Origin of the sequence: Actinomadura rubrobrunea NBRC 15275, assembly GCF_001552235.1 — a bacterium.
GTDB classification, from domain to species: domain Bacteria; phylum Actinomycetota; class Actinomycetes; order Streptosporangiales; family Streptosporangiaceae; genus Spirillospora; species Spirillospora viridilutea.
In genome coordinates, this window is sequence record NZ_BCQU01000035.1 from 1 (window position 1) to 57,671 (window position 57,671).

Annotated in this window: 47 protein-coding genes, 1 tRNA gene, 1 other RNA gene and 1 CRISPR repeat array (1 of these 50 running past the window's edge); of the genes, 30 read left to right on the forward strand and 19 right to left on the reverse strand. The window is 72.8% G+C overall.

Going from position 1 to position 57,671, the window contains the following annotated elements:
- Positions 1-581: 581 nt before the first annotated feature.
- On the reverse strand, positions 582-911 hold the full coding sequence (locus AR3_RS13245) for a hypothetical protein (RefSeq protein WP_146150226.1): 330 nt from the start codon (positions 909-911) through the stop codon (positions 582-584).
- Positions 912-989: 78 nt separating this feature from the next.
- Positions 990-2,159: a type II toxin-antitoxin system RelB family anti-toxin gene (locus AR3_RS13250; RefSeq protein ID WP_067913812.1), complete on the reverse strand. Its 1,170-nt coding sequence runs from the start codon at positions 2,157-2,159 to the stop codon at positions 990-992.
- 652 nt (positions 2,160-2,811) lie between these two features.
- Here AR3_RS13250 and AR3_RS13255 point away from each other — a divergent pair.
- A complete protein-coding gene (locus tag AR3_RS13255; protein WP_083951458.1) occupies positions 2,812-3,984 on the forward strand; it encodes a phosphatidylinositol-specific phospholipase C1-like protein in 1,173 nt (390 codons plus the stop codon).
- Positions 3,985-4,021: 37 nt separating this feature from the next.
- On the opposite strand, the gene AR3_RS32910 is transcribed toward AR3_RS13255, so the two are convergent.
- Positions 4,022-4,261 carry a hypothetical protein gene (locus AR3_RS32910; protein WP_390098705.1) on the reverse strand — a complete coding sequence of 80 codons (240 nt, stop codon included), beginning with the start codon at positions 4,259-4,261 and terminating at the stop codon, positions 4,022-4,024.
- 186 nt (positions 4,262-4,447) lie between these two features.
- Between AR3_RS32910 and AR3_RS13260 the strand changes: the two genes are divergently transcribed.
- Positions 4,448-4,948 carry a mycothiol transferase gene (locus tag AR3_RS13260; RefSeq protein ID WP_067913814.1) on the forward strand — a complete coding sequence of 167 codons (501 nt, stop codon included), beginning with the start codon at positions 4,448-4,450 and terminating at the stop codon, positions 4,946-4,948.
- A gap of 223 nt (positions 4,949-5,171) precedes the next feature.
- On the opposite strand, the gene aceE is transcribed toward AR3_RS13260, so the two are convergent.
- Positions 5,172-7,958: a pyruvate dehydrogenase (acetyl-transferring), homodimeric type gene (gene aceE / locus AR3_RS13265; RefSeq protein ID WP_067913818.1), complete on the reverse strand. Its 2,787-nt coding sequence runs from the start codon at positions 7,956-7,958 to the stop codon at positions 5,172-5,174.
- Between the two features lie 287 nt (positions 7,959-8,245).
- On the opposite strand from aceE, the gene AR3_RS13270 reads away from it, so the two are divergent.
- The 5 genes from AR3_RS13270 (at position 8,246) to AR3_RS13290 (ending at position 11,217) form a co-directional block, all read left to right on the forward strand.
- Positions 8,246-8,452, forward strand: a complete 207-nt coding sequence (locus AR3_RS13270) for a DUF1918 domain-containing protein (protein WP_067913821.1) — start codon at positions 8,246-8,248, stop codon at positions 8,450-8,452.
- A gap of 498 nt (positions 8,453-8,950) precedes the next feature.
- The gene (locus AR3_RS13275) at positions 8,951-9,358 is read left to right on the forward strand and encodes a secondary thiamine-phosphate synthase enzyme YjbQ (RefSeq protein ID WP_067913824.1); all 408 of its coding nucleotides are present in this window, start codon (positions 8,951-8,953) and stop codon (positions 9,356-9,358) included.
- A gap of 253 nt (positions 9,359-9,611) precedes the next feature.
- A complete protein-coding gene (locus AR3_RS13280) occupies positions 9,612-10,040 on the forward strand; it encodes a DUF3052 domain-containing protein (RefSeq protein ID WP_067913827.1) in 429 nt (142 codons plus the stop codon).
- Positions 10,041-10,339: 299 nt separating this feature from the next.
- Positions 10,340-10,795, forward strand: coding sequence for a peroxiredoxin (locus tag AR3_RS13285; protein ID WP_067913830.1), 456 nt, complete (start codon positions 10,340-10,342; stop codon positions 10,793-10,795).
- 71 nt (positions 10,796-10,866) lie between these two features.
- Complete coding sequence (locus AR3_RS13290; RefSeq protein WP_067913833.1) at positions 10,867-11,217, forward strand: hypothetical protein; 351 nt, start codon at positions 10,867-10,869, stop codon at positions 11,215-11,217.
- A 521-nt stretch (positions 11,218-11,738) separates the two neighbouring features.
- On the opposite strand, the gene AR3_RS13295 is transcribed toward AR3_RS13290, so the two are convergent.
- Entirely contained in the window at positions 11,739-12,695 is a 957-nt protein-coding gene (locus AR3_RS13295; protein ID WP_067913836.1) for a phosphoribulokinase, read from the reverse strand.
- 143 nt (positions 12,696-12,838) lie between these two features.
- Here AR3_RS13295 and AR3_RS13300 point away from each other — a divergent pair, with 143 nt between their 5' ends.
- Together AR3_RS13300 and AR3_RS13305 are read left to right on the forward strand one after the other, a co-directional pair.
- Positions 12,839-13,492: a response regulator gene (locus tag AR3_RS13300; protein ID WP_174545448.1), complete on the forward strand. Its 654-nt coding sequence runs from the start codon at positions 12,839-12,841 to the stop codon at positions 13,490-13,492.
- Positions 13,489-14,634, forward strand: coding sequence for a sensor histidine kinase (locus tag AR3_RS13305; RefSeq protein WP_067913839.1), 1,146 nt, complete (start codon positions 13,489-13,491; stop codon positions 14,632-14,634). The genes AR3_RS13300 and AR3_RS13305 overlap by 4 nt, the downstream gene beginning before the upstream one ends.
- 11 nt (positions 14,635-14,645) lie before the next feature.
- Here AR3_RS13305 and AR3_RS13310 read toward each other — a convergent pair whose 3' ends face one another.
- Together AR3_RS13310 and AR3_RS13315 are read right to left on the reverse strand one after the other, a co-directional pair.
- A complete protein-coding gene (locus AR3_RS13310; protein WP_067913842.1) occupies positions 14,646-15,824 on the reverse strand; it encodes a saccharopine dehydrogenase family protein in 1,179 nt (392 codons plus the stop codon).
- An 88-nt stretch (positions 15,825-15,912) separates the two neighbouring features.
- Positions 15,913-16,779, reverse strand: coding sequence for a LysR substrate-binding domain-containing protein (locus AR3_RS13315; protein ID WP_067913845.1), 867 nt, complete (start codon positions 16,777-16,779; stop codon positions 15,913-15,915).
- Positions 16,780-16,905: 126 nt separating this feature from the next.
- Between AR3_RS13315 and AR3_RS13320 the strand changes: the two genes are divergently transcribed.
- From AR3_RS13320 to AR3_RS13345, 4 genes are all read left to right on the forward strand, one after another.
- Positions 16,906-18,342 carry a form I ribulose bisphosphate carboxylase large subunit gene (locus tag AR3_RS13320; protein WP_067913848.1) on the forward strand — a complete coding sequence of 479 codons (1,437 nt, stop codon included), beginning with the start codon at positions 16,906-16,908 and terminating at the stop codon, positions 18,340-18,342.
- Positions 18,342-18,755, forward strand: a complete 414-nt coding sequence (locus tag AR3_RS13325) for a ribulose bisphosphate carboxylase small subunit (RefSeq protein ID WP_067913851.1) — start codon at positions 18,342-18,344, stop codon at positions 18,753-18,755. The genes AR3_RS13320 and AR3_RS13325 overlap by 1 nt, the downstream gene beginning before the upstream one ends.
- 1,235 nt (positions 18,756-19,990) lie before the next feature.
- Positions 19,991-20,899 (forward strand): proteasome assembly chaperone family protein, encoded by a 909-nt coding sequence (locus AR3_RS13340; protein ID WP_067913938.1) that lies wholly within the window; start codon positions 19,991-19,993, stop codon positions 20,897-20,899.
- Positions 20,900-20,970: 71 nt separating this feature from the next.
- Positions 20,971-21,042, forward strand: a tRNA-Val gene (locus AR3_RS13345).
- A gap of 366 nt (positions 21,043-21,408) precedes the next feature.
- Positions 21,409-21,917: direct repeats of the CRISPR family, unit length 27 nt; unit sequence GTTGCGATCCCTCTAGGGGTGATGAGC.
- A gap of 475 nt (positions 21,918-22,392) precedes the next feature.
- Here AR3_RS13345 and AR3_RS30520 read toward each other — a convergent pair.
- Positions 22,393-22,776 (reverse strand): hypothetical protein, encoded by a 384-nt coding sequence (locus tag AR3_RS30520; protein WP_146150224.1) that lies wholly within the window; start codon positions 22,774-22,776, stop codon positions 22,393-22,395.
- 417 nt (positions 22,777-23,193) lie between these two features.
- Here AR3_RS30520 and AR3_RS30525 point away from each other — a divergent pair, with 417 nt between their 5' ends.
- The gene (locus tag AR3_RS30525; RefSeq protein WP_146150223.1) at positions 23,194-24,429 is read left to right on the forward strand and encodes an NsdA family TPR-like regulatory protein; all 1,236 of its coding nucleotides are present in this window, start codon (positions 23,194-23,196) and stop codon (positions 24,427-24,429) included.
- On the opposite strand, the gene AR3_RS29605 is transcribed toward AR3_RS30525, so the two are convergent.
- On the reverse strand, positions 24,410-24,973 hold the full coding sequence (locus tag AR3_RS29605) for an NUDIX hydrolase (protein WP_083951460.1): 564 nt from the start codon (positions 24,971-24,973) through the stop codon (positions 24,410-24,412). The two genes, AR3_RS30525 and AR3_RS29605, sit on opposite strands and share 20 nt — an antisense overlap.
- 286 nt (positions 24,974-25,259) lie before the next feature.
- Between AR3_RS29605 and AR3_RS13365 the strand changes: the two genes are divergently transcribed.
- Entirely contained in the window at positions 25,260-25,967 is a 708-nt protein-coding gene (locus AR3_RS13365) for an HAD family hydrolase (protein ID WP_169803827.1), read from the forward strand.
- Between the two features lie 263 nt (positions 25,968-26,230).
- Positions 26,231-27,268, forward strand: a complete 1,038-nt coding sequence (locus tag AR3_RS30530) for a hypothetical protein (protein WP_146150222.1) — start codon at positions 26,231-26,233, stop codon at positions 27,266-27,268.
- An 11-nt stretch (positions 27,269-27,279) separates the two neighbouring features.
- Here the strand turns inward: AR3_RS30530 and AR3_RS30535 are convergent, their stop codons facing one another.
- Complete coding sequence (locus AR3_RS30535) at positions 27,280-27,933, reverse strand: hypothetical protein (RefSeq protein ID WP_146150221.1); 654 nt, start codon at positions 27,931-27,933, stop codon at positions 27,280-27,282.
- 345 nt (positions 27,934-28,278) lie between these two features.
- Here AR3_RS30535 and AR3_RS13375 point away from each other — a divergent pair, with 345 nt between their 5' ends.
- Positions 28,279-28,542 carry a hypothetical protein gene (locus AR3_RS13375; protein WP_067913871.1) on the forward strand — a complete coding sequence of 88 codons (264 nt, stop codon included), beginning with the start codon at positions 28,279-28,281 and terminating at the stop codon, positions 28,540-28,542.
- 8 nt (positions 28,543-28,550) lie between these two features.
- Here AR3_RS13375 and AR3_RS13380 read toward each other — a convergent pair whose 3' ends face one another.
- From AR3_RS13380 to AR3_RS13390, 3 genes are all read right to left on the reverse strand, one after another.
- Positions 28,551-29,054 (reverse strand): MSMEG_6728 family protein, encoded by a 504-nt coding sequence (locus tag AR3_RS13380; protein ID WP_067913874.1) that lies wholly within the window; start codon positions 29,052-29,054, stop codon positions 28,551-28,553.
- A 1,017-nt stretch (positions 29,055-30,071) separates the two neighbouring features.
- The gene (locus AR3_RS13385) at positions 30,072-30,323 is read right to left on the reverse strand and encodes a cell division protein SepF (protein WP_067913877.1); all 252 of its coding nucleotides are present in this window, start codon (positions 30,321-30,323) and stop codon (positions 30,072-30,074) included.
- Positions 30,324-30,443: 120 nt separating this feature from the next.
- Entirely contained in the window at positions 30,444-30,881 is a 438-nt protein-coding gene (locus AR3_RS13390) for an SPW repeat protein (protein WP_067913880.1), read from the reverse strand.
- Between the two features lie 436 nt (positions 30,882-31,317).
- Here AR3_RS13390 and glnII point away from each other — a divergent pair, with 436 nt between their 5' ends.
- Entirely contained in the window at positions 31,318-32,331 is a 1,014-nt protein-coding gene (gene glnII, locus AR3_RS13395; RefSeq protein WP_067913882.1) for a glutamine synthetase, read from the forward strand.
- Positions 32,332-32,443: 112 nt separating this feature from the next.
- Here the strand turns inward: glnII and AR3_RS13400 are convergent, their stop codons facing one another.
- On the reverse strand, positions 32,444-32,815 hold the full coding sequence (locus AR3_RS13400; protein ID WP_067913885.1) for a DUF2203 domain-containing protein: 372 nt from the start codon (positions 32,813-32,815) through the stop codon (positions 32,444-32,446).
- A gap of 175 nt (positions 32,816-32,990) precedes the next feature.
- On the opposite strand from AR3_RS13400, the gene AR3_RS13405 reads away from it, so the two are divergent.
- Positions 32,991-33,671 (forward strand): DUF6069 family protein, encoded by a 681-nt coding sequence (locus AR3_RS13405; protein ID WP_067913888.1) that lies wholly within the window; start codon positions 32,991-32,993, stop codon positions 33,669-33,671.
- A gap of 37 nt (positions 33,672-33,708) precedes the next feature.
- Here the strand turns inward: AR3_RS13405 and AR3_RS13410 are convergent, their stop codons facing one another.
- Complete coding sequence (locus AR3_RS13410) at positions 33,709-34,164, reverse strand: universal stress protein (RefSeq protein ID WP_227023066.1); 456 nt, start codon at positions 34,162-34,164, stop codon at positions 33,709-33,711.
- 314 nt (positions 34,165-34,478) lie between these two features.
- Here AR3_RS13410 and AR3_RS13415 point away from each other — a divergent pair, with 314 nt between their 5' ends.
- The 6 genes from AR3_RS13415 (at position 34,479) to AR3_RS13440 (ending at position 50,004) form a co-directional block, all read left to right on the forward strand.
- A complete protein-coding gene (locus AR3_RS13415; RefSeq protein ID WP_067913893.1) occupies positions 34,479-35,534 on the forward strand; it encodes a polyhydroxyalkanoate synthase family protein in 1,056 nt (351 codons plus the stop codon).
- A 193-nt stretch (positions 35,535-35,727) separates the two neighbouring features.
- The gene (locus tag AR3_RS13420; protein WP_067913896.1) at positions 35,728-42,702 is read left to right on the forward strand and encodes a type I polyketide synthase; all 6,975 of its coding nucleotides are present in this window, start codon (positions 35,728-35,730) and stop codon (positions 42,700-42,702) included.
- Positions 42,699-45,806 (forward strand): polyketide synthase family protein, encoded by a 3,108-nt coding sequence (locus AR3_RS31705; protein ID WP_067913899.1) that lies wholly within the window; start codon positions 42,699-42,701, stop codon positions 45,804-45,806. The genes AR3_RS13420 and AR3_RS31705 overlap by 4 nt, the downstream gene beginning before the upstream one ends.
- Before the next feature lie 128 nt (positions 45,807-45,934).
- Positions 45,935-46,642 (forward strand): alpha/beta fold hydrolase, encoded by a 708-nt coding sequence (locus AR3_RS13430; RefSeq protein ID WP_067913901.1) that lies wholly within the window; start codon positions 45,935-45,937, stop codon positions 46,640-46,642.
- 219 nt (positions 46,643-46,861) lie between these two features.
- Positions 46,862-48,133 (forward strand): glycosyltransferase, encoded by a 1,272-nt coding sequence (locus AR3_RS13435; protein ID WP_083951464.1) that lies wholly within the window; start codon positions 46,862-46,864, stop codon positions 48,131-48,133.
- Complete coding sequence (locus AR3_RS13440; RefSeq protein ID WP_067913904.1) at positions 48,130-50,004, forward strand: class I SAM-dependent methyltransferase; 1,875 nt, start codon at positions 48,130-48,132, stop codon at positions 50,002-50,004. Before AR3_RS13435 ends, AR3_RS13440 begins: the two co-directional genes overlap by 4 nt.
- A gap of 33 nt (positions 50,005-50,037) precedes the next feature.
- Here the strand turns inward: AR3_RS13440 and AR3_RS13445 are convergent, their stop codons facing one another.
- Positions 50,038-50,436 (reverse strand): hypothetical protein, encoded by a 399-nt coding sequence (locus AR3_RS13445; protein WP_067913907.1) that lies wholly within the window; start codon positions 50,434-50,436, stop codon positions 50,038-50,040.
- A 43-nt stretch (positions 50,437-50,479) separates the two neighbouring features.
- On the reverse strand, positions 50,480-50,893 hold the full coding sequence (locus AR3_RS13450; RefSeq protein ID WP_067913910.1) for a DUF6191 domain-containing protein: 414 nt from the start codon (positions 50,891-50,893) through the stop codon (positions 50,480-50,482).
- A 255-nt stretch (positions 50,894-51,148) separates the two neighbouring features.
- On the opposite strand from AR3_RS13450, the gene AR3_RS13455 reads away from it, so the two are divergent.
- The 5 genes from AR3_RS13455 to AR3_RS13475 all read left to right on the forward strand — a co-directional run bounded on the left by AR3_RS13455 (position 51,149) and on the right by AR3_RS13475 (position 54,852).
- Complete coding sequence (locus tag AR3_RS13455) at positions 51,149-52,072, forward strand: Nif3-like dinuclear metal center hexameric protein (protein ID WP_067913913.1); 924 nt, start codon at positions 51,149-51,151, stop codon at positions 52,070-52,072.
- The gene (locus AR3_RS31710) at positions 52,069-52,812 is read left to right on the forward strand and encodes a zinc ribbon domain-containing protein (RefSeq protein WP_067913916.1); all 744 of its coding nucleotides are present in this window, start codon (positions 52,069-52,071) and stop codon (positions 52,810-52,812) included. Before AR3_RS13455 ends, AR3_RS31710 begins: the two co-directional genes overlap by 4 nt.
- A complete protein-coding gene (locus tag AR3_RS13465) occupies positions 52,809-53,948 on the forward strand; it encodes a bifunctional RNase H/acid phosphatase (RefSeq protein WP_067913919.1) in 1,140 nt (379 codons plus the stop codon). The genes AR3_RS31710 and AR3_RS13465 overlap by 4 nt, the downstream gene beginning before the upstream one ends.
- Before the next feature lie 75 nt (positions 53,949-54,023).
- Positions 54,024-54,412: RNase P RNA component class A (rnpB, locus tag AR3_RS13470), an RNA gene on the forward strand.
- A gap of 242 nt (positions 54,413-54,654) precedes the next feature.
- A complete protein-coding gene (locus AR3_RS13475; RefSeq protein ID WP_067913922.1) occupies positions 54,655-54,852 on the forward strand; it encodes a hypothetical protein in 198 nt (65 codons plus the stop codon).
- Positions 54,853-54,906: 54 nt separating this feature from the next.
- On the opposite strand, the gene AR3_RS32170 is transcribed toward AR3_RS13475, so the two are convergent.
- Positions 54,907-55,677 (reverse strand): carbonic anhydrase, encoded by a 771-nt coding sequence (locus tag AR3_RS32170; RefSeq protein ID WP_227023065.1) that lies wholly within the window; start codon positions 55,675-55,677, stop codon positions 54,907-54,909.
- Between the two features lie 173 nt (positions 55,678-55,850).
- On the reverse strand, positions 55,851-57,671 hold the 3' portion of the coding sequence (locus AR3_RS32175) for a hypothetical protein (RefSeq protein ID WP_169803828.1). It continues 39 nt past the right edge of the window; the window shows 1,821 of its 1,860 coding nt (coding positions 40-1,860); the start codon falls outside the window, past its right edge; its stop codon occupies positions 55,851-55,853.

Below are 57,671 nucleotides of genomic sequence, written 5' to 3' on the forward strand. Positions count from 1 at the left end.
GGATTCCACCGCCGCGCCCGGCACGCCGCCGGCTCCGGCCGCCGCTCGCAGGTTGAACCGGCTCGACGACCCGCACCGTCGTGCCTGCTCGGCGTGTGCCACGTCCAGCATGAGTCGTCACCATGTCGGGGCGCCTGGCCGCGTCGGTGACTCCTATGCCCGGACTCCTACCGCCGACCCTCGGCCCAACGGACGCGCCGGCGTCCACTCAGGTGACGAGCCGACGGCCGCCGGCACGTTTTACCGTCTCCCCGCGAAGTCACACGGCCACCGGGATGAACACAAGCCAGGAGACGGGAAAGGCGCCTCGCTTCAATCCGGTAGTCAGGTCGCCCGACCGGGTGAGATGCCGCACCTTGTTCGCCTGGTGCCGGGAACCATCGCCTTCCACTCGCCTTTATCTGGCTCCTGCTCGCCAGACGGCTTGTTCTCTTCCAGGAGCCCGCTCATTCATTGTCGTTCGCCGGGCTGTTTCTTTTCACGCGTGCCCCACGAATCGGCTGCTTTCCTTGGTGCCTCCGGGTGGGCGGGGACGGGTCGCTGTCGTGATTGCGTGGGGAACGCCGCCCACCCGGAGGGGCCTATCGCGAGCGACGTGCCCGGGACGGCAACGCGCCGTCGATGAGCCGGACGGCGCCCGGCACGTCGTCCACCGGGGCGATCTTCCTGCCGTCGTGCGCGCACACGAACCACCAGGTGCCCGCGTCGAAATCGCAGCCGATCTTGAGGGGCCGCCCCGCGCATCCGTAGCGGACGACGTGCAGCGTCGGAATTCCGTGGCGCACGACGATTCCGCACGCCAGATCCGGCCGCTCGGCGACGGCGGAGTCCAACGCCGAAAGATGCTGCCGCCGCCTGCTCGCGGGCGGGTCGGCCGTGCCCGCCCCTTCACGCGGCCTGGTGGAATCCATGACGTCGAATGTAATTCGGGGCGCGGACCGTGTCAGTGGCACCTGCAAAGATCGTCCCGCGCAAGTGCTACAGAAAGGTCAGTATTCCAGCCGCAGGAAGTCCGCCATTTCCCGCATGTCGGATGTGAGGGTGCGGCGCCCGCTGATGATGTCGCTCATGATGTCCTTGGCGAAGCGCTGGTTGACGATCCATTCGGGCGAGGCGTGCCTGATCTCCCGCAGGATCTCGAAGCCGTCGCCGTACCTCTTGAGCCGCACGTTCGCCATCGCGACGTCGAGCCGATGGCGGTTCCTGTTGTTGGACGTCGGACGCGGCCCGCCGGTGGGGATCTTCTCGGCGAGCGTCAGCACCACGTCGGCCCTGTCCTCGACCATGGCGTTCTCGGCGCGTTTCATCGCGACGGTCACGGGACCGAAGGTCCGCAGGAAGTCGGCCGACGCCGCGTACTCGGTGCCCATGCGGACGGCGGCGGCGCGGGCGAGCGACAGGGCGTCCTCGGCTTCGCCCGGCTCGCCGTTGCGGGCGGCGGCCGTGGAGACGCGGACGAGCAGCCAGCCCCAGGCGGACAGTTCCCCCATGGTGGCCCGGGAGAAACGGGGTTCGATGTCGTCGGCCCACCGGCTCGCCAGGGTCAGGGTCTCCTTGAGCTTCCCCTGGCGGATGAGCAGCCAGCACCACGTGTTGACCACGGCCGCCGCGTCGAGGCGGTCGCTCGAGTCGTCGAGGGCGCGCTGCAGGGCGATGTCCGCCGCCTCGTACTGCCTGGTCTGGGTGAGCAGCCAGCCCGTCAGGTGGAGAAGGCGCGAACGGACGTCCCTGCCCTCCGGGCCCAGGGCGTCGGCGTCCCGCAGCAGCGGCGGCAGCAGGAGTCCGAGATCGGTGAACCGGTCCCGCGCGAACAGGGGCATGGCGGCCCGGACGGCGTCGTCCACGCCCTGGACGGTCGGCTCCTCGTCGGGCGTCCCCTGGTGCCGACCGAGCAGCGCGGCGCGCACCGGCGCCCACTGATCGACGGTCTGGGACGGCGCCTCGTCCGCGTCGGGGCGGGCGATGAGCTTCGCCGTGGGCACCTTGAGGGCCATGGCGAGCTTGCGCAGCGTTTCCAGGCGGGTGTCCTCGCGCTCGCCCTGCTCCAGCTTCCTGATCAACGACAGGGAGACGCCGGACAGCTCGGCGAGTTCCCGCTGGGTGAGGCCGCGCCGCTTCCGGACGGACTGGACGAGATCGCCAATGGTCGTGCCGCTCATGAGGCCGGCTCCCTTTCAGCATGCATCAGAAAGTCAGCCTAAGTCGGAAACTGCTCTCTGGTCATGATTTTGCGTGATAAAGGGCCGTTGTTCGGCGGCAATGCTCTCTCTGAGCATTGGCGCTTCGGTGCTCGTCTCCGGCTGAAGTGCCACAGTCCGTAATTCGATCGCCCTTAGGAAGGACTGGAGGCCGCATGCGGCTGCCCATGGCGATAGGTGGTTCTACCAGGACGGTCAACGGGGCGCCGGACCATTGGCTCATCTGATCGCCGTGCGGCACGGCGCGATCCGTGATCGAAATGAACGCGGCCCGCGCGGCGAGCGCCGCCGCTGCAATTTTCGGTGGAATTGTCTGTCGCTCGTCCGGTCAGGCGCCGGTCACTGGTATGCCTGACATGTCAGTGCGCAAGGGTGCTCGGCCTCTGTCCTTTGATCAACCGGGAATGGCCGTGCCGTGGACGGCGCCGCGGCGGCGTCGGGTCGTCCATTCATCACCTCTGTGAGGACGAAACGCTCGGGGCGGGCGAGCGGGCGGTGCGGTCGGCGCGGTGCCGACGGCGCCGGGGCGGGGCGTCGTCCTGCTGGTGAACGGGAAGCGGCCGTCTCGAGCGGATCCTTGACGGTGACCGGAATGTGAGTTTCTCTCACTTCCATGAATGATCACCGCCCCGCACACCCTCGTCGCGCATCGGCCCGGGGCCTGGCCCATCGGGCCGCCGCGTTCGGCACGGCGGCGACGCTCGCAGCCCTGCTGCCCGCGGGTCCGGCGCCGGCCGCCGCCGCGGAGGAGCTCACCCTCAACCGGCTGCAGGTCATCGGGACGCACAACAGCTACCACGTCGAACCGAACGACAGGGAGTTCTCACTGATCTCCGTCTTCGCGGGCGCGCAGGCCGGCGGGCTGCAGTACACCCATGTGCCGCTCGGCCGCCAGTTCGCCCAGCAGAACGTGCGGCAGATCGAGCTGGACGTCTGGGCCGACCCGGACGGCGGACGGCTCGCCCGCCCGCTCATCCGGGCGCTCACCGGCCAGCCGCTGGAGTACGACCCGCGCATGTTCGAGAAGGGCACCAAGGTCCTGCACATCCGTGACATCGACTACCGCAGCACGTGCGTGTCCTTCGTGGAGTGCCTGACCGAGGTCCGCGACTGGTCGCGCGCCAACCCGTCGCACGTCCCCATCGCGATCCTCGTGGAGTTCAAGGACACCCTCGACCTGTCGGTGCCGGACTCGTTCCCGCTCCCGCCGTACCGGTGGACGCGGCAGCGCATGCTGGCCCTGGAGGACGAGATCCGGTCGGTGTTCCGGCGGGACGAGCTGATCACCCCGGACGACGTCCGCGACGACGGGCTCACGCTCGAAGAGTCCGTCCTGCGCAACGGCTGGCCGTCCCTGGACGAGGTGCGGGGCAAGGTGATGTTCCTGATGGACAACGCCGGCTCCTACCGCGACCGCTACCTGGAAGGCAACCCCAACCTGGAGGGGCGGCTCTTCTTCACCAGCTCCGAACCGGGGCAGCCGGACGCGGCGTTCGTCAAGCGCAACGACGCGGTCGGTGCGGAAGAGGAGATCAGGTCGCTGGTCCGCCGCGGCTACATCGTGCGGACCCGCGCCGACGCGGACACCGTCCAGGCCCGCAGCGGCGACGCCTCGGTGCGCGACGCGGCGCTCGCCAGCGGAGCCCAGTGGGTCAGCACCGACTACCCGGTCCCCGGCATCGCCGACCGTTTCGGCACCGATTACTACGCCGCACTGCCCGGCTTCGTCGCCGCCCGTTGCAACCCCGTCCTCACTCCCGCCGACTGCACCGTCCCGTCCCCCTGACACGTTCGGCGCCGCGTTTCCGGTCCCGACTGCTCGATCATTCGACCGTGCGAAAGTCGCCAGGGCGAGGCCGCACACCGCGCCCTGGCGACTCCGGACACCGGACGGCACAGGGCGCGCACCGGCCGTGCCGCGCCGTCCCGCCGCCGGTACGGCGTGGACCTCCTGGGAGTGCACTGACCGGTGCCGCGGTGACGCCGGCGGCCGACGCGCCCGCCTCCCGCAGCCGCGCGATCGACATGGAAAACCAGGCGGGCAGGGTGCCGCCGTCGGTCATCACGTACACCACACGGGTGCTGGGCTGGCCGGCAGGCCCGCGACGCCCTGGCGGAGGAGCTGTTCGTCGGCGCCCGGCACGGTGGCCTGCGGCGGCGTAGGGCGGGCTTTGACCAGGTGTGATCGTTGGCGCCGGTCGGCGGGGCGGTGCTTCCGGCCGGGAGACGGGCGGGCTAGCGTCGGTACGGTGACCAGTGCACAGTTGCTCACCGACGCGTTCGGCCGGATCCGCGAGGAGGTCCACGCGGCCGTCGACGGGCTCTCACCTGAGGAGCTGGCGTACCGGGTCCGCGAGGACGCCAACTCGATCGCCTGGCTGGTGTGGCATCTCACCAGAATTCAGGACGACCACGTCGCCGACGTCGCGGGCCTTCCGCAGGTGTGGACCTCCCAAGGCTGGGTCGAACGGTTCGACCTGCCCTTCGACCCCGCCGACACGGGATACGGTCACGACAGCGACCAGGTCGCCGCCGTCCAGGTCGAGTCGGGGGAACTGCTCACCGGCTACCACGACGCCGTCTACGAGCAGACGATCTCCTACGTCGAGACCCTCACCGACGACGATCTGCCGCGCATCGTCGACCATTCCTGGGACCCGCCCGTCACGCTGGGCGTCCGACTGATCAGCGTCATCTCCGACGATCTCCAGCACGCGGGACAGGCCGCCTTCATCCGCGGTCTGCTCTAGCGCCCCCACGATGTCGCAGCCGTAGAGCACGGTGTCGGCGCCTCGCGCGGGCTCGGCCGGCGCGGGGGCAGGATCACGGACCCATGGCTCTGGCCGGGCGCGGCGCTTCGGCGACGTCCGCAGCGGCGCAGCCGTCGTCGGCGCCGCGCACCGGCCCGGTCGGCGGGCGGGGCGGGATCACGGCCTACACCTCCGCGATCTCGGCTCCCGCCCGCCCGTCGGATCAGGCGTCGCCGCCGGTGTTGCTCTCGCGGGTCTGGACGCCGCCGCCGAACACCGAGGCCACGTCGTCGTTCAGACGGTAGCGGTCGATGGCCTGCTGCAGCGTCTCCGGCTTGACCTCGCCCTGCCGGGCCAGCCGGGTCAGCACGGCGAGGGTGATGGACGCCGCGTCCACGTGGAAGAAGCGGCGGGCGGCGGCGCGGGTGTCGGAGAAGCCGAACCCGTCGGTGCCGAGGGAGAGGAAGTCGCCGGGCACCCACGGCGCGATCTGGTCGGGGACGGCGCGCATGAAGTCCGACACCGCCACGATCGGGCCGGGGGCGTTCTCCAGCCGGCGCGTCACGTACGGCACGCGCTGCTCGGACTCGGGGTGCAGCAGGTTCCACTCGTCGCACGCGCGGGCCTCGCGGGCCAGCTCGTTCCACGAGGTCGCCGACCAGACGTCGGCGGCCACGCCCCAGTCCTCGGCGAGCAGCCGCTGCGCCTCCAGGGCCCAGCGCCCGGCCACGCCGGACGCCAGGATCTGCGCCCGCGGCGCCTCCGCCCCGAGGTTCGCCCGCGGCGCCTCCTGGTACAGGTACAGGCCCTTGAGCAGCCCTTGGACGTCGAGGTTCTCCGGCTCGGCGGGCTGCTGGTACGGCTCGTTGTAGACGGTGAGGTAGTAGAAGACGTTCTCGCCCTTGGGGTGCTCCTCGGACGAGCCGTACATGCGGCGCAGCCCGTCCTGGACGATGTACGCCAGCTCGAACGCCCACGCCGGGTCGTAGTGCACGCACGCCGGGTTGGTGGCGGCCAGCAGCGGGGAGTGCCCGTCGGCGTGCTGCAGGCCCTCGCCGGTGAGGGTGGTGCGGCCCGCCGTGGCGCCCAGCAGGAACCCGCGGCCCATCTGGTCGGCCATCGCCCACATCTGGTCGCCGGTCCGCTGGAACCCGAACATCGAGTAGAAGATGTAGACGGGGATCATGTGCTCGCCGTGCGTGGCGTACGAGGTGCCCGCGGCGATCGCCGAGGCCATCGACCCGGCCTCGCTGATGCCCTCGTGCAGCATCTGCCCCTGCTCGGACTCCTTGTAGGACAGCAGCAGGTTGCGGTCGACGGCCTCGTAGGTCTGCCCGTGCGGCGAGTAGATCTTGGACGTGGGGAACAGCGAGTCCATCCCGAACGTGCGGTACTCGTCCGGGGCGATCGGCACGAACCGGGCGCCGATGTTCTCGTCCTTGATCAGGTCTTTGAGCAGGCGGACGAACGCCATGGTCGTGGCGACGTTCTGCTTGCCCGACCCCTTCTTCAGCGACGCGTACACCGGGTCGCCGGGCAGCTTCAGCGGCTTGGCCCGCACCACCCGCTTGGGCAGGTACCCGCCGAGCGCGGCGCGCCGCTCCCGCATGTACTCGATCTCTTCGGAGTCCTCGCCCGGGTGGTAGTACGGCGGCATGTCCGCCTCGAGCGCCGAGTCCGGGATGTCCAGGTACAGCCGGTCGCGGAACTCCTTGAGCTCGGCCTTGGTGAGCTTCTTCATCTGGTGGGTGGCGTTGCGGGCCTCGAAGCCGGGGCCGAGCGTCCACCCCTTGATGGTGTGCGCCAGGATGACCGTCGGCTGGCCGACGTGCTCGCGGGCCGCCTTGAACGCCGCGTACACCTTCCGGTAGTCGTGCCCGCCGCGGGACAGGCGGCGCAGCTCGTCGTCGGACAGGTGCTCGACCATCTTGCGCAGCCGCGGGTCGTCGCCGAAGAAGTGCTCGCGGATGTAGGCGCCGGACTCCACCGAGTAGGTCTGGAACTGCCCGTCGGGCGTGGTGTTCATCTTGTTGACCAGCACGCCGTCGACGTCCTGGGCGAGCAGCGGGTCCCAGTCGCGGCCCCAGATCACCTTGATGACGTTCCAGCCGGCGCCGCGGAAGAACGACTCCAGCTCCTGGATGATCTTGCCGTTGCCGCGGACGGGGCCGTCCAGCTGCTGCAGGTTGCAGTTGACGACGAAGGTGAGGTTGTCCAGCTCCTCGCGGGCGGCCAGGCCGATGGCGCCCAGCGACTCCGGCTCGCCCATCTCGCCGTCGCCGAGGAACGCCCACACGTGCGAGCGGGACGTGTCCTTGATCCTCCGGTTGTACAGGTAGCGGTTGAAGCGGGCCTGGTACACCGCGTTGATCGCGGTGAGGCCCATCGACACCGTCGGAAACTCCCAGAAGTCGGGCATCAGCCGCGGGTGCGGGTAGGACGACAGGCCGCCCCCGGGGTGGGAGATCTCCTGCCGGAACCCGTCGAGCTGCTCCTGCGTCAGCCGTCCTTCCAGGTAGGCGCGGGCGTAGATGCCGGGCGCGGCGTGCCCCTGGATGAACACCTGGTCGCCGGACTCGCCGTGGTCCTTGCCGCGGAAGAAGTGGTTGAACCCCACTTCGTAGAGGGACGCGGCCGACGCGTAGGTGGCGATGTGGCCGCCGACGCTCAGCTCCGGCCGGTTGGCCCGGGACACCATGATCGCGGCGTTCCAGCGGATGTAGGCGCGGATGCGCCGCTCGATGTGCTCGTCACCGGGGAACCAGGGCTCGCGCTCCGGCGGGATCGTGTTGATGAAGTCGGTGCTGCGCAGGCCGGGGACGCCGACCTGCTGTTCGCGGGCGCGCTCCAGGAGGCGCAGCATCACGTAGCGCGCGCGGGCCCTGCCTTCGGTCTTGATGACCGTGTCCAGCGACTCCAGCCACTCCCGGGTCTCGTCCGGGTTGATGTCCGGCAGCTGGCTCGGCAGGCCGTCGCTGATGATGGAAAAGCGTTGACGTCCGGTAGCCACGGGGTCCCCTTTGTGCCGTACCGTTGCGCGACTGTTCGTCGCCGGTTCCGAGATCCATCGTCGCCCCTCGGAGCGGGCATCGCATCTCTACCAGTCAGTAACCATTTTCGCCGGTCACGGGGGGTGTCGGGGGCTCGGCGGGGGGGGATTCGCCCGGCTCGGACGGGCCGCCTTCCGGGCTCTTGGCGAGGGCGCCGGAGCGTACGAAGGTATGAATCGGGAACCAGGGTATGAACGCCCGGACAGGACTGGGACGACCAGCAAGATCGCATGTGCCTGGAGGTGTGATGCACGCATCGGTCGGAGATCGGCTCCACGTGCACGGCAAGGTGGTCGGCCAGCCGGACAGGGTGGGCGAGATCATCGAGGTGCGCGGGCCGGACGGGACGCCGCCGTACGTCGTGCGCTTCGAGGACGGGCACGAGGGCCTGTGCTTCCCGGGCCCGGACGCCGTCATCGAGCCGGCGGGCCGGAAGGCGACCGCCAAGCGTTGACCGCGCGGCCGCCGGCGGCGCGTCGCGGGCGCGCCGCCGGCGCCGTCGCACATGTCCACCGCTTCGCCTTCCCCCGTCCGGGCGGGGCCGCACGGACGGCGTTCACCGCGTGCCGCGCGTCCGCGACGCCGCATCCGAAGATCGCTTGCATTTCGACGCCCCCGCCCTCGAGCCGCGCGGGGCGTTTCGGGGCGGCGGCTCGACTGAACGCAAGGACGACGCGCCCCGGTTCCCACCGTGCAGTCATAACCGCACCGCGCCGTATCAATCGCGATTTGCGGCGGCGCGGGGGCACGGAGGCGTCAAAGGAGGCGCCGTGCGTGGAAGGCGGCGAGGCTTGTTCACCTAATGTCGTGATGAGGCCTATGAGGCGCGTGTGGAAATTGGCCATATTCGGCCGTAGGGGCGACCGTCGAGGCGAATGGCCGATTGCGGTCTCGCCGCGCCCCGTCGGCCGAGTGCGCATCCGGCCCGTGCGATCGGGTAAACAAGCGGATCATGAAGAGTGTCGTGGTTCGAGTGACCACCGGGAAGCGGGACGTCGTGCACGACATCACCGCCGAGTGCGAGCGGTTCGCCGCGGAGGCCGGCGGGGACGGGCTGCTGCACGTGTTCGTGCCGCACGCCACGGCCGGCGTGGCGCTGATCGAGCTCGGGGCGGGCAGCGACGACGACCTGCTGGCCGCGCTCCGCGAGCTGCTGCCCGCCGACGACCGGTGGCGGCACGCGCACGGTTCCCGCGGTCACGGACGGTCCCATGTGATGCCCGCGCTCATCCCGCCGTACGCGACGATCCCCGTCCTGGGCGGGCGGCTGGCGCTCGGCACGTGGCAGTCGGTGGCGCTGGTCGACCTCAACGTCGACAACCCCGAGCGGCAGGTCCGACTGTCCTTCCTTGCGGGCTGAGCATGGATTGTTACGCTCGGTGGGTGCCCTGTGACGATCCCGACGGCCGGCCCGCCAATGAGCCCACCAAAAGACGGGAAGACACTTGCGCTAGGGCCCCTCACTTGTGTGGACTGTCCCGCAAACACCGCAGCGGTGTCAGACTCGGACACGTGAAATGTGCCGCGCCCCCGCACCCCCACCGGTGCGGAGGGGCCTCCACACGGGGGCCGGGAACGGTGCCGCGCGGGCTATCAACCATGGGAGGACTTTCGTGAGCGCGACCGCGGGTCAGGCGCAGACTGAGCGCAGCCTGGCCGAACGGCTCGGCTTCAAGCCGGACCAGGTGGTGCAGGAGATCGGTTTCGACGACGACGTCGACGAGGAGCTCCGCTCCTCCGTCGAGGCGGTCACGGGGAACGAGCTGGTCGACGAGGACTACGGCGACGTGGTCGACGTCGTGTTGCTGTGGTGGCGAGAGGGCGACGGCGACCTGTTCGACGGACTCACCGACGCGCAGGTTCCGCTCACCGACGGGGGATACATCTGGCTGCTCACGCCGAAGGCGGGCCGCGAGGGGCATGTGGAGCCCAGCGACATCGGCGAGGCCGCCCGCAGCGCCGGCCTGACCCAGACCAAGAGCGTCAGCGCCGCCAAGGAGTGGTCGGGCACTCGCCTGGTGCCGCCGAAGGCGCGCAAGTAGCCGCGCGGCCGCGGCCGATCCGCCGCCGTCCGCCGCCTGCCCGCCGCGGGCCGCCGTGCCCGCGCCGCGGGCGCACATCGCTTCGGGGGTGACCGCGCCGTCTCGGACCTGCGACGACGGCGCGGTCCCTCACCCCGGCCTGCGTCACGCGCGGCCGGGGCGAGGAGGGGGAGTAGGGCCTCGCTTCGGGAGGCGGAGATGGCAGACTGGGCCGCGGCGCGCCGGGGGGCGCGCACGTCCCCGCGAAGGCGGGGACGGGGAGAATCCCCGCAGCGGCGGGGCGATCCGCGGGAGAGGGCATGGCGGTTGAGGTCGGCGGCGGCGCGCCGGATTTCGAGCTGAAGGACCAGCACGGCACCCCGGTGAAGCTGTCGGACTACCGGGGCCGGAAGAACGTCCTGCTGGTCTTCTACCCTCTGGCGTTCAGCGGTGTGTGCACCGGGGAGCTGAGCGCCATCCGCGACGAGCTGCCGACCCTGGGCGACGACGTCCAGGTGTTGGCGGTGTCGGTCGATTCGATGTTCTCACTGCGGGCCTGGTCCGAGCAGGAGAAGTACGAGTTCCCCCTGCTGTCGGACTTCTGGCCGCACGGCGCGGTGGCGCAGCGCTACGGGGTGTTCGATGACGAGCGCGGCGTGGCCCTGCGCGGCACGTTCATCATCGACACCGAGGGCGTGGTGCGGTGGAAGGTGGTCAACGCCATCCCGGACGCCCGCGACATCGGCGAGTACCGCAAGGCGCTCGCCGCGCTCTGAGCCTTCTCGGGCCGGGTCCGGCCGCGCACCGGCCGGACCGGCGCCCGTCCCTTCGCACCTTTGGAGGTGTGATGCCCTGCTTCAAATGCGGGGCGCGGCAGACCGACCCCGTCCGCGGCGCGAGCCCGTGGAAGCGCGGGGTCCGGGCGGACCGCCAGGTGCTGATCTGCCCCCGCTGCCAGGCCGAACACGACTGGACGGCCGAACTCGACGGCTGCGACGCCTGCGGCTCCACCGCGCTGGTGTGCCGCCTGGGCGAGGTGGAGTGCCGCGAGTGCGGGTACACCCGCGAGGCGGTCCGCGACGACGAGCACCCCGGCGACCTGGTGCGCTCCGGCGGTTCCGGGCCGGTGGACGCCGACCTGTCGCAGGAGGTCGCCGCGGCCCTGTCCCGCGTCCTCAAGCGCGGCCTCGTCCGCTGACGGGACCGCTGATTTCGAGCCGCGCACCCCACCCGTCGTCATGGAGCGACGCCGCGCCTGCCGGCGATGGCCGACTCCCACAGCCAGGACCGGACCCCGGCGGGCACGTTGGCGGACGGCTCCTGCCCGGCAGGGGCGCCAGGGCCGTCGCCGGGAGTTGAGGGGGTGTTCGTCGGCGGGGCGTTCAGCCCACTCCGCCCGCGTCCGGACGAGCGCGCCGTCGAGCCGGGCGAGCAGCGGCGCGTGCCCTCCGGCCGGCGCTGACTGCTCGGTGCCGCTGATGGACCCGCCGGCGAGCTTGCCGCAGGGGGCGATGTCGGCGCCCGGCATCCGCTGATACGCCGCGTACGGCCGGACGACGCCAAGCGGTCGGACGTCCACCGCAAGCCGGCGCGCGCCGACCCGGCGTCGACGAGGGCCGGGAGGGCGCGCGGGCGCCGAGGAAGCCGGACGCCCTCCCGGCGGCCGCGACCGCGCGGCCCGGGAACCGGGACCTCCCCGCGCGTCCGCGGAGCCTGCCGTCACGCCGCCTGGCGGCGGTCGGTCTCCAGCAGGTGGTACAGCAGCAGGAGCTGGGTGATGGCCAGGGGGTCGCTGACGGTGCCGTCGGCGAGCCGGCCCAGGGCGTCGCGGTCGAGGCCGTCGCCCGCGCGGGGCCCCAGGCGCTCCCAGATGGCCTTCTTGACCACCTGCGACTCCTCGGGGGACACGTAGCCGTGGACGTGCAGCGCGTCGACGGGCCGGCCGTCGGTGTCGCGGCGCAGGCGCAGGTGCATGGCGGTCCCCGGCTCCTTGAGCACCTCGGCCAGCTCGGGATGGTCGATCGTGGGGCGCAGCAGGAGCTCGGCCGACAGGGGGGTGCCGGGCGGGTCGGCGCGGCCCGCGACGGGCGCGAACCGCACCACGATGTCGGCCCACCGGCGCTGCGGGCGGATGTAGGCGGCGCTCTCCGGCTCGCGGCGGGCCAGCTCGGCGCGGACCTGCTCGGGCGTGTAGCCGCGGGTGGCGCAGTCGCGCTCGATCTTCCAGCGGTGCCGCAGGTCCTCGGGCGGGTCGAGGTAGACGGTGATGTCGAAGCACGCGCGGGCCAGCCGGGTGTGCAGGGGCAGCAGGCCCTCCACGATGACGAAGTCGCGCGGCCGCACAAGCTCGGGACGCACCAGCCGCCCGGTGCTGTGGTCGTACACGGGCTTGAGGATCGGCTCGCCCATCGACAGCAGCTGCAGGTGCTGCTCCATGATGTCGATGTGGTTGCACTCCGGGTGCAGGGCGGTGAACGGCTTGTCCCGGCGTTCGGCGCGGTCGTACCGGTGGTAGTCGTCCACGCAGACGGCGGTCATCCGCTCGGCCCCCAGGCACCGCACCAGTCCCCGGGTGAGGGTCGTCTTGCCCGCCGCGCTGTCCCCGGCGATGGCGAGCATGACGGGGCGGCGGACCTGTCCCCGCGCCCGCAGCATGTGCACGATCCGATGGGGCACCTGGCCTCCTCAGCGTCCCGCGGTGGTCGGTCGTGCCCTGGACGCTAGGCGGCCGCGCCCGCCGCCGCGTCCCCCGATCAGGGGAATCGCCGGGTGAAACCCTCCCTACTGGCGGGTAGGCATCGGCTTGTTATCTTTCCCGAATGGCGCCCATTCGCGTCGTCCTGGTGGACGATCACGAGATGATCCTCGCCGGGCTGAAGGCCATGCTGGCGGGGTTCGCCGGACGCGTCCGCGTGATCGGGGAGGCGGGCGGCGCGGCCGAGGCGACCCGCCTGGTCACCTCGCTGCGCCCGGACGTGGTGCTGCTGGACGTGCGGCTCGGCCCGGAGAGCGGCCTGGACCTGTGCCGCACCCTGACCCGGCAGGCGCCCGAGACGCGCGTGGTGTTCCTGTCGGTGTACGACGACGAGCAGTACGTGTTCGAGGCGCTGCGCGCCGGAGCAGGAGGCTACCTGCTCAAACGCGTCGACGGGCCGGAGCTGGTGCGGCGCCTGGAGGAGGTGGCGCAGGGCGAGACGGTCGTGGACCCGACGCTGGCGGGCCGGATGGCGGTCACCGCCGCCCGGCTGGGCCGCGGCGAGTTCTGGCCGGGCGCCGAGCGCGGCCTCACCCAGCGCGAGAGCGAGGTGCTGTCGCTGCTGGTGAGCGGGCTGTCCAACAAGGCGATCGCGGCGCGGCTGGTGCTCAGCGAGGAGACCGTCAAGAGCCATCTGCGCGGCCTGTACCGCAAGCTGGAGGTGACCGACCGGTCGGCGGCGATCGCCGTCGCGCTGCGGGAGGGGCTGTTCCGGTGAACGCGCCGCCGCTGGAGCTCCTCGCCGCGCGCGGCACCGATCTGCTGGTGCGGGTCGCCGCGGTGGCGTGCGCGGCGCGGGAGCTGCCGCAGCTCGCCGAGGAGCTGGCCGGGCTGGTGGTGCGGTGCGCGGAGGAGCTGACGTTCTGCGACGTGTACGTCCTGGACGACGACGGCCGCGTCCTGGAGGCGTCGAACCGGCCGCCCGTGCCGCTCGGGGACGCGGACGTGGGCTGGGTGGCCGCCCACGGGTGCGCGCGCCCGCACGCCGACGGACGGGGCGTCGCGATCCCCGTGCGCTGCGACGGCGCCACGATCGCCGTGGTGGACGTGCGGTCGGCGGGCCGCTGCCGGGACGAGGACGTGGCGCTCGCGACGGCGCTGGCGGGCCTGTTCGCGCCCGTCCTGTCGTCGTGCCGCAGGCTCCGCGCCGCCAAGGAGCGCGAGCACGCCGCCGAGCGGTTCGCCGAACGGGCCGTGGAGGTGCAGGAGGCCGAACGGTCCCGGCTGAGCCGCGAGATCCACGACGGCATCGCCCAGCGCCTGGCCGGACTCGGGTTCCACCTGTCGGCGGCCGAGCGCGCGCTGCCCGACGACCTTCCCGAGACCGCCCAGCAGATCGCCCTCGCCCGGCGGCTGTGCGACCTGGCCGCCGCCGAGACGCGCGCCGCGATCGGCGGCCTGCGCCCGCCCGTGCTGGACGACCTCGGCCTGTCGGCGGCGCTCGCCACGCTGGCCCGCGAGGCGACGGCCGCCCGTCTCCACGTCAGTGTCACGGTCAGCGGGGAGCTGGAGGACGCGCTTCCCGACCACGTGCAGACCGCGCTGTACCGGATCGCTCAGGAGGCGGTGGGCAACTGCGTGCGGCACGCGTCCGCCACCTGCGTCGACCTGCTGCTGGAGCACGACCGCGACCGGGTGCGGCTCACGGTCGCCGACGACGGCGTGGGCTTTTCCATCCAGGACGTGTTCGCGCCCGGACGCCGTCCCGACTCCTACGGGCTGCGCGGCATGGCCGAACGCGCCGAGCTGCTCGGCGGCCGGGTGTCGGTGACGAGCCGCCCGGGCGTCGGCACGACCGTCGAGGCCGTCGTGCCCGTGCCCGCCTCCCGAGGGCGCCGCGAGGCCGGCGGACCCGGGTGAAGATCCGCGGGTCAGTCCTCCCGTACGACGCGGAAGGCGATCCCGGCCCGCACGAGCCGGTCGATGAGCGCGTCGCCCATGGCCACGGCGGTGGTGACCTGCCCGCTGGTCCGCGGAAGGTCGTCGTGCGCCAGGCACAGCGCCGACTCGGCGAGCATCTTGGCGGTCTCCTCGTACCCCGGGTCGCCGCCCGACACCTCGGTGACCACGCGCTTGCCGCCGCCCTCCCCGACGAACGTCAGCCGGAACCAGCTGCCGGCGCGGGTCTCGGCGGACGGGCCCTCGCCGGGGGAGCGCAGCCCCAGCAGCAGCTTGCGCGTCGGCGGGAACTGCGCGAGGAGCAGGGCGGCCGTGCTGCCCGCCGCCACGCCCAGGGCGACGGGCAGCCGCCGCACCGCCAGGTACATGCCGAACTCGAAGTCCGGGCCGTAGCGTTCGAGCGCGGCCGCCGACCGGGACACGATGTCCGGGTCGAGGGTCGGCATCGGCAGCGTCCAGCCCCCGCGAAGGCGGGTGCGGGGAGTGAAGCGGCGCGACACGCGCACCAGGCGTCCCGCCGGCCACACCTCCACATGCCGGCGGTCGCGCCGGGCGCGCCACATGCCGAGCAGGTCCGAGGCGACCCCGATGCCCGAGTGCCAGGTGCCGCCGGACGGAGTGATCTTGAGCTGGACGAACTCCTCCACGCGCACCGGCACGCCCTCGGGCAGCCGCTTGACGGTGAAGTACGCGCCCAGGTCGTGCGGGATCGAGTCGAAGCCGCAGGCGTGCACGATGCGGGCGCCGCTGTTGACCGCGTCCTCGTGGTAGCGCACGTACATGCGGTCGACGAAGGTCGGCTCGCCGGTCAGGTCCACGTAGTCGGCGCCCTCGCGGGCGCAGGCCGCCACCAGCGGCTCCCCGTACCGGGCGTACGGGCCCACCGTCGTGATCACCACGCGGGCGGACGCGGCCAGCTCCCGCAGCGACGCCGCGTCGGCGGCGTCGGCGTGCAGCAGCGGCACGTCCTTGGCGGTGGGGACGCGGGCGGCGAGCCGGTCGCGCACCGCCTCCAGGCGGCCGCGGTCGCGGCCCGCGAGCGCCCACCGGGTGTCCGCGGGAGCGTGCTCGGCCAGGTACTCGGCCGTCAGCCCGCCGGTGAACCCGGTGGCGCCGTACAGGACGATGTCGTACCGGCGGTCGGCGGTCATGAGGGCCCCTTCTCGTCTGCCGATTTCCTTCGGGCGATTCTCGGTGGAATCCGATTCTGGCGCGCCGCCGCCCGCCGATCACGGACCGTCAGGCGGGTGTCCAGCCCGGCGCGTCGAGCAGGTGGCGGACGAACAGCCGCGTCGTCGGGGTGACCGTCGTCCCCGCCACGGCGTGCCAGGGGCGGTCCAGCGGCATGCCGGGGGCGTCCACGACCACCAGGCGCCCGTCGGCCAGATGCGCGCCGACGGCGTCCCGCGACACCAGCGCCACCCCCAGGCCCGCCGCCGCCCCGGCGATCACCGCGCCGTTGGAGCCCAGCACCAGGCGCGGCGGGGCGGCGCCGCGTTCGGCCAGGTACGCCTCGGCCGTCGCGCGCGTGCCCGAGCCCGGCTCCCGCATCACCCAGGGCGTGGCGTCCAGCGCGAACCGGGCGGCCACCGCGGGCGACGCCACGACCACCAGCTCGTTGGGACGGCGGGCCAGGACGGTCGCGTCCACGCCCGCGGGCGGGCGCCCGGCCAGGACCAGGTCGGCCCGGTACGCGGCGAGACTGCCCCACACCTGGCGGCTCGGCCCCACCTCGAGGGCCACGTCCACGTCCGGCAGGCGCTCGCGGAACGAGGCCAGCAGCTCCGGAAGGAGCTGGTCGGCGGCGGTTGTCACGGCGGCCAGCCGCAGCGAGCCGCGGGCCGGGTCGGCCGCGCTGCGGGCCGCGGCCCGTCCCCCCTCCAGCAGGCCGAGCACCCGCCGGGCGTAGCCGGCGTAGGCGGCGCCCGCCGGGGTCAACCGCAGGCCCCGTCCGTCCCGCTCCACCAGCGGCACCCCCACGTCCCGCGACAGCGCCGCGACCGCCGCCGACACCGCCGACTCGGTCACGTACAGCCGCTGCGCCGCCGCCCGCACCGACCCGGTGTCCGCCACCGCCACGAACGACCGCAGCCGCGCCTCCGTCATCCCGCCGCCTCCCGAAGGTTCAAGCGATCGGTTAAGAGTGGTCGCAGAAGACTTGATGGACATTGCAAGTATGGGCGGGGCAGGCTCGAAACGTCCACGAAACCGACACCACGGACGGAGCGGGCCATGAGCAGCGCGAGCAGATGGTCGGCGGGCGTGATCCCGTACGCCGAGATGGGCTACTGGCGGCCCGACTACGAGCCCAAGGACACCGACGTGCTGGCGGCGTTCCGGATCACCCCCCAGCCCGGCGTGCCGCCCGAAGAGGCGGGCGCCGCCGTCGCGGGCGAGTCGTCCACCGCCACCTGGACCGTCGTGTGGACCGACCGGCTCACCAGCTACGACCGCTACCAGGGCAAGTGCTACCGGGTGGACGCGGTCCCCGGCCGCGAGGGCGAGTTCATCGCCCGCGTCGCCTACGACCTCGACCTGTTCGAGGAGGGGTCGATCGCCAACCTGACCAGCTCCATCATCGGCAACGTCTTCGGGTTCAAGGCGCTGAAGGCGCTGCGGCTGGAGGACATGCGCCTCCCCACGCACTACATCAAGACGTTCCAGGGACCCCCGCACGGCATCGTCATGGAGCGCGAGTACCTGGGCAAGTTCGGCCGCCCCCTGCTCGGCGCCACCGTCAAGCCGAAACTCGGCCTGTCGGCCCGCAACTACGGGCGGGTCGTGTACGAGGCGCTGCGCGGCGGCCTGGACTTCACCAAGGACGACGAGAACATCAACTCCCAGCCGTTCATGCGCTGGCGCGACCGGTTCCTGTTCTGCATGGAGGCCGTCGACCGGGCGCAGGCCGCGACCGGCGAGGTCAAGGGCCACTACATGAACGTGACCGCGGCGACCATGGAGGACATGTACGAGCGGGCCGAGTTCGCCCGCGACATCGGCAGCGTCATCATCATGATCGACCTGACCGTCGGGTACACCGCCATCCAGTCGATGGCGAAGTGGGCGCGCCGCAACGGCGTCCTGCTGCACCTGCACCGCGCCGGGCACTCCACGTACACGCGGCAGAAGACGCACGGCGTCAGCTTCCGCGTCATCGCCAAGTGGATGCGGCTGGCCGGGGTCGACCACCTCCACGCCGGCACGGTCGTCGGGAAGCTGGAGGGCGACCCGGGCAGCGTCGCCGGTTTCTACGACACGCTGCGTCTGGACCGCGTCGCCGCCGACCCGCGCAAGGGCCTGTACTTCGACCAGGACTGGGCGTCCCTGCCCGGGACGATGCCGGTCGCGTCCGGCGGCATCCACGCCGGGCAGATGCACCAGCTCCTGCACCACCTCGGCGAGGACGTCGTCCTGCAGTTCGGCGGCGGCACCATCGGCCACCCCATGGGCATCGCCGCCGGCGCCACCGCCAACCGCGTCGCCCTGGAAGCCATGATCAAGGCGCGCAACGAGGGCCGCGACGTCCTCGCCGAGGGCCCCGACATCCTGCGCGCCGCCGCCCGGCACAGCCGCGAGCTGGACGTGGCCCTGTCCACCTGGGGCGACGTGTCGTTCGCGTTCGAATCCACCGACACTCCCGACGTCCTCGAGACCCCTGTGAGCATCTGATGCGCGTCACCCAAGGAGCCTTCTCCTACCTGCCCGACCTCACCGACGACGAGATCGCCGCGCAGGTCGCCTACGCCCTCGACCGCGGCTGGCCCTGCTCGATCGAGTTCACCGACGACCCGCACCCGCGCAACACCTACTGGGAGATGTGGGGCCTGCCGATGTTCGACCTCACCGACCCGGCGGGCGTCGTGGACGCGGTCAACGAATGCCGCAGGGCGCACCCGGACAGCTACATCCGCGTGAACGCCTACGACGCGAGCTACGGACGGCAGACCACGGCGCTGTCGTTCATCGTGCACCGTCCCGCCCACGAGCCCGGCTTCCGCATCGACCGCGAGGAGCTCAGCGGCCGACGGGTGCGCGCCCGTCTGCACCCCTACGCCCTCGACCGGCCCCGCAAGGCCGGTTGAGCCAGGGGCTCGGATTCGGCATGCCGCCGGCCGAGAACGGTTCCCCGGCGAAACCAACGCCGCCGGGCGCCGGGGAACCGTCCCCTCCGGCCGACGCCTGCGAGCCGCTGCCGCCGAGGTCCCGTCGACCTCGCCGCCGTGAAGGACCGCCTCCGCGAGATCGCGGCATGTGGTCGCAACGTCGTCACCTCTCGAGTCTGAGGACGAGGAGGACGACGGCGCGGACGGCCCCAGACGAGCCTGACAAGGACGAAGCGGACAGGGACGGGGCGGACGGGGACGGGTGAGGAGGACGGGCGGCCGTAGGATGCGCGGCGTTCGAGCATGGACACCGCCACCAGGAAGGCCTCGGCGGGAAAGGCCGCCGTGTTCACACCCCCAAGCGGGTGATTCGGAATCGGCACCGACACCCGCGCCAACCTTGCACATGTGCTTGGCCGGAAGTCCCGGCGCCGGGGGGACATGGCGACCGCGGCCGCCGTGTGCGCCCGGCCGTTGGCCACGGCGGCGCGGCGTTCAAGCATGGAGACCGCCACCCGAAAGGCCGCGGCCGAAGTGGTCGCCGTGTTCACACCCCCAAGCGGGCGATTCGGTATCGCCGACCTGCACATGTGCTTCACCAGAGGTCCCGGCACCGGCGAGTCCACGGTCGCCGTGCGCCTTGCCGAGCTGCTGCACAGGTCCGCCGCGCCCACTTCGTCGGCCAGTAGGGCGGTCACACCGCCGTGTTGAAACGCGCCACGGGCGGGCGTGCTGTTCATCGACGAGGCATAACACCTCTACCGCGCAGAGAACGAACGCCCTACGACCAGGAGGCCAATCGAGATCCTCCTCCAGGTGATGGAGAACCGGCGCGACGACGTCGTCCCTGTCGGCTGCAAGGACCGCATGGACTCCTCCATCGCCTCCGACCCGGGCATGAACTCAGTCCACTCGACTTCCCCGACCACACGCCCCGCGAGCCAGAGACGGTCGGCCGCCTCTAGTTGGAACATCGACGCCGTGCTCGTCTGCCGTGACCGCCTTGAAGGCAACGCGCCCAGCGATGCCATCGAACGCTCCCGACCGCACCGCGCGGGGCGCCTCGTCGCCGCGGGACGCGACGACCTGACCACGCTGCGTCGAGAAGACTTCCCACCCGTCCGCGCCGTCTCGCGCGAGAATGATCACGTAAGGAGAGCGCTCCACCATGTCCTAGTGTTGAGTGCGTCGGCATAAGGAATGTGGGGGAGACGGTGCGCAACCCTGAGGATCTGTACGAGCTGGACACCGACCTGCCGGAGCTGTCCGAACCGGTGCTGCTGCACAGCCTCGACGGCTTCGTCGACGCCGGGTCCACCGGGCAGCTCCTGCGCGAGCACCTCCTCGACGCGCTGGAGCACCGCGTCATCGCGCGCTTCGACGTGGACTCCCTGCTGGACTACCGGGCCCGCCGCCCGATGATGATCTACGACCGCGACCACTGGGCCTCCTACGACGCCCCCGAACTGGTCGTCCGCCTGCTGCGCGACGAGGTCGGCACTCCCTTCCTCCTGCTCAGCGGCCCCGAGCCGGACCGGCTCTGGGAGGGCTTCACCGCCTCCGTCCGCCACCTGGTCGAACGCCTCGGCGTCCGGCTGACCGTCGGCTTCCACGGCATCCCCATGGGCGTGCCGCACACCCGCCCGATCGGGCTGACCTCGCACGCCACCCGTCCCGAGCTGATCTCCCGGACGTCCTGGTTCGACAAGGTCCAGGTGCCCGGCAGCGCCGCGAGTCTGCTCGAGCTGCGCCTGGGGGAGGCCGGCCACGACGCGGTCGGCTTCGCCGTCCACGTCCCCCACTACCTCGCCCAGGCCGCCTACCCGGCCGCGGCCGTCGCCGCCCTGGACGCCGTCGTCGGCGTCACCGGCCTGGTCCTGCCCTCCGACCGCCTCCGCGAGGCCGCCGCCAAGACCGACGCCGAGATCGCCCAGCAGGTCGCCGGCAACGAGGAGGTCGAGAAGGTCGTCCGCGCCCTGGAACAGCAGTACGACGCCTTCGCCGGCGCGGCCGACCGCCAGAGCCTGCTCGCCGAGACCCAGGACATGCCCACCGCCGACGAGATCGCCGCGCAGTTCGAACGCTTCCTCGCCGAGCAGGACCGCCCCGACTCGCAACCCTGATATTCGTTTCGCGATCGCCCCCTCCGACCGGGTACGCTTGCCCGGTCACCGGGTTCACCCCCGACCCTTCCGGGCGCATAGCTCAGTGGTAGAGCACTCGCCTTACAAGCGAGGAGTCGCAAGTTCGATCCTTGCTGCGCCCACCCAGCTCAGGGCCGTGATCATCAATCGATGATCACGGCCCTTCGACTGCTGAGCGACTAACCGAGTGACTGAGCCCCCTCGTCCCGAGCGCCATCGGTAGAGATTCGGTCCACCTCCGTACCCCTTTCCTGCACGACCGTCTCGACCCTGCACACTCCGCAGCCATTCTGCGACCCCCTGCCGGTCTGCCCCCGTTGAAGTTGGTGCACCGGTTTCATGATCACGCTGTCGCAGCCGGCCGACTGGTGCTGAGAGGCCGCTTGGACACTGTCACGCCCCACCCGGATGGCGCAGGCGGCCACTCCCTCTAGGGGTGACGAGCGACGAGTTCGACGGCGTAGTCCATTGCGTTGGCCAGCAACATTGTTGCGATCCCTCTAGGGGTGATGAGCGACAAGGAGGTCGACGAATGGATGCGGACCCGGCGGAGCAAGTTGCGATCCCTCTAGGGGTGATGAGCTACCTGGCCGCCGCGCGGCAGCTCGGTGAGCCAGTCGACCCGTTGCGATCCCTCTAGGGGTGATGAGCGACCGGGTGCACATCGACGGTGACCAGCCCGATCGGGTGTCCGGGTTGCGATCCCTCTAAGGGTGATGAGCGACCTGGGCGGCCCTCTTCCTCCCCATCGCCGTCATCGTCTGGTTGCGATCCCTCTAGGGGTGATGAGCGACGATTAACAGGGTTGCGCTGTTCACCATCACGAACGGCGTTGCGATCCCTCTAGGGGTGATGAGCGACGGCCGGCGGCGTCGGCGATGTCGTCATCGAACGTGACCGGTTGCGATCCCTCTAGGGGTGATGAGCGACCTGGCGCTCCGGAAGGTGTTTGAGTGGGACCGGGAGCTGTGTTGCGATCCCTCTAGGGGTGATGAGCGACCCGAGGGTAAAGTCCCAGGTCACGTCGCCGAAACGAGCTTGTTTCGTGGTCGATTTTGCAGCGGTCCGGCGGTTGTGCAACTCCGCAGGTCAGCGTGGTGATCGCAGTAACCGTGTCGATCAATCCTCCCGCGCTTGGTACGTACGAAGGTGCCCCAGCCCCGAGCGCGACACCGGACACGCCACGTCACGCCGACATGCCCCGGCGCATATTCTGCGCCGTCGACGGTGACCGCACCAGCCTCGCGCCGCGGGGCCACGGCCAGATGGCCCGCCGCCGAATCGCTTCCCGCAGTTCCGCCGGATCGACAGCCTCCACCAGCCGCCACCCGGTCCCTAGCGGGACTATCGCCCACCATGTGCGTGTCGCCGGCCCGAACCATGCGGTGACCTCTGGAAACTCCTGTTCGATTTGCGCAGCCGCCTGCTGCCTGTGCAAGTTCGCATGGGGCGGTGCCAACCACCCCGCACGCTCACCGTGCATTACGCACCCCGTCCCGCCCGGCCGCGTCCCCGGAGTGCACCGCCAGAACCTTCGCGATGCGATCGGCCGCTGTCTCGACAGCGACCGCCGGACACAACGGCTCCAAGTCAGGAGGGGACTGCCGCGTCGGCCCCGCCCACGCCCAGTACCACCACAGCGCATCGTCATCGGGGTTGCGCCGGCACCGGACCTCCTGGCGCAGGCCCGGACTCACTAGCCCTCGCGGATTTCCACCGTCAGGTTCACCAGCCGGATTCCACACCAGCACCGCACCATCCCGGTACGTCTGGCTGACCAGGCCACGCGCTTGCAGCTCCTCCACCAGCGCCGTGACCAGCTCGACCACCGCCCGATGCCCCGTTGCATCATTCATGGCTCCGTCTCCCTGGCTTGGAAGCGGGACCGGCGACGCCGGGACACGACCGCCCATTCGGCGCAGAGGGGGGAACGCTGCGCATTGGCTGCGCTTGCACCGCGCCGCCGGTCCCGCAGCTCTTCACGCCGCCTCAGCCCGCGCGGAAGGGGCGCACCTCTCGCAGGGGACCCGCTGACGCTCAGGCCACAGCCCCGCATCCGACGGTCTGAACAGCAGGCGCAGCCGGAAGGACACCCACTTCCACCCACGCCCACCGCAGGCGTCACAGATCTTCACCGTCTGATGTTTCATGCCATCAAAAGTCTCGCCAGCAGGTCTGTCCCTCCCATTCCTCGGAGAGATTCCCCGGCGATATCCCTTGATGGGATATAGGGTCAGCGGTGACGGCACCGCACGACACAAAAGGGACCAGAGATGTCGGAACGGGCATCAGATCCGATCATCATTCCTGATTCGCTGTGGCGACGGCCAGAGATGACTGAGGCCCTGAAGGCTCGCGACGTCGGTTGGCTGTTTCGCCTGCTCCGCCAGTACGCGGGAGCCAGCCAAACCAAGATCGCGATCATGTGTGGCCTGGCCCAGGGCAAGGTCAGTCAAATCATGAAGCCCGGCGGAAGCAAGGTGACGGCCTTCGAGGTCATCGAGCGCATAGCCGATGGTCTCGACATGCCGGACCATGCCCGAATCAACTTCGGCCTTGCGCCACGCCGTCGGAAGCCCGACGTCCCAGCGGCAAGCCCGGCTCCCGAGGATCGTGCCGCGCTGATAGAGCGACTGTGCACCGCGAAGGCGGTCGATGCGGAAGTGATCGCCGTTCTCCGGAACGAAACCGAGAACATCCGGCTCCTTGATCGCCGTCTGGGCAACGTTGCCGCCGCCGAAAGAATGAAAGCTCATATCAGGCAATTGGAGACGACGCTCCGGTACAGCTTGCCGGGCAAAGTGCGCCGATGCCTTGCCTGCATACTCGCCGACTCTTCCGCTCTGGCTGGATGGCAAGCCGTCGACGCGGGCAACCCTGCCGCCGCGTGGGACCATTTCGAACGAGCCAAACATGCCGCCCGTGAAGCCGAAGACTGTGCACTTCTGGCGTTTGCGCAGGGAGAACAGGCTTATGTCCTGTTCGACCTTGAGCAGTATGTCGACGCTCGTGAACTTGTGTCGGACGCCTACGCGAATTACAGTAAGTTCATTCCTGCCCGTCTAAGGGCGTGGCTCAAGATGGTCGAAGCTGAGATAGTGGCGGGTTGTGCGCTCCCAGGTCGCAGAGACGAGGAGTTGTGTCGCAAATCTATCGATAAGGCAATGCGTCTGCTGCCCGTCGGGGACGGTGATGCTGATCTGCCGTTCGTTGTGCTCAATGCAGCACACCTGGCCCGATGGCGTGGAAACTGTCTTGTTCACTTCGGGGACGCCGAAGCCATCGATGATCTCAAGAGTGCATTCTCCGCCATGGAACCGGGTGTATACGCCCGAGCGGAGGCAGGTCTTCGGTGCGACCTGGCAAGCGCCCTGTTCGCTCAAGGTGAGATCGTCGAGGCGCGAACGGAGATCGACGCTGCCGCCCAACTTGCGAAACGCGCAGGTTCGGTACGCCAACAGCGTCGAATCGATCAACTTGCCGCACGGGTCACGCTGACCGTCCTTTGAGGCCTGCAAGTACATGAAGGACGGCGACGAGAGTTCCCGAGTTCCAAATCTCGCCGCGAGCGATAAGCTTGGGGATCTCGGCGAGTGGGATCCACTGCAAGCGCTGAGCCTCGGTCAGCTCGGTCGGTTCACCGATGCGGTCAGCGCCCCGAGCGAGAAAGACGTGGTGCTCAGAGTCAACCATTCCGACCATCGGCTGAAAGCTGACGAGATGTTCGAGTGACCGCGGTCGTAGGCCGGTTTCCTCTTCAAGCTCACGAGCCGCTGCCACGGCAGGGTCCTCGCCCGGATCGACCAGTCCGCCGGGAAGCTCCCAACCCCAGCGGTCTGTCACGAACCGGTGTCGCCACATCATGAGAATGCGGTTCTTGTCATCCAGGATGGCAGTCATAGCCGCAGGAAGCAGATGCGCCACATGGTGTTCGAATCGCTGACCGTCCGGAAGTTCGACGTCAACGAGCGTTAGCCGGATCCATCGGTTGTCGTAGATGGTTCTTTCGCCGTGCCTGATCCAACGCTTCGAGGTCTCATCGCGCTCCGTCACGCGAGCAACGTTAGCCGGTCACAGGATTACGTAGGTAGGTCGGTCTGCGCGGCAGGATCTTGCTGAATTCCGCTCTTGGGATGAGGATGCCGGTGTTTGTGTCGCCGCACCGGCCCCGCGCTCCCGCCGCCCGGAGCGTGGATGATGATGAGGCGGCTTGAACCCGTCATGGACGCTTTACGTCACTTCGTGATGGCCTCGTTCGCGCTGCACCGGAAGGATGGATTGGAGGGACGGCGACCGTCCGGACCAGTGTGTGACCGCGACACCAGGAGGACACGAACACGTGGCCGAGCCAGTGCGCAAGCTCGTTCTGTGGGACATCGATCACATGCTGATTGAGACCGGCGGAGTCGGGAGTGAGGTGTTCAAGGATGCCTTCGAGCAGGTCACCGGCCGAAAGATCAACGAGATGGCCGAGGTGACCGGCCGCACCGAACAGGTCATTTTTCGTGAGACCTTGGACATGTACGGCATCGAGGACCCTGGCGGCTACTTCCCCAGGTTCGTCGAGGTTCAGTCCGCCGGCTACCGCGCCCGAGCCGACGACATGCGCCGACGAGGACGAGTCCTTCCTGGTGCTCGCGAAGTGCTCGCAGCACTCGCCGAACTTCCTGGCATCACGCAGACCGTCTTGACCGGAAACCCGCATCCGTCAGCAGTTGAGAAGCTGCGTGCCTTCGAAGTTGACGACAAGCTCGATCTGAACATTGGCGCCTATGGGACCGACGATCCGGCGCGCCCGAACCTGGTTGGTATCGCACGTCAGCGTGCCAGCCAGCGCTACGGCGTCACGTTCGCCCCAGAGAGGACGGTCATCATCGGCGACACCGTCAGCGACGTGGACGCTGCTCTGACGGGCGGAGCCCAAGTCATCGCGGTCGCCTCTGACCGCACGACCGCCGATGAGCTCCGCGATGCAGGGGCCGCCATCGTGTTCCCCGACCTCACCGACACCGCGGCCATCGTCCACGCCATTACGGCCATGCGCTAACCCGCCTCTACGCTAGTGATCATTCCCGAATTCCGCCCCTTGGGATCAAGAGCGGTGGCGAGCAGCTGGGGTTAGTGAAGTGTTGACGTACGGTGACGGCCATATGTGATTGATCTACTTACTTTGGTGGTATCTGAGGGTTGGTCGGCCTTGTAGAGGTCGCCAGTTGTGCGGGTCCTTTCCCCAGGAGGCCCGTGATGGGCTCTGATCCAGGTCCTGGAACAGCGACGTCGACAAGGTGGCCAGGCCGCCGTACCGGGCCGTTGACTGATGGCCTGTTCGTTCAGGCGAGCACCAAGGACCTGCCTGATGTAGCGGAACTGTCGGGCCGTGAGGGATCGGGGCTGGTGTTGACAGGCCCCGATGCTTTGGACGGTGCTCTAGCGGCCCTAGAGCACTACAAGATCGCGCGGCCTGTGCTGGTGGATCGGCGTCGATACGCCACCGATAAGCGTGTTCGGGGGACTGAACCGTTCTGCCAGAGGTGGCTGAGAAAGCAGCGGCAGCTCGGTACCGCGGCGGTGCTCACCGATTCTGGATACATCGGTCAGGGAGACCTGGCGGCGCTGACCGCAGTGCTGGGACAGACCGCTCGCTACATCGACCGGGAGGGGACGCCCGCCGGTGGAGTGTGGGCGGTGCTGCCCCTCCATCGCCGATGGCTGCGTGAGGACCGCTCGTTGTTGATCGCGCAGATCAAGGCCTACGGCGTCCCGGTTGCGCTCGTACTCGAACACGAGGCCGACCCACTGGGAACGCGAGTGGCGGTCGAGGGACTGGTGGAAGTGCTGGACGGACCGGTTCCCACCGCGCTGCTGTCGACCGATGTATCTGCGTTGGGGGCATTGGCCTACGGTGCGGTGTGGACAGCGGTCGGGATGCGCAGTAGCTTGCGGCATCTGTATCCCGTCACACCCTTCAAGCGGCATGGCAGTCCCAGTGCGCTGCTCGATCCCGTGCTGACCATCACCTCGATAGCAAAAATCCTCCGAGTCTACGCAGATGCCTCTGATGAGCTGATATGGCGCTGCCCCTGCCCGGTCTGCGAGGGCCGCGAATTGGCCTGGCTGGGGACTATTCCTCCGGGCATGGTCGCAGCTGAGGCGGGCCGACACACGCTCGCAGCGCTACTCGAGCGACGAGAAGAGCTTGCTTGGCTGTCCCCAGGTGAGCGACGCCGAATCTGGTGGCATTTCAGATGCAGCGATGCACTCTGGTTGTACGACGCTCTCGGTTTGGTTGACCGCTATCAATGGCAGAAGCCCGGATTCCTCAAGAGCTGGCTGGCTCTGCACCCGTGAATCTGGCCTAGTCAGGGCGTCGCTGATCTGCAGGTGGTAGGGGCGGATTGCATGAACGCGCCATAGACAACCTCTTCGACCAGCCGGTGCACCCAGGTGCGATGTGTCGGACGCTGGAGGTCGGGATGGTGCACTATCGCCAATCGGCAGGTCCTGCGCTGCTCGTGTTGCACTTCCTCGTCGAATGTCAGGTCGGCAGTCGCTGCATGAAAAGGAGCAGGATCGTGGGCGATCACGCCAAAGCCGTGCACCAAGGCCACCATCGCCAGTCGTGAGGAGCAAGCCTGCGCGGCTGGGACCACTGCTGCCCGGGGTCCAAAGGCTACGAACCCACCCAGCGGCCGCAATGCTGATTGCCACCGTTGTGCTGCGGCCAAAGCCCCTGCCACCCGTACAGGTGCGGGACGAGCGGCGAATTCGGGATTTTCGGCGAGGAGGCACCGCAGCAACAACGGGTCCACCACTGGGGGACGGCTTTCGGCGACACGGCGGTTGTGCTCGGCGACGTCCAGCTCCCCGACCACATGCACGCGCAGGTCCAGCACCTTGACCTCGATGAGGCGACCATGCCAACCCAGCAGCCTCGCGGCCCCCTCGAGAAGGCGTTGACGCTGCCACTGCTTGAGGTCGCCGCGGTGTTGTTGATTCAGCTGTGGCGGTGACATCGGCCCTCGAAGATCAGTGCTTCTCTGGTGGTGCGCGGTTCAGTGGTGCACGTTGGTTCTCGGTGACGCCTTGCCACACTCGCAGTGGAGCCGCGATCGCAACAGCGGTCCAGCCGAATCGTTACCGTTTCCGTCGAGTACCCCCGGGCTGGGCACTCCACCCGCCAGAGGAGATCAAGCTGGCCTTGACGGCAGCATGGAACACGTGACGACGGCAGGATTTTGCAGATGAGACGCCGAGCAAGACGGGTGCGGCGTGACACGGCGGCAGCCCATACGCCGTAGGGCCCACGTCTGTAGGCGAGGGTGCTGCCGACTCTGTCCTGTAGGACCTGAGGAGTCTGCATGGCAGACAAGCCCGAGTCCCCGAAGACCATCTTCGTGGAGACGCTTAAACTCCCCGATGGGCGCACCGTGCGCGTGCTCGCGTACGACAACGATGAAATCCGCATTCGCGTCGACCGCTGCCCCTACGTGATCAGCGAGGCGTACCTGAGCGGCGGCCCGAATGACCACGCCATCATCAAGCTGAGCCCCGGCAAGCGAGGCGACATGGTCCGCAGCCAGCAAGAGGACACCTCGACAGCACCTGAGATTTCCCAGTCCTGAGTGGGCGGCTACGGGACGGGTGGGTGCTTGGCCTGCGGGGTTGGGGTTGTGTCGCGGTCGGAGCGGGGCCAGACGTACGGGAGGTCAGCGGGGACGTCGGGGAAGATCGGACCGTAGAACTCGGGGTCCTTGCGGATCAGCGCGGAGCGGTGGCTGAGGTGCAGCGCCGGATCGCCCAGCCAAGGCGGTAGCTGCCCGGACGCGGCCAGCTCCGGCTGAGAGCGCGGATGGTCGGTGCCCTTGGCGGTCAGTAGCTCGGACGTCAGCGTGGCGGCGCAGGTGTCGTTGTGGCCGAGGGCGCACCAGCGGCGGCAGATCTCCAAGCCGTAGCGGACCAGCGCCTCCTCGTACCCCATCCACATCCGCACGACCGGGTGGTGCCGCCACCCGTACCCAGGCACCGTGAGTCCGCGCAGCACCTGGATCACCTCCACGCGCTGCTTGCCGAGCCTGCGCTGATCGAGGACGTGGGCGGTGGCGGCGAAATCCGCGTGTGGAAGGAAGGTCTGCACGGCGCGATTCCTGGGTCTTCGTCCCGCGGCGATGGACGAGGACGTCGCTGACCTTCTCGGCCGTGCCCGTGGCTGAGCAGCCGAAACGTCCAGAGAGCAGGCCCCGCGAACGGCTGCGCTCCCTCTGACCGAGCTCATCGCAAGCCGATGATGCTACGACCGGTCGCTGGCCCGTTGGATTGAATGGCTCCTGGGGACCGGGCTGGACCTCGTGGTCGTGGCCGCGTCCAGCGACTCTGTGCGGGCCGCGCGCTTGGGTGTCTTGAGTCTTGGGCGATTTCGCCCCCCATGAACACGTCGGCCATCTGCCTTGCACGGGCTCTGGCTGACCTTGTCCACGGGGCCGATGTCGCTCGACCGGTCGCTCGCCCGTTGGCTTGAATGGCTCCTGGAGGCCGTGGACGTCGTGGTGGTGACCGTGTCCAGTGCCCCTGGCACGGGGGCGCGCTCTTGGGGGCGTGAGGCTTCGGCGATCTCGATACCCGTGAAAACATTGGCCGTCCGCTTCGCGCAGGCTTTGGGCTGGCCTCATCGGCGTGGCGGATGGCCTGTCGGCTTGAATGGCTCCTGGGGGTGCGAGCCGGCCGTTGTTAACGTCGCCGCGTCCAGCGCCGCTGGAGCGCGGCCGCGTTCTTGAGGGCTTGAGCCTTCGGCGATCTCCACACCATGAGCATCTTGGCCGTCCGCTCTGCGCGAGCTCTCGGTGACCTCATATGGGGCCGCTGGCCTGTCGGCTCGGATGGCTCCGCGGAGGCCTGGCCGGACGTTGTGGTCGTCGGCGTGTCTCAGCGCGGGGCCGTGCCAGGCCGTCCTCGACATCCCATCCCCGCCGCCGACGACCACCCCACACCCCCACACCGGACCTCGCCCAGCCATCACCACCCTGCACCGCGGCCGGACCCGCCGCGGCCTGCTCTTGGATTGGGGTTAGCGGATGCTGGGGGGCCGCGTGGGGGCGGGGCCAGGGAGCGTGACACGGACGGGTCCGGTCAAGCGGAGCGGGTGTTCTTGGCGTGGTCAGGCGGATGGGGCGGGGATGACGGTGGGCTTGGGCTGGCCTGCGGGGACGAGCAGGAAGACCTTCGGGCTCAAACGTTCCATGTCGCCGCGACGGCCGAAGACCAGGCCCGCGGCGAAGTCGACGAACCGGCGTGCCACGTCGTCGGGCAGCTCGGTCAGATCCATCACGACCGGGATGCGCTTGTTGCGGAAGAAGTGTCCGACGTACAGGGCCTCGTTGTAGTCGCGGGGGCGCAGGGTCTTGACCATCACCCCGTCAGTCTCGCCGAGCGGGTGCGGACGTCAAGTGGCCCCGTCCCCGGGCAGCGGGGGCGGGGCCTTTCGCGGTCCCCGCCGCGGTGTGCGGGCGAGGCCGCGAGCTGCGGAAGGTCACCTCCGGCGCATCGCCATGGCGCGGGTGCCCGCGAGGCCCAGGGTGGCCAGGCCCAGGACGAGGATGATCGCCCCAACCACGACGTTGCTGACGATCGTCCCGGTCGTCTCCATGCCGCCGGCGATCACCCACGGCGAGATGATCGTCCATATGCCGATGACGGGCGCGATCCAGGCGATGCCGTACGTGCGGCCGAACGCCAGGGCGAAGCCCAGTCCCAGCCCCGCGACGGCGAGGCCGGTGATCAGGTTGTTCACCGTGATCGGGCCCAGGTAGTTGAACCCCACGATCCATGGAGAGAGCGCCAGGTAGAGCCCGGCGAGCACGGTGAGCCCGTCCAGGGCCTGGGCGGTGGGACTCGCCGCGGCGAGCTCGTACCGCGTGCGCAACTCGGCTATGTCGGGATGCCGCTCGATGTCTGCCGGGTGCGTCATCTCATGCACACCACCTTCCGGTGCCTGGGACGAGACGATCTCGCCCTGGCTCGCCCCCCGTTGGCCGGGAGCCCCCGTTTACAGGAGGACGAGTCCTCCCTGCATCCTTCTCTTCACGGTAGCCCCGTCCGACCGACCGGTAAGGGTGGCGGCGGCATCCTTGTCGATGGGTTTGCCCATGTCATGGGGCTTTGTTGGGGTTCGGTCGGGACCATGCGGGGTGTCGCGCGGACGCGACCTCGCCTTGTCGGGCGAGCGGCGGCGGTGGCCGTTTTGGGGACGTCAGGGGCGTCCCAAACAGGGGTCGGGTGGGATCGCGGCTGGTCAAAGGGCTGGTTAACACGGCGTTCACATACGGGCAACAGGTCCGAAATCGGGCGTTGTCAGCCTGCTTGGGGTCGAAACCGCCGGCCCGGCACGACGAAGGGATCGCACCTTGACCTACAAGGCCGAGTACATCTGGATCGACGGCACCGAGCCGACCGCTCGGCTGCGTTCGAAGACCAAGATCCTCCCCGACGGCGCCGACCTGCCGGACTGGGGTTTCGACGGGTCCAGCACCAACCAGGCGCCCGGCAAGAACTCGGACTGCGTGCTCAAGCCGGTGTTCTCCTGCCCCGACCCGCTGCGCGGCGGCGACCACAAGCTGGTGCTGTGCGAGGTGTACGTGCCCGACGGCACCCCGCACCCGAGCAACAACCGCGCCAAGCTGCTGCCCGTCGCGGAGAAGTGGGCCGCCCAGGAGCCGTGGTTCGGCATGGAGCAGGAGTACACCTTCTTCAAGGACGGCCGTCCGCTCGGCTTCCCCGAGCGCGGGTTCCCCGCCCCGCAGGGCTTCTACTACTGCGGCGTCGGCGCCGACGAGGTGTTCGGACGTGAGATCGTCGAGCGGCACATGGACGCCTGCCTGGCCGCCGGGCTGAACATCTCGGGCATCAACGCCGAGGTCATGCCGGGCCAGTGGGAGTTCCAGATCGGCCCCGGCGGGCCGGTCGAGGTCGCCGACCAGATGTGGATGGCGCGCTGGCTGCTGTACCGCATCGCCGAGGACTACGGCGTGGCCGCCACGCTCGCCCCCAAGCCGGTCGCCGGCGACTGGAACGGCGCGGGCGCGCACACCAACTTCTCCACCAAGGCGATGCGCGAAGGCTACGACCCGATCATCACCGCCTGCGAGGCGCTGGGCGCCAAGGCCCAGGAGCACATCGCCGGATACGGCGCGGACATCGAGCGGCGTCTGACCGGCATGCACGAGACCGCCCCGTGGAGCGAGTACAGCTACGGCGTGGCGGACCGGGGCGCCTCGGTGCGCATCCCCTGGCAGGTCGAGGTGGACAAGAAGGGCTACATCGAGGACCGCCGCCCGAACGCCAACTGCGACCCGTACGTGGTGACCCGGCTGATCACGGACACCTGCTGCTCGGCGCTGGAGCGGGCCGGGCAGGTCTGAGCACGACGCCGGCGCGCGCCGCAGGCGCCGCCCCATGAGCAGGGGGTTCCGGGATGCGGGGGGAGTTCCCGGAGCCCCCTCCGTCTTTATCGGCTGTCTTTATCGGCGCTGGTCAGGGGAGGGGGCGGCGGCCCGCGAAGCCGAGCTCGGTGCGGTGGTACCAGGCCAGCTCGGCGTCGCCCTCCAGCCAGCACAGGCGGACCGAGCGGCCGTCCAGGACGGCGGGGAAGTCGATCAGGAAGGGCGCGATGCCCTTGATCTCGATGCCCTGACCGGTGAACCAGGCGATCTGCTCGTCCAGCCGCGCCTCGAGCGCCTTCAGCTCGGCCCTGCCGCCCAGCGGGGACGAGCCCGACGTGCGCAGGTCGTGGGCGAGCTCGGCCAGGTCCGCGCGCAGCTCGACGATCCGCGCGGCGCGTTCGCGCACTTCCGGGATCAGGGCGCGCGCCTGCGCCACGGTGAACTCGCGTACGTCCGGTGTCACTCAGCCCCCGAGGCAGATTCCGTTCCCATTCTCCCGCAGCGAAACGTTACCTCCCGCGCGTCCAAAGGTCCCGGACGGGGATCAAATGACCGCAAAGTGTCGATGCCTGGGGAGTTCGCCGCACGTGGCCGGGTAACACCCGGGCACGTTCGCGTCGGGGACAAGGGGAGGCGCCATGGCCGGGACCCCGTCCGGACGGTTCTCCGGCGACTCGCCCGACGGGGACCGCCACAGGACGGAGCGCTCCGGGCACCGTGCCCAGCATCGGCGACGCGGCGGCGGTGATGGGGCGCCGCCGCGGGCCTGGCAGCGGTCCTTCCGCTGCCAGGCCGGCATCGGACGCTCGGAGTGGTCCGTCGAGACGGCCATGGCCCGCTACCGGCGGTTCGTCGCGCTGCACGAGAGCCTCTCGCTGCCGCCCGAGGTGAACGAACGGCGGCTGTGGGCCGGCGGCGTCGCCGTGACCGCCGCCGCGGCGCTCACGGCGTTCACCGGGGTCCTCGTGCTGCGCGGGCTGCTCGGGTTCGACGTGCCCGTGTTCGGCGGGGGCGGCCAGGCCGTCCCGCAGGCCGCCGTCTACGCGCTGTGCGCGGCGGCCGCGGGGCTGCAGGGCACCGCGCTGCTGAACGTGCTGGCGTCCGTGACCGCCCGCCCGCTGCGCGCCTTCGGCTGGGTCGGCGCGCTGGCCGTGCTGCTGGTGACGGTGCTGCCGCTGACGATGAGCGCGCCGCTGGTCGACGCGCTCGCGACCGCGGTGACCAATCTGGTGGAGGGCTGTCTCATCGTCGGCGCGCTGGCGGTCGCCGGCGCGTGGTCCATGCACTGGCCGCCGAGCCCGACCTGGGCGCCCCGGTGATGGGCGACGGGACGGCGGCGGTCGGGCGCGGGAGGCGTCAGGGGACCACGGTCACCGGCCAGCGGCCGGCGCGGACCAGCCGCACCGCCACCGAGCCGATCAGCCGGTGCCCCGCCTGCTGCGACGCGCCGACGATCACCGCGTCGGCGCGATGCTCGTCGGCGACGCGCGACAGCACCGCGTAGGCGTCGCCCTGCTCGACCAGCAGCTCGTACCGCACCGCGTCCCGGTGCGGCGCCGCCGCCCGCTCCAGCTCCGCGCGCAGCTCGTCGACGATCTCCTCGCTGGCCTGGGACAGCACGGCCGCGCCGCCCGGGGTGAGCGTCGACAGCGACGTCAGCGGGGTGACGTGCACCAGGAGCAGCCGGGCGCCGCTGCGGCGGGCCAGGCCCCAGGCGTAGGAGGCCGCCCGGAGGGACGTCTCCGAGCCGTCCACGCCGGCGACGATCACCTTCGGCCCGTCGGTCCCGTACTCGAAAGGCCCCTCCTGCACCACGTCTCCCAGCCTAGACCTCCGTCGCGGCGCGGCGGCGCCTTCCGCGCGGGCGGGCGTCCGCGTCCGGCCGGGGAAATCCGCGGCGGTTGCAACCGGACGGCGCACGCGGCGGGACCGGAAACGGAACGCACGGTTCCTTCGCACGCGTCCCATCGTTTTCGCGGTTTGTTTCCGGTGCGCGGCGACCGGGTCGGCGAAGGGGATTTAACGCGGTCTTCACAGGGATGTGATATGAAGCTCAACGTAGGCTCTCGCAGAATGGTGCGAGATTCTCCACGCCGGGCTTGTTGAATGGAGCGGACAATAGCGAAATGAAGCCGTCCCCCCGAAGCGTGCGCGACGCCGCGGCCAACCTCGTCCGCAAGGCGCTGAACGGCCGCGTCGCCGACCTGCGCCCGCTGCCCGCCGAGGCGGCCGAGCTGGAGCCGTGGGGGTGCCTGCGCCGCTACCGGCCGCCCGAGGGCGTGATCCCCACCGGGCCGCCGGTGCTGTTCGTGTCGCCGCTGGCCGCGCCCGCCCGCTGCTATGACCTGCGGCGGGGCTGCAGCCTGGTGGAACACGTGGTGGCCCGGGGACGGCGCGGCTACCTGATCGACACCGGCCCGCCGCGGTTCGCCGACCGCGGCGCCGCGCTGGCCGAGTGGGCGGGCCGGACGCTGCCCGCCGCGATCCGCGCGGTCAGCCGCGACGCCGGAGGCCAGCCCGTGCAGCTGGTGGGGTGGTCCCTGGGCGGCGTCTTCTCCCTGCTGGCCGCCGCCGATTCCACGCTGCCGATCGCCTCGGTCGCCGCCGTGTCCGTCCCGGCCGGACCGGTGTCCGTTCCGGCGCCGTCCGCGGGCCTGTCCCGGATGCTGGGCGAACGGCCGAACGCCGTGTTGGCAAACGTTTTCCGGATCGCCGACGTCGACAAATACCTGCTGCGTCCTTACAAGATTGTGACCCGCATTGACAACGCCGAGTTCCTGGCGCAGGCGGAGGCGGTCGATCATTTTCTCGGCATGATGCCCACCGCGCCGGGGCGCGCCGCGCACGAGGTGTACGCGACGTACCTGCGGGAGAACGCGCCGCGCGGCGGCCGGATCGAGGTCGGCGGCCGCCGGGCGCGGCTGGCGGACGTGCGGGCGCCCGTCCTGCTGATCGCGGGACGCGCCGACGCGGTGGCGCCCGTCCCGGCCGTCCGCTCGATCGCGCGGCTGCTCACGGGCTCCGGTCTGGTGCGGTTCGTGACCGCGTCCGGCGGCCACCTGGGCGTGCTGACCGGCCCCGCGGCCCGCGAGGACGCCTGGACGCACCTGGACCGGTGGCTCGACGAGGGCGTCCTGCGCCACGGCATCCGGGCGCACCGCCGGGAGGCCGCCACCGTCTGACCCCTCCGCCGGCCGACGCCCCGCCGCATCCGGGGTGTTCGCTGGTCAAGGGACCTTCCAGGGAAGCCTTTGGAGAGGCGTAATCAGCGCGCTCCCTGGTGTGTCGCCTGAGTGCTCGTCTCGTCGCCGAACGTAGTCTGCCCAGCGTCGCGGGCCCTGCCCGCGCCCAGGGTGGAACGTCGGGGGGCAGTGCATGACGGCTGACAAGGGCGAGCTTCGAACCGGACGGGCCGTCCGGCGGGCGGAACGGAGCGAGGCGGACGCGGGGCGCGGCGACAGGCCGTCGCAGCCGCCGTCCGGCGCGCCGTGCGAGGCGCCGTTCGACGAGGCGCCGTTCGACATCGTCGCCATGGCCCCGTTCGGGCAACCCGTTCCGCGGCTGACGGTCGCCGCCGCCCGGGCCGGCGCCCTCGGCGTGCTGGACCTCGGCGTCGACCGGGCCGCCGCGCTCGAGGCCCTGGCGGAGGTCGGCCGGTGGTGGGACGGCTCGTTCGGCGTCCGCATCCCCGCCGGGTGCGGCATCCGGCCGGACGACCTGCCGGACGCCGTCGACACCGTCATCATCGACGCCGCCGCGCTCGGCCTGGCCGGCGTCGCCGACCACGGCCCCGGCGGGCACCGCGCGGCGCCCGCCCCCGGCGGCGGCTCCCCTCCGACGTCCGACGGCGGCGGCCCGGGATCCGCGCCCGAGAGCGCGCCGGGCGGCCTGCCGGTCGCGATCCCTCGGGCGCGCGGCGCGATGAAGCGCGGAACGGGCGCGTCGCCCTCGCTGCCCGTGCCGCCGCCCGCGCCGCCCGGCGGCACGTCCCAGGCCGCCGACGCGCCTCTGGGGGACGACGACCTGGACGACGTGGTGTCCGTCCGCGTGATCCCGGCCGCCGAACGCCGACGCGAGCAGCAGGTCGAGGCGTCGGCGCCGACCGAGGGCGTCATCGTGCTCGACCGCGAGGAGGCCGAGCGGCGCAAGGCCGCGAGCAGGACGTCGCCCGGCCTGCCCGGCGACCGGATCGACGTGGCGGCGCTGGCGCGCGGGCGGCGGCTGCTTGTCGAGGTCGTCGACCCGGCGGAGGCGGAGGCGGCGGTGCGGCTCGGCCGGGAGCTGTCCGAGGACGGCGACCGCGGCCCCCGCATGGTCGGGCTGATCGCCCGCGGCGGCGAGGCGGGCGGCCGGGTCGGCGACCTCACCACGTTCGTGCTGCTGCAGCGGCTGCTCGGCGACCCGGGGATCGAGGCGCCGGTGTGGGCGGCGGGCGGGATCGGCCCGCACAGCGCCGCCGCCGCCGTGGCGGGCGGCGCCGCCGGCGTGGTGCTGGACGTGCAGTTCGCGCTGGTCCGGGAGATGGAGCTGCCCGACGACGTCGTCGCCGCGCTGACCGCCATGGACGGCAGCGAGACCCGCGTGGTGGGCGGACACCGCGTCTACGCCCGCCCCGACCTGCCGGAGATCGACCTGGACGGCCTCGGCCCGGCGGAGGTCAACGCCCGGCTCGGCGCCACCGGGCTGCGGTCCCGGCTGCTGCCGGTCGGGCAGGACGGGGCGCTGGCCGCCCCGCTCGCCGCCCGGTACGAGACCGCGGGCGGCGTCGTGCGGGCGATCCGCGAGCAGGTCGCCGCGCACCTGCGGGCCGCGGTGCGGGCCCGGCCGCTGGCGCCCGCCGACAACCCGCCCGGCTCGCCCGCCGGGCGCGAGTACCCGGTGGCGCAGGGCCCGATGACGCGCGTCAGCGACCGGTCGGCGTTCGCCGCGGCGGTCGCGCAGGACGGCGGCCTGCCGTTCCTGGCGCCGGCGCTGATGAGCGGCACGCAGACGCGCCGACTGCTGGAGGAGACCGCCGACCGGCTGGGCGACCGGCCGTGGGGCGTGGGCGTCCTGGGCTTCGCGCCGCCGGAGCTGCGCGAGGAGCAGCTGGCGGCGGTGCGCGCGGCGGCGCCGCCGTTCGCGCTGATCGCGGGCGGGCGGCCCGCGCAGGCCGCGTCCCTGGAGGAGGCGGGCGTCGCGACGTACCTGCACGTCTCGTCGCCGGGGCTGCTGGAGCGGTTTCTGGCCGAGGGGGCGCGCAGGTTCGTCTTCGAAGGCATGGAGTGCGGCGGGCACGTGGGGCCGCGCGCGGCGTTCCCGCTGTGGGACGCGCAGGTCGAGCGGCTGCTGCGGTGGTCCGACGAGCACGCCGGCGGCGACGCCTCCGAGCTGTCGGTGATGTTCGCGGGCGGCATCCACGACGAGCGGTCGGCCGCGATGGTCGCGGCGCTGGCCGGGCCGCTGGCCGAACGCGGCGCCGACGTCCGCGTGCTCATGGGCACCGCGTACCTGTTCACCTACGAGGCGGTGGCCGCGGGCGCGATCCAGCCCGGTTTCCAGCAGACGGCGTTGAGCTGCGAGGGCACCGCGCTGCTGGAGACCTCGCCGGGGCACGCGACGCGGTGCGCCCGCACGCCGTACGTGGAGGCCTTCGAGCGGGCGCGGCGCGAGCTGGAGGCGGCGGGCACCCCGCCGCACGAGATGTGGGCGCAGTTGGAGGAGCTCAACCTCGGCCGGCTGGGCATCGCCGCCAAGGGCCTGCGCCGCGGCGACGCCGACGGATCGGCCGCGCCGTCCGACGGGGACGCGGCCTCCGCGGGGCAGCCGCAGCCGTTGGACCCGGACGAGCAGCACCGCGAGGGCCTGTACATGATGGGGCAGGTCGCGGCGCTGCGGTCGGCCACCACCACCATCACCGACCTGCACGAGCAGGTCACCACCGGAGCCACCTGCTTCCTGGAGAGGCGGGCCGCGGCGCTCGGCATCCGCGTCCCCGAGGAGGAGCCGGAGGGGCGCGCGGCGCCGCGGGCCCGGCCGCGGCCCGACCGGCCCGCCGAGGACGCGGCGCCGCCGTCGGACATCGCGATCGTCGGCGTCGGCTGCGTGTTCCCCGGCGCCCGTGACGCGGGGGAGTACTGGGCCGCCGTCGTCGGCGGCGTCGACGCGGCCGCCGAGGGGGCCGTCCTGCCGGACGTGCCGGTCGACCCGCACCGCCACGGCGTCGCGGAGGCGTCGCCGGAGACCCTCGAGCCGGTGCGGGTGCTGGCGCTGGAGGTGGCGGCGCGGGCGCTGGCCGACGCCGGGTACGCCGACCGTCCGTTCGACCGGCCCCGCTGCTCGGTGGTCTTCGGCGCGGGCCTCGCCGGTCACGTCGCCGACCGGCTCGGGCTGGGCGGCGCCCACAGCACCGCGGACGCCGACCGCGCCGCGTCGCTGGAGGGCTTGGAACAGGCGTGCCGGCTGCTGACGGGCGGCACCAGCGACATGGTGCTGTACGGGGGCGCCGACGTGATCGCCGACCCGGACGCGGCGGGGAATCGGCGCCCGTCGGGCCGGTGCGCGCCGTTCGACGCGTCCGCCGACGGCATCGCGCCGGGCGAAGGCGCCGCCTGCGTGGCGCTCAAGCGGCTGGACGACGCCGAACGCGACGGCGACCGCGTCTACGCGGTGATCAAAGCGGTGGCCGGGGCGGACGACGTGCGGACGGCGCTGGAGCGGGCCTACGCCCGCGCCGGCGTCTCACCTGCGGACGTGGGGCTGGTCGAGGCGGACGGCGCCGGCACCGAGGAGGACGACCGCGCCGAACTGGAGGCGCTCACGCGCGTGTTCGCCGAGGCCGGGGCGGAGCCGGGCAGCGTGGCCCTGGGGGCGGTGACGTCCCAGATCGGGCACAGCGGAAGCGCCGCCCCGCTCGCCGGTCTGATCAAGGTGGCCTGCGCCGTGCACGCCGGCGTGCTGCCCGGCACGCCGCACGTCACCGAACCCAACCGCGCCTGGGACCCCGCCACCAGTCCGTTCGCGTTCGGGGAGCGGGCGCGTCCCTGGCCGGCGCCGCCGGGCGAGCGGTACGCCGGTCTCAGCCGCGGCGGTTTCCACGCCGTCCTGGCCGGACACCGGGGCGCGTCCGAACCGGTGTCCGGGCTGGACCACTGGCCCGCCGAGCTGTTCCTCGTCCGCGGCGCCGACCGCGCCGCCGCCCGGGAGCGCCTGGACCGGCTCGCCGAGCTGGCCGCGTCCGGGGCGCGGCTGCGCGACCTGGCGCGCACGGTCGCGGCCGACGACGGCCCGGTGCAGGCCGCGATCGTCGCCACCGGACTTGGCGATCTGCGCGACAAGCTCGCCGCCGCCCGCGAGTTCCAGGCGGTGCCGGGGGTGTTCGTCGCCGAGCGGGCCGCCGGCGCCGTCGATCCGGGGCAGGTGGCGTTCCTGTTCCCCGGGCAGGGCGGGAGGCGGCCCGGGGTGCTCGCCGACCTGTTCATCGCCTTCCCGCGGCTGCAGCGGCTGCTGCGCCTGGACGGCGGCCGCCACGCCGCCGCGATGTTCCCGCCGGCCTCGTTCACGCCCGAGGACGCCGAACGGCGGCGCGCGGCCCTGGCCGACATCCGCGTCGCGGAGCCCGCGCTGGGCATCGCCGGGCTGGCCGTGCACCGGCTGCTGACCGAGCTGGGCGTGCGTCCCGACATGGCCGCCGGGCACGGCCACGGCGAGCTGGCCGCGCTGTGCGCGGCCGGGGTGTTCGGGGAGGACGACCTGACCGCGATCAGCGCGGCCCGCGCCGAGGCCGTCCTCGCCGCGACCCGGGCGGGCGGCGGCGACGCGGACTCGGCCGACCCGGGGGCGATGGCCGCCGTGGACGCCCCGCTGTCCGAGGTCCGCGGGGCCCTGGCCGGCGTCGGCGGGGTCGTCGTCGCCCGGCACGACGCCCCCCGCCAGGTGGTGATCTCCGGGACGACCGCGGCCGTGCGGCGGGCCGCGGCCGAGCTGGACGGCCGCGGCCTGCGCGTCCGCCCGGTCCCGGCGCCCTGCGCGTTCCACAGCCCGCTGGTCGCGGGCGCGTCGTCCGCGCTGCGCGCCGAGCTGGCCCGCCGCGACCTGCGCTCGCCCGCCTTCCCGGTGTGGTCCGCCGCCACCGCCGCGCCGTACGACACCGACCCCGAGGAGCTGGCCGCCGCGCTGGCCGGGCAGGTCGCCGCGCCGGTCCGGTTCGTCGAGCAGATCGAGGCGATGTACGCCGCGGGCGCCCGCGTGTTCGTCGAGGCCGGGCCGGGCGGGACGCTGACCGGGCTGGTCGACGAGATCCTCGACGGCCGTCCGCACATCGCCGTGGCCTGCGACGCGTCCGGCGAGGACGGCATCGAGCGGCTGCTGTGCGCGCTGGCCGAACTGGCGGTCGCGGGCGTGCCGGTGGACGCGGCGGCGCTGTTCGCCGGGCGGGACGCGCGTCCCGTCGCCGCAGGCGGCCCGGCCGACGCGCCGCGCTGGACGGTGAACGGCCGCACGATCCGAGCCGAGCACGCACGCCCGGCCGACGCGCCGCAGCCCGCCGGACGAGCCGCGCAAGCACCGGCGACGGGCACGGACGCCGAGGGGGACGAGCGCTCCGTCCCGGCCCGTGCGCCGTCCGCGCAGAGCGACGCCGCCGAGGCCGCTGTTCTGGAGTACCTGCGCGTCATGCGCGAGCTGATCGCGGCGCAGCGCGACGTCATGCTGCGCTTCCTCGGCGCGGCCGAGGACGTCGCCGACGACGCGGGGACCGGGGACGACCTGCCGCCGACCGAGACGCAGGACGCGCCGCGCGGCGCGCCGACCGTCACGGTGCCCGAGCCGCGGCCGAGCCCCGTCCCGGAATCGGAGCCGGAGCCGGAACGCCCCGCCTCCGCCGCGCAGGAGGAGGCGCCCGCGCCGGAGCCGCCGGCGGCGGTGCCGCCGGTCCGGCAGGTGGTGCGGATGGCCGAGCTGGCGTCCCCGCAGGCCGCCGAGCCGGCGGCGGGCCGGTTCGACGGCCGCCGGTTCCTCATCGTCGACGACGGCTGCGGCATCGCGCTCGAGCTGGCCGACCTGCTGGAGCAGCAGGGCGCGCGGGTCCGCACGCCGCTGGAGCCGGACGCGCCGTGCGACGGCCTGATCCACCTGGCGGCGCTGCGGCCGGGCGCCGGGCCGATGCTGCCCGGGGCGTACGCCGGCATCCGCGACGCGCTGCGGGGCGGGCTGCGCTGGCTGGTGCTGGCCTCCGGCGCGGGCGGCACGTTCGGCCACGAGTTCGCCGGCGGCGCCGGCGACCCGACGGCCGGGGCGGGCCTGCGCGGGCTGGCGCGCACCCTGGCGCAGGAGCACCCCGAGGTGCTGGTCCGCGCGGTGGACGTCGACACCAAGGAGAACCCCCGCGCGGTGGCCGAGCACATCATGGCCGAACTGCTGACCGCGGACGCGCCGGTCGAGGTCGGCTACGACGCCGAAGGCCGCCGCCGCACGCTCGTCGTCGTCCCCGCCGAACCGCCCGCCGACCCCGCCGGGCCCGCCGACGCGCCGTCCGCCGGGGGGACCGGCCGGGCGCTCGCCCGCCTCGGCCTGGACGCGGGCGGCGTGGTGCTGCTCACCGGCGGCGCCCGCGGCGTCACCGCCCGGCTCGCCCGCGAGCTCGCCCGCGCCGCCGGCTGCCACCTGGAGCTGGTCGGCCGCACCCCGCAGCCGCCGCCGACCGAGGACCCGCTGATCGCCGCGGCCCGGGACGAGGCGGCGCTGCGCCGCGCGCTGCTCGCCCAGGGCGCGGCCCGCACGCCCGCCGAGATCGACGCGGCCATCCGGCGGATCACCGCCGAGCGGGAGATCCGCCGGACCCTGGAGGCGCTGCGCGGCTCGGCCGCGTCCGTCCGGTACCACGCGGTCGACGTCCGCGACCCGCAGGCGGTGCGGGCCGTGGTCGAGGACGTGTACGCCCGGCACGGCAGGCTGGACGGCGTCGTGCACGGGGCGGGGCTGCTGGAGGACCGCCCGGTGCGCGACAAGGAGCCGGAGTCGTTCGCCCGCGTCTACCGCACCAAGGTGGACGGGGCGTGCGCGCTGGCCGCCTCCGTCCGCCGCGACCTGAAGTTCTTCGTCGTGTTCGGCAGCACGGCGGGCGTGTACGGCTGCCCGGGCCGGGCCGACCACGCCGCCGCCGCGGACGCCTGCGACACCCTGGCCCGCGTGTGGCGCGCCCAGCTGCGCGGCCGCGTGCTCGTCGCCGACTGGGGCCCGTGGGCCGGGGGCGGCGGGACGGCGCCCGCCGACGGGCCGCTGCTCGACCCGGACGCCGCCGTGGCCGCGCTGCTGCGCGAGCTGGCGTTCGGCGACGAGGCGCAGGTGGTGTTCACCGGGACCGCCCCGTGAGCGAGCCGATCGCGATCGTCGGCCTCGGGGCGGTGTTCCCCGGAGCCGGGTCGGCGGCCGAGCTGTGGCGCAACGTGCGCGCCGGAGTCGACGCGATCACCGACGTGCCCGAGCACCGCCGCGACCAGGGCCTGTGCCGCGCCCTCGCCGCGCCCGGCGGATCCGGCGAGGACGTCGTGCGCCGCGGCGGGTTCGTCGACGAGCTGGCCACCGTGGACCCGGCCCGGTTCGGCATCACCCGCGCGGCCGCGGCGGACATGGAGCCCGACCAGCTGCTGGCGCTGCGCACCGCCGCCGAGGCGATCGCCGACGCGGGCGGCGAGGAGCGGCTGCCCGACCGGTCCCGGGTCGGCGTCGTCATCGGCCGCGGCGGCCACATCACGCCGGGCGTCGCGCGACTCGACCAGCGGGTCACCACGGTGCGGCAGCTCCTGGTCACGCTGCGGGAGCTGATCCCCGAGCTGGACGGCGAGCGCCTGGAACGGCTGCGCGCCGCCCTCCGCGAGCGGACGGCGACGGGCGGTGCCGCGGCCGCCGTGCCCAGCCTGGCGGCCTCGCTGATCGCCGACCGGTTCGACCTGCGCGGCCCCGCCTACACGCTGGACGCGGCGTGCGCGTCCGCGCTGGTGGCCGTCGAGCACGCGGTGCGGGCCCTGCGGTCGCGGCAGTGCGACGCGATGCTGGCCGGGGCCGTGCACCACGCCCACCACCCCACCGTGTGGAGCGTGTTCGCCGACCTGGGCGCGCTGAGCCCGAGCGGTCTGATCCGGCCGTTCGACCGGTCCGCCGACGGCACGCTGCTGGCCGAGGGCACCGGGATCGTCCTGCTCAAGCGGCTGGCCGACGCCGAACGCGACGGCGACCGCGTCCACGCGGTGGTGCGCGGCGTGGGCACCTCCAGCGACGGCCGCGGCGACGGCGTCCTGGCCCCGCGGGTCGACGGCCAGGTGCTGGCGGTGCGGCGGGCCTGGCGGGACGCCGGGCTGGACCCGGCGGAGCCGGACGCGGCCGGGCTGGTGGAGGCGCACGGCACCGGCGCGCCCGCGGGCGACGCGGCCGAGCTGCGGACGCTGCTGCGGGTGTTCGGGGCGCAGGGGCCGCCGCTCGGCCTCGGCACGATCAAGTCGATGATCGGGCACGCCCTGGCCGCGGGCGGGGCCGCCGGGCTGATCAAGGCGGCGTGCGCGGTGCGCGACGCGGTCCTGCCGCCGACGCTGCACGTCGACCATCCGCATCCGGCGGTGGAGGGGACCCGGCTGCGTCCCGTCCGCCGCGCCACCGAGTGGGAGCGCCCGGCGACCGGGCCGCGCCGCGCGGTGGTGAACGCCTTCGGCCTGGGCGGCTGCAACGCCCATGTGATCCTCGAAGAGCCGCCCGCGCACGCGTGCTTCACCGGGGTCGTCCCGCCGGAGCCCGCGGCGGCCTTGACCGCGGCGGACGGGGCGGCCCGCGGGCGGGAGATGCGGCTCGACCTGGGCGCCCCGCTGATCCGGCTCGACGGCGCCGTGCCCGCGTTGCGCCTGGCGTCCGCCGCGGACGACGCCGCCGAGGCCGCGCTGCCGGAGCCGTCCGGCGACGGCCCGGTGGCGGCCGCGATGAACGCGCTGCTGCGGGAGACCGCGGAGAGCGCGCGGGCCGTCCTGCGCGCCCTGGACGCCCGCGCCGGCCGGGGCCGCGGCGGCGCTCCCGCGGCGGCGCGGCTGACGGCCTCGCGCGTGTTCTCGCTGGACACGATGCCCTACGTCGTCGACCACTGCATGATCCCGCAGCCTTCCGGCTGGCCGGACAGGTCCGACCGATTCCCGGTCGTCCCGCTCACGACCCTGCTGGAGGTGATGGGGGAGACGGCCCGCCGGCTGTTCCCCGACCTGGTGGTCGTCGGCTTCCGGGACGTGCGGGCCAGGCGGTGGGTGGTGGCCGATCCGCCGACGAGCGCCGAGATCCGCGCGCACACGACCGCCGCGGGACGGCCTCATGACGGCGTGCCGCGCGAGGTCAGCGTCGCCATCGGCGACCACGCCGACGGCACCGTGCTGCTCGCCGCGCACTATCCGAAGCCGCCGCAAGCAGGCGCCCCCATCGCGGGGGAGGGGCCGCCCCTGGTGAACGCCGCCCGCTTCTACGAAGAACGCTGGATGCCCCAAGGGCCGCTGTACCGGAGCGTCTGCGACATCGGCGCGGTCACACGCGACGGCGTGCGCGGCACGCTGGTCTCGCTTCCCACGCCCGGGGCGCTGCTCAACGGTGCAGGCCAGTTGTGCGGCCACTGGATGCAGGTGTACGGGGAGAAAGACCAAAACGTCTTCTCCGCGGAAATCGAGCGGATTTTCTTCTACGGCCCGCAGCCCCCGGTGGGGGAGCGTTTGGACGCCAACGTCCGCCCCCTCACCGTCACCGACACGGCAGTGCGGTACGCCGTGGAGGTCGCCGGCGCCGACGGCATGGTGTGGGCGCGCCTCCACGGCTGGACGATGCGCCGCCTGTACACCGACGAGGCGTTGTGGCGGATGAGGTTCAGTCCCGAGCTGACCTGTGCGGGAGAGCCGCAGCCGGGCGGCTGGTGCCTGGCCCGCGAGCATTGGGACTCGGCCCTGACCCGCGAGCTGGTGATGCGGCTGTATCTGGGCGCCGCCGAGCGCGCCGACTACCAACGTCTCGCGCCGGATGCCCAAGGACCGTGGCTGCTGGGCCGCATCGCCGTCAAGGACGCCGTGCGGACCTGGCTGTGGGAGCACGGGCACGGGCCGCTGTTCCCCGCCGAACTGACCGTGCAGGACGACGCCGCCGGGCACCCCCGGGTGACCGGCCCCTTCGACACCGAACTGAACGCGGCCGTCGCGTGCGCCGCCGAGCTGGGCGTCGCGCTGGTCCGTCCAGCCCCGGAACCGGCCCGAATCGCCATCGCACCGGTACCGGACGGGGCGGAGGCGTCGGAACGGGCGGCGCACCGGCAGGCGCTGGTGGACCGGCTGCGCGCCGCGCCGGACGAGCCGGTGACTCAGGTGGCCTCGCGCGTGGTGGACGGTCACGTCGTCGCCTGGACCGTCGCCGCGCACGGCGCGCCCACCGAGCGCCGGCGCACCGAGGACAAGGGGGAGAAGTGACCAGGACAGCAGGGGAGACCGCGCGCGGCGTGCCCGCCGGGGTCGTTCGAATCGTCGTCGCAGCCGACCGCGTCGCGATGCGGCCGCGCGCGCCGCGTCCGCGGCCGGCCCTCTGACCCGGCCGCGTCATGGGCATGGTGCTGGCGCGCGGCCTGCGCTTCCACGTCGTCGACATGGGGACCGACGACGGAGAGCCGGTGGTGATGCTGCACGGGCTGTTCACCGGCAGCATCGCCACCTGGTACTACACCGTGGCCCCCGAGCTCGCCCGGACCCGCCCCGTGCGGCTGCTGGACTGGCGGGGGCACGGCCTGAGCGAGCGTCCCCCGACCGGTTATGACAGCGCCACCATGGTCGCCGATCTGGCCGCCCTGACCGGGGACCTGCCCCCGTTCGCCGTCGTCGGGCACAGCTTCGGCGCGGTGGTCGCGGTGCGGTTCGCCCGCGCCCACCCCGGCAGGGTCACCCGGCTCGCCCTGGTCGATCCGCCGTTCACGAAGATCGACCGCAAGGCCGCCGAACAGCTCGTCCGGTTCGACGGGGACGGGTGCCTGGCCCAGCGCGCGACCGCGCTGGCGAACGAGACGACCGTGCTGGACGACCTGGCCCGCGAGTCCCTGGTGACGGCCGAGGAGCTGCGCGCGCTCGGCGACCTGCCGGTGCTGACCGTGGTCGGGGCCGACTCGCCGTTCCGGCCGTCCGCCGACCTGGTGGCGCGGGCGCTGCCCGCGTCCCGCCGCCACGTGCTGGACGGAGGCCACGACCTGCACACCACGGCGCGGGAGCCGCTGACGCGCCTGCTCGCCGAATTCCTGGAGGACTCAGCAGATGCCTGAGGTGACCGCGCGGGGCGTGCGCTTCCACGCCCAGACGTCGGAACCGTCAGAATCGTCGGAACCGCCGAAACCGCCCCATACCGCCTCTCCGCCGGCCGCGGCGTTCGCGCACGGTCTCGCCTCGGACCGCCGACGGCCGGGACCGTCGGCGCCGTCGATGGTCGGTCACGCGGGCGCGAACGCCTTCTCAACCGCTGCTGCCGCGGAAGGCGGTGTGCTGTGAGAGCACGTCGCGTACGGGTGCCGTCGCTGAGCGCGGTGCTCGCCCCCACGCCGGGCCTGCCGTCCACCCAGCGCAGCACCAAGACGTCGCGGTTCCTGTTCGCCGTGCCGCCGTTCACCGGCCACATCCTTCCGACCGTCGCCGTGGCCGCCGAACTCGTCCGGCGCGGTCACAAGGTCGCCTGGGTGGGGCACCGCGACAGCATCGCGCCCCTGACGCCCAGGCATGCGCGCATCTATGACGCCGACGGCGCACCCCTCGTCCAGCGGCTGCGCGACCTAAGCGACGGGGACCAGGAGCTGCTGGAGCCCGCCGCCCTGCGCTCCCTGTGGGAGCAGGTCCTCGTTCCCCTCGGGCACGCGATGATGCCCGGCGTCCAGAACGCCCTGGACCGGTTTCGCCCGGACGTGGTCGTGTCCGACCAGCAGGCGCTGGCCGCGCCCGTCGCCGCCCGCCTGCGGGGCCTGCCGTGGGCGACCTCGGCGGCCACGCCCGTCGAGCTCACCCGGCCGCTGCGGGACCTGCCCAAGGACGAAGAGCGCGTGCGCGAACTGATCGGGGACTTCCAGCTCGACCACGGCATCGAGGACCTGCTCGACCCGCGCTTCTCCGACCACCTGGTGCTGGTGTTCTCCACCGGCGCGCTGGTCGGCGACGCGGCATCCTTCCCCGACCGGTTCGTCTTCGTCGGCCCCTGCTCGACCGGTTCCGCCCCGGCCGGTCCGCGCACGGACGACGACGTCCCGCGGGAGTGGCCGGACGGCCGCCCGGCGGTGCTGGTGACGCTGGGCACGGCGCGCGGCGCGGCCGCCGAGCGGTTCCTGCGCGCCGCCGTCGAGGCCGTCGCCGGCCTGGACGTGCGGGCCGTGGTCGTCGCCCCGCCCGGCGCGCTCGCCGATCCGCCGCCGAACGTGCTGGTACGCCGCGACGTCCCGCGGTCCGCCCTGCTGGAACGCATGGCGGCGGGCCCGGCGGTGGTGCTGTGCCGCGGCGGGCACCGCACCGTGTGCCGGAGCCTGGCGCACGGGCTGCCGCTGGTGCTCGCGCCCACCCGGTACGACCACTCGGTCATCGCCCGCCGGGTCGCCGAGGCGGGCGCCGCGATCATCGTGCGGTTCGACCAGGCGACGCCGGTCGAGCTGCGCGCCGCGCTCGGCGCGGTGCTGACCGACGAGGACCACCGGCGGGCCGCCGCGCGCCTGCGGCGGTCGTTCGCCGAGGCGGGCGGCGCGGCCGAGGCCGCCGACCGGCTGGAGAAACTGGCGTGATCTGGCTCCCCCTCGCCGTCGCCGCCGGGCTGCTGGCCAACGCGCTGCGGCTGCGGCGCCGCCTGGGATCGCTGCCCCGCCTTCCCGTCTCCGGGCGGCGCGGCCGGTCGCTGCGCTGGGACGGCTCCTACGACACCGACACCCCCGGACACGACGAGTCCTACGGCCTGGTGATGGCGGAGGGCGCCGTGGTGTCCGGGCAGTTGCGGCGCGCCGCCTGCGCCTACGCCCGCCAGCACGGCCTCCAGGTGCTCGACCTGGTCCCGCGGGACCTGCCCGTGGAGCGCGCCCTCGACCTCGCGCGCGGCGTCGACCGGAACGCCTACCGGTCCGACCCGCTGGCCTTGGGGAACGGCGCCGGATACGCCACCGTCGTCGACGAAGACGTCCTGGAACGCACCGGCACACGGCCCCGCGCGCTCGATCCCGGCGAATACGGCGCGCTCACTCTCCGCCTGCGCCAGTACGCCCGCCCCTTGGAAGACGGCGTCTTCGCGGCCGACCTGGCCGTCGTGCCGTGCCGCGTGCCCAGGGGCGTCCCCTCCTGCGCGGGACGGCGAGCGTGGCTGCGCGGTCTCGGCGTCTCGGTGCCGTGGACGGTCGGCACGTCCATGACGAGCTACGCCCTCGTGCTGGCGTCCCTGGCCGCCGCGCCGCGGTGGGGCGCGCTGGCGGCGCTGGTCTACTGCGCCGTCCCCTACCTGGTGTTCACCGGCACCCCTGTTTCACCGCGGGACCTGCACCGGATGGCCCTGCTGCGGCTCGTGCTCACGCCTTGGAACTGGTGGCGCACCCTCAGGGACGCGCCGTGCGCGTGGGAGCGGATGCGGGAGCGGACCTGGGGGCAGGCCCGTGAATGGTACGGCACCGCCTTGGCCGACGGGATGGAGCGGTTCTTCCAGCCGCGGCGGGACGACTGCCCCTGGTGCGGCGCCCGCTCCCTCCAGCACCATCTGACCAGCGCCGACGTCATCCAGGCCAAGCCGGGCCGCTTCACGCTCGACCGCTGCCGGGCCTGTGGCCACATCTTCCAGAACCCCCCGCTCACCGCCGCCGGCCTGGAGTTCTACCGGCGCGACGTCTACGACGGGCTCGCCGCCGAAACCGCTGAGCACGCCCTGGCCGCCCAATGCCGCGTCCATATGGCCCGCGCCGAAATGGCCGTCGCCGCCCACCTGGCCCCGCGCGCCTGGCTGGACGTCGGCACCGGCCGCGGCCACTTCTGCCGCGTCGCGCGGACCGTCCTGCCCGGCACCGAGTTCGACGGACTGGACCAGGGCGACGGCGTCGAGGACGCGGCGGGGCGCGGCTGGATCCGCCGCCCCTACCGCGGCGCGCTCGCCGACCTGGGAGACGAGCTCGCCGGACGCTACGACGTCATCAGCATGCACCGGCACCTGGAGCAGACGCCCGACCCGGCGACGGAACTGGACATCGCCATCAAGATGCTCCCGCCGGGCGGGCACCTGCTCGTCGAGCTGCCCGACCCCGAATGCCCGCTCGGGCGGCTCCTGCGCCGCTTCTGGGCGGGCTGGCTGCAACCCCGCCACCTGCACCTGATCCCCATCGGCAACCTGGAGCGCGCGCTGACCGCGCGCGGCATGCGGATCGTCGCCCGCCGCCGGCGCCGCGCCCACCGGCGCCACGACCTGGCGTCCGCCGTGCTGATCGCCCTGCAGGCGTTCGGGCCGCCGCCCGGCCGTCCCTGGGCGCCCCGGGCGCGCGCCGGGGCGCGCGTCCGGTACCTGGCCGCCGCCGCGGCGGCGCGTCCGCTGGCGGCCGCCGCGGCGCTGCTCGACCGGCTCCTGGTGCCGCTCGTCCCCGGTCCCGGCAACACCTACCGCGTCTTGGCCCGCAAGTACCACGGCTGATCGCCCGCCGCGGGCGGGACGCCCGAAGCACGATCAGATCTTCGGGGTGAACAGGCGGCGGCCTTCGGGGTCGTCCGGGCGCGCCTGGACGCGCAGCGCCGTCTCCACCAGCTCGACCGCCCGGAGCAGCGCGACCAGGCGGGCGCCCTCCGCGCGGTAGGCGTCCAGGACGGCCTCGACGCCGTGCGGGGGGACCATGCCGCCCAGCTCGACTCGGGCGGTGCGGAACCCCTCCCGCGCGGCCTCCACGGCCGCGCTCACGTGGTGCCGCGCCATGCGCGCCAGCGCCACCGGGTAGCGGCGCAGGACGCCGTGACGGCGGTAGTCCGGCGGCACGAGGTCGAGCAGCCACGCCGTCGCCGTGTCCTCGAAGCGCTCGGTTCCGGGCGGATGCACCTGGGCAGGCCAACCGGGCGGAACGTACGTGCTCACCCTCTCACGATAACCCGATATCGAACATCCGTTCGATATCGGGTCACGACGCCGTCGCGCCGTCCGCCTCCGGGTCTCCCGGCGCGGCCCCGTTCCCGTCGGACGGGCCGGACGCCGACCGCTGGATGCGGATCTTGCCGGTGCTCAGGTCGGGGCGTCCGCCGCGGCCGGCCTGCAGCCGGTCGTCGTGGCGGCGCAGCTTCTGCTGCTGCTGCTCCTCGACCTTCACCCGGCGCGACCCCTCGAACACGCTGGCCAGGTCCTCGAACATCGCGCCGCCGAACCCGGCCCCGGTCGAGCCGTCCCCGCGGATCGCGCCCATCAGCGAGGTCTTGCCGGTGCCCTCGGTGGGCCAGTCGACCACCTCGTGCTCCGGCTTCGGCCTGGCCTTGGACTTCGCGCGGTCGGCGGCACGGCCCTTCAGGCGTCCGCGCCTGCGGCGAAACGGCAGCTTCACGTGAACACTCTCGCAGAGCCCCGGCGCGCCGGGCGCGCGCTGCTGATCCGCGCACCGAGAACCGTGCGGTTGCGGCCGTGCACGCCACCTCCAGTGGTGGAAGAGACAACTGGTTCGTCCGAGCCTACGTGGTTCGTGCCCACGAAGCCCGTCTCGTACCGCCGAGACCACGGATTTTCCACACGATAACCGGTGCGCGGCGGTGAGCCGCGTCGCGGCTCGGCCGGGAGCGCCCGGGGGCGGTAGCCTGCGGGCGTGCGTCTGTCCCATGTCATCGAGGTCCTCGACACGCTCTACCCGCCCTCGTGGGCCGAGTCGTGGGACGCCGTCGGGCTGGTCTGCGGCGACCCCGACCAGGAGGTCCGCCGGGTGATGTTCGCCGTGGACCCCGTGGCGGCCGTCGTCGACGAGGCCGTGGAGTGGGGCGCCGACCTGCTGGTCACCCACCATCCGCTGCTGCTGCGCCCGGTCAACAGCGTGGCCGCCGCCACTCCCAAGGGACGGCTCGTCCACCGCCTGATCCGCAACGGCACGGCCCTGTTCACCGCCCACACCAACGCCGACGTCGCCGACCCCGGTGTGTCCGACGCGCTCGCCCGCGCCGTCGGCCTGACCGGGGAGCTGCGCCCCATGGTCCCCGCCGCCGACGACCCGCGCCGCGGGCTCGGCCGCGTCGGCGCGCTGCCCGAGCCGCTGCCGCTGCGGGAGTTCACCGCCCGCGTGGCCGCCGGGCTCCCGGCCACCGCGTGGGGCGTGCGGGCCGCGGGCGACCCCGACCGGCCCGTCCGCACCGTGGCCGTCTGCGGCGGCGCGGGCGACTCCCTGCTCGACACCGCCCGCGCCCTCGGCGTCGACGCCTACCTCACCGCGGACCTGCGGCACCACCCCGCCTCGGAGTTCGCCGAGCACGGCGGGCCCGCGCTGATCGACGCCGCGCACTGGGCGACCGAATGGCCGTGGCTGGCCGACGTCGAACGCCGCCTGCGCGCCGCCCTCGCCTCCTGCGACGCCTCCACCGAGCACGCCGACCACGCCGAGCACGCCGACCACGCCGCCACCGCCGCGCGCCCGGCCTCCGCGCCGCCTTCCGCCGCCGCGGAGGCCGAGCGCAAGCTGGAGACCCGGGTGTCCGCGCTCGTCACCGACGCGTGGCGCCTGCACCACGAAGGAGCAAAGTGAAAGCCGCACCGCAAGCCCAGCTGCGCCTGATCGATCTGCAGGAGCTGGACACCAGCCTCGACCGCCTCGCGCACCGCCGCCGCACGCTGCCCGAGCTGGCCGAGATCGAGCGTCTGCAGGCCCGCGTGCGCGAGCTGCGCGACGCCGTGGTCGCCGCCGAGACCGAGATCGGCGACCTGGACCGCGAGCAGCGCAAGGCCGAGCAGGACGTCGACCAGGTCCGGGCGCGGGCCGAGCGGGACCGCAAGCGCCTGGACTCCGGCCAGGTCTCCTCCGCCAAGGACCTCAGCGGGCTGCAGGCCGAGCTCGCCTCGCTGCAGCGCCGCCAGTCCGACCTGGAGGAGGTCGTCCTGGAGATCATGGAGCGGCGGGAGGAGGCCGAGGGCCGGCTCGCCTCGCTGCGCGCCGACCTGCAGGCCGCCGAGGCCGACCTGGCCGACGCCGAACGCCGGCGCGACGAGGCCTGGCGGAAGATCGACGAGGAGACGGGCACCACCAGCGCCGCGCGCACCGCGGTCGCCAAGGACATCCCCGCCGACCTGCTCGACCTGTACGAGAAGCTGCGCGGCCAGTTCGGCGGGGTGGGCGCCGCCAAGCTGCACCGGGGCGCCTGCCAGGGCTGCCACCTGGCGATCAACACCGTCGACCTCAACCGCATCCGCGCCGCCGCGCCGGACGAGGTGGTCCGCTGCGAGGAGTGCCGCCGCATCCTCGTGCGCACCCCCGAGTCGGGGCTGTGAGCGCGTCCCGCCCCGGCCGCAGACTGGTCGTCGAGGCCGACGGCGGGTCCCGGGGCAACCCGGGACCCGCCGGGTACGGCGCGCTGGTCCGCGACGCGCTCACCCGGGAGGTGCTGGCCGAGGTCGCCGAAGCGATCGGCACCGCCACCAACAACGTCGCCGAGTACCGCGGCCTGATCGCCGGGCTGCGCGCCGCCGCGGGCGTCGACCCGTCCGCCCGCGTCGAGGTGCGGATGGACTCCAAGCTCGTCGTCGAGCAGATGTCCGGCCGCTGGAAGATCAAGCACCCGGACCTGGTCCCGCTGGCGCTGCAGGCCCGGGAGATCGCCGCGGGCCTCGGCTCGGTGTCGTACGAGTGGGTGCCGCGCGACCGCAACACCCACGCCGACCGCCTGGCCAACGAGGCCATGGACGCCGCCGCCCGCGGCGAGCACTGGACCCGCGAATCCGGCGGCGCCTCCCGCGAGACCGCGCCCGCCCCCGAGGAGGACGACGCGGCCCCCGCCTGGTCGCCCCCCTCCACCACCCCGACCACCACCTACCTGCTCCGGCACGGTGAGACGCCGATGTCGGTGGAGAAGCGCTTCGCGGGCACCGGCGACGTCCCCCTCACCGACGTGGGCCTCGCCCAGGCCAGGGCGGCCGCGCGGGCCCTGCGCGACGCGGGGATCGAGGCGATCGTCACCTCGCCGCTGAGCCGCTGCCGCGACACCGCCGCCGAGGTCGCCGCCGCCACCGGAGCGCAGGTCCGCGTCGAGGACGGCTTCCGCGAGACCGATTTCGGCGCCTGGGAAGGGCTCACCTTCGCCGAGGTGGGGGAGCGGTGGCCGGACGAGCTGAAGGCGTGGCTGGCGGACCCGTCCGTCGCCCCGCCGGGCGGGGAGAGCTTCACCGACGCCGCACGCCGCGTCCGCACCGCGCTGGACAAGCTCAAGGTCCGCTACCGCCACCGGAAGGTGCTGGTCGTCACCCACGTGACGCCGATCAAGCTGCTGGTGGTGACCGCGCTCGGCGCCCCCTTCCCGGCCATGTACCGCATGGGGCTGGACGTGGCGTCGCTGTCGCGGATCGACTGGTACGACGACGGCCCGGCGACGCTGCGGTCGTTCAACGACGTCCACCACCTCGCCTCCTGACGGGCCCCGGCCGGCGCCCGTCAGGAGGCGCGCTCCCGCCTTGCCGGGCTTCGATAGGCTTTGTCGTACGGCGGACGAGCCGGCCGGACGGCCGCGTCGGGGCCTCGCGCCCCGCCGAGGAAGGTCCGGGCTCCACAGGGCAGGGTGGTCGGTAACGCCGACCCGGGGTGACCCGCGGGACAGTGCCACAGAAAACATACCGCCATCGGGCGACCGGTGGTAAGGGTGAAACGGTGAGGTAAGAGCTCACCAGCGCCCACGGTGACGTGGGCGGCTCGGTAAACCCCACCCGGAGCAAGGTCAAGAAGGGAAGCGCACGCTTCCCGCGCAGGCGCTCGAGGGCTGCCCGTCCGATGCCTGCGGGTAGACCGCTAGAGGTCGTCGGCAACGGCGACCCGAGATGGATGGCCGTCACCGCCGCTGCCGCGGCGGTACAGAACCCGGCCTACAGGCCGACTCGTCCGCCGCTCTTCCCCATCCATCCGCCATTCATCCGCCGCCTCCCCGGACGGCGCGGGCGGAGCCTTCGCGGAGGGAATCGGACGGCGAGGCGAACAACGGCAATCCGTTCGCTACTTCGGGTCATACGACACAGTTGAGTCGAAACGGCGCGGCTAACGTCCGAAGTACGGCCGATCACAGGGGGACGGCCGGTGGCGGCGGGGTCCGGCCCCGAGAGGGCGGCCCCGGGGAGAGAGGAGCGCCGATGTCCGTTGTGGCGATCGTTGCCGGTTTCACCGCCTTGCTGGCCTCACTGGTCTTCCTGGCGGACTTCGCCCGGAGCACCCGGTGCGACGACCCCCGCCTCCCCGCTCCCAACGCGCGGGCCCGGCGGCACCGCTGGGCGGTCGGGATGTACACCCGCGGCCCCGAGGAGCGGCGCCTGGAAGAGCTCGTGCACTGATGGCGGGGACGGACGGCGGGCCGTCGACGGAGCCCGCCAGGCGGCCCTTTCGGGTCAGGACGCGTTCGTGGAAGCCTCGTCGGGGGCGTCGTCCGGGACAGGGACGAACGCCCCCGACGACCGGTCCAGGACGTGCACCACGGCCGTCTCCAGGTCCAGGAAGAGCCCGATGAGTTCGAGATCGCCGGCCTCCGCCCGTTCGCGCAGCCACGGATAGGTGAGCAGGTTGTCCAGCTGCTGCGCCACGTTGATCTGGCAGAGGCGCGTCAGCGGCGGCGCGTCCCCGCTCGGCTCGGCGTCGAGGAAGCGGGTCAGGCTGGGAAGGCCGTGCCTGAGCCAGCGGGTCAGGGAAGTAAGGTGACGCACCTCCCGGCCCCCGGCCAGCAGCGCCGCCATCGCGCCGCAGTTGGAGTGGCCGCACACGGTGATGGTGCGGATGTCCAGGACGTCGACCGCGTATTCGACGGTGGCGGCCACCGAGTCGTCCGGCGTGCGGGAGCCGTACCGCGGCACCAGGTTGCCGACGTTGCGGTTGATGAACAGGTCGCCGGGGCCGCTGGCGGTGATGGTGTTCGGCACCACCCGCGAGTCCACGCACGTGATGAACAGGTGCTCCGGCTTCTGCTCGAACGCCAGCTCCGCCATGATCGGACGGACCAGGGGCGCCGTGCTGCCGTGGTACTCGCGCACCCCGTCCAGCAGCAGGGCGCCGGCCGACGCCTCTGAATCGTCCGCTTGCGGGCCGCGGGGGCGCCGATCCGCCCAGGGGGCCCACCAGCGGGCATGCGGCGAGGATGAGCGCGCTGGTGTGATATCGCCGGTCACGCCCCCCTTCCTACCAGTGCGCGCGTACCTGCTCGACGCCGGCCTCCGCGGCAGGCACGCGTGGTGCGGTGCGCCAGGAGGCCGACGTGGCCGCTTTTCCGTGACCGGTCGTGAGGGCGTAAAGCAACGCGCCCGCCGGGCCTGTGAGGGCCGACGGGCGCGTTCCGCGAGTGTCAGCGGCGGTAGTCGCGGTGGCTCTCCCAGTCGTCGGGCTCGCCGCGGGAGGGGCCGCCGGGGTAGGACGACCCGTAGCCGCCGTTCTGGTCCTGGGAGCCTCCGGGCGGGGGCTGGGAGCCCGGGTACCCCTGCTGGGAGCCGTAGTAGCCCCCGCCGTAGACCTGGGTGGCGCCCGGGTCGCCGAAGCCGCCGCCGGGGGGCGTGCCCCCGCTCGACCCGGCGGAGGAGTCGATCCCCAACGGGTCGCTGGGGCTGAAGCTGCTGCCGCTGAAGTCGGTGTAGCGGGGCTCGCTGGAGGGCTGCTGGTCGCCCGCGCCCGTGAACGAGGAGCCGAAAGAGTCGCGGCCGGTGTTCAGCGGGTCGTCGAACCGGGAGGAGTCGCCGTAGGCGGGGGACGTCGGATACGCGTCGCCGCCGCTCTGGCCGCCGGAGCCGTACCCGCCCAGGCCCGTCGACGGCGACGGCGTCGACCACGGGCCGGTCGAGCCGGGCGAGCCGAACGAGGAGCCGCCGGAGCCGAGCGGGTCGCTCAGCGGGTCGGTGCGGGAGCCGCCGAACGAGGAGCCGGACGGCTCGGGATCGGACGGGGGCGGCGTTGTGGGCGCCGGGCGCGGGGCGGTGCCGGCGCTGGCGGACCGCTCGTTCTGGATCCGCTGCAGCAGCTCGTCCACTGTGGGCAGCTTGTGGTCGTCGCCCGACTTCGATCCGGAGCCCGAGGCGGCGGGAGCCGACGGGGCGGGCGTCGGCGCGGCCGGGGGCGGCGCGGGCGGCGTCGCCCCGTAGCCGCCGTGGTCGGCGGGCTCAGGAGCGCGGCCCAGGTCGCCGAGGCCGCGCACGGGGTGCTCGTCCGTGCGGCCGAGGGACAGCCCCAGGGCGTCGGAGCCGCCCGCCGGGGCTCCGGTGCCGGACGAGGACAGCGGCCGGTCGAAGCCCTCGGGACGGGCCATCGGCCCGGTCGTGCCGTAAGAGGGGGAGCCGCCGGTGCCGAGCGGGTCGCCGCCGAACGGCGCGGACTGGTCCGCCCCGGAGGCGCCGGACGTCCCGGAGCCGTACGACGGCTCCTGCCCGCCGGAGGGCGGGCCGAACGGGGACGGGTCCGCGCTCCCGTAGGCCGGCTGGTCCTGGGGGCCGGCGCCGTACGCCGCCTGGGCCTGGCCCACGATCTCGGGGGGCAGGGGGTCGTTCGCGGTCGCGCCCGGGTCGCCGGGCAGGTGGGAGGTCGCGCTCGGGTCGCCCGACAGGCGGGTGGTGGCGCCGGGGTCGGCCGCCAGGTGCGCGGCCGGGGGGAAGGACTGCTGCGGCGGCGCCTGCTGGGGGCCCGCGCCGCGTCCGCCCTGGGCGGGGCCGCCGGGCATGTCGGCGCCCGCCGAGACCGGCTGCTGCGGCATGGGCGGCTCCGCGGGCTGGTCCTGCTGGCCCTGGGCGAGCAGCGGGTCCTCGGCCGGGTCGACCTCCGCCTGGTCCTGCTTGTCGTGCTGCCAGGGGAACTTGGGCTTGTCGAAGGTGATGGTGGCCCAGTAGTCGTCGTCCTCCATCTCCTCCGCGTCGGCGCCCGCCTGCGCCGGGGTCGGCGCGGCGAGCGGACCCGAGCCGCCGGCGACGCGGCGGTCGTAGCCGCCCTGGGGCTCGCCGCGGCCCTGGTCGTAGCCGTCCTCGTAGCCGCCTTCGTAGCCGTAGCCGTCGTCGGCGGCCTCGTCGGGGTGCCCGCCGGACCGCAAGCCGCGGGGCGGCTGCTCGTCGGCCATCCAGTCGTCGTCGTCCCGGCTCGCCCGGCTGGCCCGCAGGCCGAGGGCCACCAGGACGACCACCAGGACGAC

What these genes read in the sequence shown, in the direction of transcription:
- AR3_RS13245 (WP_146150226.1), bottom strand. Translation starts at nt 911, where the DNA reads ATGGATTCCACCAGGCCGCGTGAAGGGGCGGGCACGGCCGACCCGCCC.
- AR3_RS13250 (WP_067913812.1), bottom strand. Translation starts at nt 2,159, where the DNA reads ATGAGCGGCACGACCATTGGCGATCTCGTCCAGTCCGTCCGGAAGCGG.
- AR3_RS13255 (WP_083951458.1), top strand. Translation starts at nt 2,812, where the DNA reads ATGAATGATCACCGCCCCGCACACCCTCGTCGCGCATCGGCCCGGGGC.
- AR3_RS32910 (WP_390098705.1), bottom strand. Translation starts at nt 4,261, where the DNA reads ATGACCGACGGCGGCACCCTGCCCGCCTGGTTTTCCATGTCGATCGCG.
- AR3_RS13270 (WP_067913821.1), top strand. Translation starts at nt 8,246, where the DNA reads ATGCACGCATCGGTCGGAGATCGGCTCCACGTGCACGGCAAGGTGGTC.
- AR3_RS13275 (WP_067913824.1), top strand. Translation starts at nt 8,951, where the DNA reads ATGAAGAGTGTCGTGGTTCGAGTGACCACCGGGAAGCGGGACGTCGTG.
- AR3_RS13285 (WP_067913830.1), top strand. Translation starts at nt 10,340, where the DNA reads ATGGCGGTTGAGGTCGGCGGCGGCGCGCCGGATTTCGAGCTGAAGGAC.
- AR3_RS13290 (WP_067913833.1), top strand. Translation starts at nt 10,867, where the DNA reads ATGCCCTGCTTCAAATGCGGGGCGCGGCAGACCGACCCCGTCCGCGGC.
- AR3_RS13300 (WP_174545448.1), top strand. Translation starts at nt 12,839, where the DNA reads ATGGCGCCCATTCGCGTCGTCCTGGTGGACGATCACGAGATGATCCTC.
- AR3_RS13310 (WP_067913842.1), bottom strand. Translation starts at nt 15,824, where the DNA reads ATGACCGCCGACCGCCGGTACGACATCGTCCTGTACGGCGCCACCGGG.
- AR3_RS13315 (WP_067913845.1), bottom strand. Translation starts at nt 16,779, where the DNA reads ATGACGGAGGCGCGGCTGCGGTCGTTCGTGGCGGTGGCGGACACCGGG.
- AR3_RS13320 (WP_067913848.1), top strand. Translation starts at nt 16,906, where the DNA reads ATGAGCAGCGCGAGCAGATGGTCGGCGGGCGTGATCCCGTACGCCGAG.
- AR3_RS13325 (WP_067913851.1), top strand. Translation starts at nt 18,342, where the DNA reads ATGCGCGTCACCCAAGGAGCCTTCTCCTACCTGCCCGACCTCACCGAC.
- AR3_RS30520 (WP_146150224.1), bottom strand. Translation starts at nt 22,776, where the DNA reads ATGAATGATGCAACGGGGCATCGGGCGGTGGTCGAGCTGGTCACGGCG.
- AR3_RS30525 (WP_146150223.1), top strand. Translation starts at nt 23,194, where the DNA reads ATGTCGGAACGGGCATCAGATCCGATCATCATTCCTGATTCGCTGTGG.
- AR3_RS30535 (WP_146150221.1), bottom strand. Translation starts at nt 27,933, where the DNA reads ATGTCACCGCCACAGCTGAATCAACAACACCGCGGCGACCTCAAGCAG.
- AR3_RS13375 (WP_067913871.1), top strand. Translation starts at nt 28,279, where the DNA reads ATGGCAGACAAGCCCGAGTCCCCGAAGACCATCTTCGTGGAGACGCTT.
- AR3_RS13385 (WP_067913877.1), bottom strand. Translation starts at nt 30,323, where the DNA reads ATGGTCAAGACCCTGCGCCCCCGCGACTACAACGAGGCCCTGTACGTC.
- AR3_RS13390 (WP_067913880.1), bottom strand. Translation starts at nt 30,881, where the DNA reads ATGACGCACCCGGCAGACATCGAGCGGCATCCCGACATAGCCGAGTTG.
- AR3_RS13405 (WP_067913888.1), top strand. Translation starts at nt 32,991, where the DNA reads ATGGCCGGGACCCCGTCCGGACGGTTCTCCGGCGACTCGCCCGACGGG.
- AR3_RS13415 (WP_067913893.1), top strand. Translation starts at nt 34,479, where the DNA reads ATGAAGCCGTCCCCCCGAAGCGTGCGCGACGCCGCGGCCAACCTCGTC.
- AR3_RS13420 (WP_067913896.1), top strand. Translation starts at nt 35,728, where the DNA reads ATGACGGCTGACAAGGGCGAGCTTCGAACCGGACGGGCCGTCCGGCGG.
- AR3_RS13430 (WP_067913901.1), top strand. Translation starts at nt 45,935, where the DNA reads ATGGGCATGGTGCTGGCGCGCGGCCTGCGCTTCCACGTCGTCGACATG.
- AR3_RS13475 (WP_067913922.1), top strand. Translation starts at nt 54,655, where the DNA reads ATGTCCGTTGTGGCGATCGTTGCCGGTTTCACCGCCTTGCTGGCCTCA.